This window comes from Georgenia sp. Marseille-Q6866, assembly GCF_965111665.1.
Genome location: NZ_CBCOOR010000015.1, coordinates 1 through 55,301, shown reverse-complemented (window position 1 = coordinate 55,301; position 55,301 = coordinate 1). Strand labels below are relative to the sequence as shown.

Here is a 55,301-nt window from a genome sequence, read left to right as displayed (position 1 = left end):
CGGCGCGCCGCCCGCCCTGTCCCTGAGCGTCGCTGTCACCCGCGACCAGGTCGTCACGGGCAACCCCGGCGAGGTCGACGGCACCCTGGCCGCGCGGATCGCGGACCTCGGCGGCGCCCGCGAGCAGTGGGCCAGCGCCGTCACCGCGATCGGCGTGAGCAGCGGCGCGGCCTACCGCCGGGCGCAGGCCGCCGAGAGCACGCGGGCCACCGCCGAGTCGCAGCTGCTCTCGCAGACCGCCGTGGACCTCGACGAGGAGAGCGTCAACCTCGTGATGTACCAGCGTGCGTACGAGGCCTCGGCCCGCGTCATCACGACCATCGACCAGATGCTCGACACCCTGATCAACCGTACCGGCGTGGTGGGAAGGTAGTTCTCGAATGATCGGTCGCGTCACCCAGCAGGGGCTCCAGCGAGCGTCCCTCGGCCAGCTCCAGAGCAACCTCTCCGAGCTTGCACGTCTCCAGGAGCGCCTCACCACGGGCAAGGTCATCACCAAGCCCTCCGACGACCCCGCCGGCACCGTGGACGCCATGCGCCTGCGCTCGGACCAGCGGACGACGGCGCAGCACGCGCGCAACGTCGCCGACGGCGACAGCTGGCTCACCACGGTGGACAGTGCCCTCGGTGACGCCCTCTCCCAGCTGCGCCGCGCCCGGGACCTCACCGTCCAGGGAGCGAACACCGGCTCCCAGGGCCCCACCTCCCGCAGCGCCATCGCCTCCGAGCTGCGCGCCACCGCGGACAGCCTCATCGAGGTCGCGAACACCACCTACCTCAACCGGTCCGTCTTCGCCGGCACCTCCACGGAGGCCGCGTACACGGTGACCGACGCCGGGACGGTCACCTACACCGGCCGGCCCGGCGCGGAGGTGCTGCGCCAGGTCTCCGACACGACGAAGGTGCGTGTCGACTCCTCCGGCTCGGAGGTCTTCGGCGTCGACGTCGTCGACGCCGACGGCGAGCTGGTCCGCGACCCCGCCACGGGCGAGCCGGTCGGCATGTCCGTGTTCAGCCTCCTGCGCGAGGCCGCGGCGAAGATCGAGGCCGGCGACCCGGACATCGGCAGGTTCCTCACCGCAATCGACTCGCGGATGAACGCCTTCCTCGGTGAGGTTGGCAGCGTCGGCACCCGGCACAACCAGGTGCTCCAGGCGAAGGACGCTCTCGAGACGCGCGAGATCGCGCTGACCAACCAGCTGTCCTCCGTCGAGGACGCGGACCTCGCCAAGACGATCGTCGACCTCCAGCTCCAGGAGGTCGGCTACCAGGCGGCACTCGGGGCGACCTCCCGCGTGCTGCAGCCCAGCCTGTTGGACTTCCTGCGATGAGCGAGAACACCATGACCACGACCATGGCCGTCGAGACCGACGCTGCCCTCCACTTCGTCACGCCGCCGCCGGGACTGAGCCCGCTCACCGAGTTCACGCTCAGCGCCGTCACCGAGGAGCTCTACTCGCTGCGGGCGGTGGACGCCGACGGCGTGCGCCTGTTCCTCATCGACCCACGCCCCTACTTCCCCGAGTACGCACCTCGCGTGTCCGAGGAGATCCTCGAAGGGCTCGGGACGACGGACCCGGCCGTCCTCGTCGTCGTGCGCCCGGGCGAGGGTGGAGCCCCCACGGCCAACCTCCTCGCACCGGTGCTCGTCGACCTCTCGACCGGGGCCGCGATGCAGACCATCCTCGAGAACAGCGACCAGCCGCTGCGCGCACCGCTCCCCCGCTGACTCGACCGACGCCGTCCCTAGCACGGCGTCGGTGGCGCCGGATACTCTCAGGATCCACCGGAGACCCCCGCCTCCCTGGGCACCGTCCTCCTCCGCACGGACGGTGCTCGGCACGAATCAGAAGGGCGTGACCATGCGCGCGCTTTCGGACTTCCTCTGGCACGAACGCGACGTGCTCGAGCTCCTGCTGCACCGGCTGGAGACCGAGCGCGCCCTCCTCGAGACGGGCCGCACCAGACGACTGCCCCGCGCCGCCCGCGAGATCGACACGGCGCTCGAGCAGCTCCGGACCGCCGAGCTCGCGCGGGCCGCGGAGGCGGCCGCGGCCACCCAGGTGCTCGGCCTGCCCGCCACCGCCTCGCTGCTCACCATCGCCGGGACCGCGCCGGTCCCGTGGGGCGACATCTTCCTCGACCACCGCGCCGCCATGCGCGAGCTCGTCGACCAGATCGTCGCCCTGGACGACGGGCGCCGCACGACTGTCACCGAGGTCGGCGGCTTGGACATGGGCACGATGGCCCAGGCCGACGCCGAGCTCACCGAGGCGGTCATCGAGCTCGAGCTCGAGCGGCTGGGTCGTACCGCCGCCGACAACCGTGGCGCGGCCGTGCACCAGAAACTACTCGAGTTCCTCGCCTGAGCCGTCAGGGCCCGCCCAGAGCGGCGGTGACGAAGCGGCTGTACAGCGCGTCGTAGACCGGCTCACGGCTGACGCCCACGGGATCGGAGGCGAGCGCGAGCGGCTCGGCCAGCCCGGCACGGTGCGCGGCGAGCACGGCCGCGCCGACGGCCACCGCCTCCCGCTCCCCCACCACCCGGAGCGACGCCGGACCGGCCGCCGCCTTGGCGTGCAGCCACGCGGACCCGCCCGCGGTGGCCGAGCCGAGCACGCGCACCTCGCCCTCCGCGGGATCCACACCGGCCAGCTCGGCCTGCGCGGTGAGCATCCACCTGGCCTGGAGCGCCAGCCCGTCGACGACGGCGGCGGTGCGGTCGACGTCGTCGTGCACACGCCCCTCATCGACGACGACGGCGCAGGCACGCGCGTCCGGGGACGGCGCCTGCCGGCCGCGCAGGTAGGGCAGCAGCAGCGGCGCGGCCGGGCTCCGAGGACGTGTGGCAGCGGCGTCGAGGAGCGGGGCTAGCGCAGCGAAGCCGCCGACCTGCTCGGCCCACCACGCGAGGACCGCCCCTGCCGTCGCCGATCCGGCGACGAGCGCCTCGTGCCGGCCCTCGACCGTGCGGACGAGGCTCATGCCGGCCGCAGCCACCGCCCCCGGGTCGGGCCGCGCGCCGAGCACCCGCACGACGGACTCGGCCGTGCCGACGGAGTCCGCGACGTCCCCCGGCTCCGCACCCCGGCCGCCCACGCGCCGACGGGGTGGTCGTGGCCTGCGACGACGACGGGCGTCCCGGGCCGCAGCCCCCACGTGCCCGCCACCCCGACGGCCCGCCACCTCACCGGGCGCCACGACCTCGGGCAGCTGCTCGGGGCGCAGGCCGACCGCAGCGAGGAGCTCGTCGTCGAAGCCGCCGGGGAGGGGCTCGCCGGGGGCGGGGAGACGGTACGCCATGGTGCGGCCGGCGAGGGTGTGGTCGGTGGCGAGCCTGCCGGTGAGGGCGAGGACGACGAGGTCGGCAGCGCCCGCCCAGCGCGCCATCGCCGCCCAGCGGTCGGGCTCCTCCGTGCCCAGCTGCGCCCACACCGCGAGAGGTACCTTCCCGCTCGGCCGCACACCTGTCGCGGCGAAGAGGACGTCGGCACCGTGCGTGGCAGCCAGGTCGGTCGCGTGGTCCTGCGCCCGCGTGGGGTCCCAGTGGACGAGGTCGCCCAGGGGGACGCCGTCGCCGTCCAGGGGCACGCCGGTCTCGGCCATCGACGCAACCCCGACGGCGGCCACGTCGTCGCCCATCTCGGCGACGAGGCGGGCGACCACCCGCTGGAGCGCGACGCCGCCTGCAGGGGTGGGGGCGGAGACCTGGGCGACGACGGTGGCCCGTCCCCCCGTGATGTCGACGACGGCGGCCTTGACGTTCGTCGTCCCGATGTCCAGGCCCAGGCTGCGCATGCTCCCATCCTGCCTGCGGGCTGCCACCCCTCCCGCCTCGGCGGCGTGCGGGTCGTACGCTGAGGCGGTGATCGAGCTCAAGACCCCCTCCGAGATCGAGGCCATGCGCCCGGCCGGCCGTTTCGTCGCCTCGGTGCTCGAGGAGCTGCGCCGGCGCGCGGCCGTCGGCGTCAACCTCCTCGAGCTCGACGCCCTGGCGCACGAGATGATCCGCACGGCAGGCGCGGAGTCCTGCTACATCGACTACCACCCCTCCTTCGGCGCGCGGCCCTTCGGCTACGTCCTGTGCACCTCCGTCAACGACGCCGTCCTGCACGGCCTGCCCCACGACTACCGGCTGCGCGACGGCGACCTCCTGTCGGTCGACTTCGCCGCGAGCGTCGACGGCTGGGTGGCCGACTCCGCCCTCAGCCTCGTCGTCGGCACGCCGCGCCCCGAGGACCTGCGGATCATCGAGGCCACCCAGGTGGCGCTCAAGGCCGGGATCGCGGCCGCCGTCGTCGACAACAAGATCGGTGACATCTCCGCGGCCATCGGCGCCGTCGCCGCCGACTACGGCTACCGGGTCAACGTCCAGTTCGGTGGCCACGGCGTGGGCCGCACGATGCACGGGGAGCCGCACATCGCCAACGACGGCCGGGCCGGGCGCGGCCTGCGGCTGCGCCCGGGGCTCGTCGTCGCGATCGAGCCGTGGTTCATGGCCGGCACCGACGAGCTGCGCACCGACCCCGACGGCTGGACCCTGCGCAGCACCGACGGCTCCCGCGGCGCCCATAGCGAGCACACCATCGCCCTCACCCCCGACGGCCCGGTCGTCCTCACCGCCCGCAGCAGCGACTGACCGCGGCGGCGCTCAGGCGGCCGGGACGGCTGCCCAAGCGAGGAGGTCGGCGGGGCGGTCGGTGATGATCCCGTCCACCCCCAGCTCCCTGGCCGCAGCCCAGTCCTCCGGCTCGTTGAGGGTCCACGGCGTCACCGTGAGGCCCGCGGCCTGGGCCCGGCCCGTCACCTCGGGCCGTGTCCGGAGCAGCGCCCCGTGCGGGTTGCAGGCGCTCGTCTCGAGCCGCCGGCACAGCTCCAGCACACCGTCGCCCGCCTCCTTGACGAGCAGACCGCGGCGCAGTTTCGGGGCGACGGTCGCGAGCGCCGCCACCGTCGCGGCGGAGAAGCTCTGCGCCAGCACGCGGTCGCCGAGCCCACGGGAGGCGACGGCGTCGGTGACCCGGCGGACGTCGTCGGCGTCCCAGGTGCCCTTGACCTCGAGGAAGAGCTCGACGTCGCCGGCGGCCACGAGCAGGTCGAGGACGTCGGTGAGCAAGGGGACGCGCTCGTCGACGAACCGCTGCCCGAACCACGCGCCCGCGTCCAGGGCGGTGACCTCGGCGGCCGGCGTGGCCGCGACGGGCCCCGACCCGTCGGTCGTGCGGTCGAGCGTCTCGTCGTGGATGACGACGGGGACACGGTCGCCGGTGAGCCGGACGTCGATCTCCACCCCGTTCGCCCCGCACGCCACCGCCGAGGCGATCGCGGCGAGGGTGTTCTCCGGAGCGGCGGAGGAGTTGCCGCGGTGCGCGACGACCCTCATCGGGAGGTCTCCGAGACGTCGTCGGGGCCGGTGAAGCGGGCGACTGTCGAGCCGAGGTCTCCCTGAGGGAAGGCCGTCATGCGTCTCTCCGAGGTGCGGTGCTGATGAGCCATCACCCACGCTACGAGGCCGATCACGCCGAGTGGCCAAAGTTCAGGAACCCGCCCGCAACAGTTCACCGGCCGTTCACGGCGTGCCGTCCGCCGTCACACGACGGTCACAGACCGGGCCCCGTGGACGGTGACACTGACCGGGCCACGCGAGGCGTCATCGCCCGGTTTCGGCAGTCCGCTGCTTCCGCGCCGCGTACGCACGCTTCATCTTGACGTGGTTGCCGCAGCCGGCCATCGAGCACCAGCGACGTGCCTGGTTGCGGGAGGCGTCGTAGAACGCCCACCGGCAGGTGTCACGCGCGCAGACCTTGAGCCGGGTCCAGGTGCCGTCCTGAGCGCTGCACCGGATGGCGACGATGATGCTCTGGCGCTTGTGAGGACCTCCCCTACCGGCGTCCCCCGTCAGCACCTTCGGGAGGCTTCTCAGCCCGCGGCGCGGGCCGCCGCGTTGGCGAGCTGGTCGACGATCTCGTTGTAGGTGTCGCCCGCGTGGCCCTTGACCCACTCGAGCTCGGTGCGCCCCGTGCGGGCATCGATGAGCGCGATGATCGTCTGGACGATCTCGAGGTTCTCGGGGACCTTGCCGTCGGCCTTCTTCCAGCCGCGTCGCTGCCAGCCGCGCCCCCAGCTGGTGGCGATGTTGATGACGTACTGGGAGTCGGCCCGGACGAGGAGGTCGCCGTCGGGGCCCGCGTGCTCGAGGGCGTAGCGCAGGGCGAGGAGCTCGCCGATGTTGTTCGTGCCGTGGTCCAGGCCGCCGGCGCCGGTCTCCCCGGTGCGCTGGTTGACCCAGGCCCACCCGGTGGGGCCGGGGTTGCGGATGGCCGAGCCGTCGGTGGCGTAGACGTGGTCGAAGGCGGAGTAGTCCTTCGTGACCGGCGGGGCGGTCGCTGCAGTCTCCGTGGGGCCGCCGAGGAGGGTGAGGACCTCCGAGGTGGACCAGACGTAGAACTCCGTGCCGTCACGCATGGTCGTCTTCTTCGCCAGGCCCTGGGACACGGCAGACTCGGTGGCCGTCGAGCCGGACTTCAGCCCGAGCTCGGTGAGCCTGGTCCCCACCTGCCGGGCGTCGAGCCCGACCTGCTTGCCCAGCTGTGTCTGTGTCGACCATGCGGCCACGGATGAGTCCCTTCGGTTGGCGGCCCCCTATCCTCCCTCACCCGCGCTCATCAGCTGGATGTCGAAGATCGGCGTGGTCGCCTCGTCGAGGGCGGGAGTGGTAGGGAGACGACGGACGGCGGGGTCGGGGTGCGTGGACTCCGCGTCCACGACCGCGCTCTCCAGGTCCGGGGAGACCCACACCGTGGACAGCGGGGTGTTCCCCAGCGAGCGTGAGGGAGGGGTGCTCGGCACCGGTTCGGCAGCCGGCGCGGTGGCCGTCCCACAGGACGCGACGACCGCCATGGACGCCAACGCCGCAGCGAGCGGCGGCAGAGCACTGATGACGCGACGCCTCATAGGCACCCCCGGGTGCGGCCGGGGCCGAACCTTGATGTTCGTGATGACCCGGAAGCTTGCCCCGAAGGTGGCGGCGACGCCTGCTGCATCACAATGCGACAAGAGGGGGATCGGCAGTTTCGCGTCCAGCTGGAGCGCTACGGCTGCCGGAACAGCTTCCGCCCCTGCCCGACCGGTGGAGTGCTGCTCGGAGCCGCCTGTCGGAATCGAACCGACGACCGTCCGCTTACAAGGCGGGTGCTCTACCAGCTGAGCTAAGGCGGCGCGGGCGGGATCCCGTCCACAGGGAACGGAGACCTGCCCACCGGGGCGGGGCCGCGTGGCCCCGCCCCGAGAAGTCTGCCAGACGTGCCGGCAGGGTCAGGCTGCGGCGTCGGTGACGGCCTGCGCCAGCCCGCCCGGCTGCTGCCAGCCGGTGAAGGGCTCCCCGTCGATGAGGATCGTCGGCGTGCCGCCGATCTCGTCGCGGCGCGCCTGCTCGGTGGCGCCCTGGACCCAGTCGCTGTAGCGGACGTCGGCAAAGGTCTCGATGACCTCCTCCGGCACACCGACCTCACGGGCGGCGTCGGCGATCTGGTCGTCGCTCAGCGGGGTGGCCCCGCCCTCGCCCTGCGCGGCGAAGAGCTGGGCGTTGAACTGCCCGAAGTGCTCGGGGGACTGGGTGGCCACCTCGGCGAGCGCGCTGGCGCCGCGGACGTTGAAGTCCGAGCCGCTGATGTAGGCGATCGGGTGGTAGTTCACCGTCGCCTCGCCGTTGGCGGCGAGCTCCTCGAGGACACCCTCGTTGACGTTCTCGAAGGTCCAGCAGTGCGTGCACAGGTAGTCGAGGTAGACGTCGACGACGGGCGCGCCCTCGCTCACCGAGCCGACGCCGTCGGCGCCGAGCTGAATGGCGCCGCTCTCGATGGCGCCCGCGGGCTGGGAGTCGACGCCCTCGAGCGGGTCGGCGTTCCGGGAGTTGATGATGGCGAAGAGCGCGGCGGCGACGATCGCGATGAAGACGACGACTCCGGCGATGACGAGGACGCGGTTGCGCTTCTCGCGGCGCTGCTGGGCCTCGCGCAGCTTGCGCGCCTGCTCGCGCGCGGCGTCGCGGCGCTCCTGCTGCTTGTTCACCTTGGCGTTGGACATGGGATCTCCTGGTGTGGGGTGGGCGCGCGTGCACCCGTGGGTCTGGCGGTCCGCCGTGCGGCCGGCGCGCTCGTTCCCGCGGCGGGAGGGGGAGCTCAGGCCGGAAGGGCGGCCGGCGGTCCGCGCAGCAGCGGGACGGCCGCCGGCGTGCGCCAGGTCGGCACCGTGAAGGTCCCGACGGCGGTGCCCAGGCGGGCGGGCACGACGACCGGCCGCGGGGCGGGCTGCCGGTGCCACGGGGTCAGCCGGGCGAGCCGCGCCAGCGAGCGCCGCACGACGGCGCCCACTCCCCAGCTGCCGGCGAGCACGCCGGCGTGGAGGAGCAGCATCGGCACGGTGAGCAGGACGACGGCGGTGAGCACCTGCTCGCTCTCGCCACCCAGCGCGACGCCCGTCGTCGGGCACTCCGCTGCGGGTCGTAGGAGGGCGAGGTTGAGGCCCACGTGCGCGATGCCCCCGGGCACACTCACGCAGCGGGTGACGTGCACCGTGCCGCTGAGCAGCGCCGCGAGCGCGGGCAGCAGCGCGGCCACGGCCATGAGGAGGCCGGGTCGCGCGAGCGGGCGGGTGCGGGGCACCGGGTCAGCGTACGTGCCGCGCCCGCCCCGTGGCGATCATCACGGCGACGATCTCGGACGGTCCCTTCAGGCGGGGTCGGGCAGCGGGCTCCACACGGGGTCGGGGGCGCTCCCGGCGAGGACGACGACGCCCAGCACCACCGCCGTCGAGAGCGCCACGAGGACGACTCCGCGCAGCACCGGCGCGGGCAGCCCGCCGAGGACGGCACGGGCACCTTCCCGCGCGGACGCGGACGGCGGGACGACCCAGGCGAGCGCGAGCCCGGCCGCCGCTGCCGCCCATGTGAGGGCCGGCGTCGTCGTGCCGTCCTCGACGCCCGTACCGTGCGTCGCCCACCAGCCGCCGCCAGCGACGACGACGGCGAGCAGGAGTCCAGGGAGCGCCGCGCCCGCCGCCCACAGCAGGTGGGCGGGCGCACCGAGCCAGGCGCGCGCCGCGTCCGAGCGTCGCGGGCCGCGTCTCAGCCGCACCACCCGCAGCCGTTGGGTCCCCCGTCCGACCGCACCGAGCACGACGAGGAGCACCGCCACCCCGATCAGCCACGAGCCCGGCGCGAGGAGCGCGAGCGCGCTGAGCCCGAGGCCGATCGCTGCCACCGCGCCGGTCCGTCGGCGCGGCGGCCGCGCCCACTCCGGGGCCTCGACCGGCGCGGCACCACCCCAGCCCGGCGGGGGCTGCACCTGCGGGAGCGGTTGCTGCTGCACGGGTGTCGCCTGCCACGGCTCGGGGTGCCAGGCGTGCTGCTGCGGCTCCTGCCACGGCGCGGCCTGCCAGGGCGGCTCCGGCGCCGCCTGCCACGGCTGCTGGACCGTCTGCGGAAAGGGCTCGTCGGCGACCGCTGGGAGCACGCGCGTCTCGGCCGCCGGGGGACGGGGCGAGGGGAGCACGGAGGTCCGCGCGACGGACGGGGGCTGCGGCGGCGGAGCGAGCACGGCCGTGAGCGCGGGGCGGCGCCAGTCTCCGTCCAGGGCGGCCAGCACCTCCTCCGGCGGGAGGCGGCGGGCCGGGTCAGGCTCGAGCGCGGCCGTCAGCACCGCCGCGAGGTCGGCGGGCAGACCCTCGGTGTCGACGAGGCCGGGGCTCACCCGGCCGAGCACCACCTGGATCGTCCCGCGGCCGAAGGGCGGGCGGCCGGTGGCCGCGAAGGTGAGGACCGCGGCCCAGGCCCACCAGTCGCCGTCGGGGCCAGGATCGGCGCCGGCGATGACGTCCGGGTCGAGGTACCCCGGCGTGCCGGTGACCATCCCGGTCTGGGTGAGACGGACGTCGTCGGCCACCTGCGCGATGCCGAAGTCGATGATGACGGGACCGTCGGCGGCGAGCATGACGTTGCCGGGCTTGAGGTCACGGTGGGTGACGCCGGCGGCGTGGATGGAGCGCAGACCGGCCGCGAGCCCGTGGGCGAGGCCCGCGAGCTCCTCGGCGTCGAGCGGTCCGTGCTCGCGGACGTCGTCCTCGAGGGTGGGCCCGTCGACGAGCTCGGTGACGACGAAGGCGGTGACGCCGTCGACCTCCGCGTCCAGCACCCGGGCCACGCCCTGCCCGCGGACGCGGTGGAGGAGCTCGACCTCCCGGCGCAGCCGGTCCCGGGCCGCGGGGTCACCCGCGATCGACTCGCGGAGGACCTTGACCGCCACCCGGTTGCCGTCCGCGTCGAGCGCCTCGTGCACCGTGCCCATCCCACCGGCGCCGATGCGCCGCACGAGGTGGTAGCCGTCGATCCCCTGCATGACGACAACCTACCCAGGCCACGGGCCGGCGCCATGGTCCCCATGCCGCCGGGACCGGCCCCAGGTAGCCTCGGCAAAAGGATGACCAAGGAGGAACGAACACCTGATGCCTGCCGGTGAGCACTCGATCGTCGTCGTCGCCAACCGCCTTCCCGTCGACATCACCACGGGTCCCGACGGCTCCGTCGACTGGACCCGCTCCCCCGGTGGCCTCGTCACCGCGCTCGCGCCGGTCATGCGGCAGCACGAGGGAGCCTGGGTGGGCTGGGCGGGCAGCCCCGACCTGTCCCTCGACCCCTTCCAGGCCGACGGCATCCGCGTGTGGCCCGTCGCGCTGAGCGAGCAGGAGATCGCCGACTACTACGAGGGCTTCTCCAACGGCACCCTGTGGCCGCTCTACCACGACGTCATCGTGCCGCCGGAGTACCACCGCAAGTGGTGGAACGCCTACGTGGCCGTCAACCGCCGCTTCGCTGCCGCCGCGGCTGAGGCCGTGTCCGAGGGCGGCACGGTGTGGGTGCACGACTACCAGCTCCAGCTGGTCCCCTCCGTGCTGCGGATGCTGCGGCCCGACGTCCGCATCGGCTTCTTCAACCACATCCCCTTCCCGCCGGTCGAGATCTTCGGCCAGCTCCCCTGGCGGCGGCAGGTCGTCGAGGGGCTCCTCGGGGCCGACCTCATCGGCTTCCAGCGCTCCTCGGACGCCTCGAACTTCATGCGCGCGGTGCGGCGCCTCACGCCGCTCACCACCAAGGGCCGGACCGTCACGGTCGGAGCCCGGTGGTCGCGGCCCGAGCGCCAGGTGCGCGCCGGCGCCTTCCCCATCTCCATCGACACCGCCGCCTTCAACGAGCTCGCCCAGAGCGAGCCGGTGCAGCAGCGCGCCGTGGAGATCCGCCAGGAGCTCGGCAGCCCCGACGTCCTCCTCCTCGGCGTGGACCGCCTCGACTACACCAAGGGCATCCGCCACCGGCTCAAGGCCTTCGGCGAGCTCCTCGCCGACGGCCGCGTGACACCGCCGGAGACGACGCTGGTCCAGATCGCCAGCCCCTCCCGCGAGCGCGTGGACCAGTACCGTCAGCTGCGCGACGAGATCGAGGTGACGGTCGGGCGCATCAACGGTGACTACGGCGTCCTCGGCAAGCCGGCCGTCCACTACATGCACCACTCCTACCCCGCCGAGGAGATGGCCGCCCTCTACCTCGCGGCGGACGTCATGCTCGTCACCTCCCTGCGGGACGGCATGAACCTCGTCGCCAAGGAGTACATCGCCGCCCGGCGCGACCTCGGCGGCGTCCTCGTGCTCAGCGAGTTCACCGGCGCCGCCGACGAGCTCGGCCAGGCGCTGCTCATCAACCCGCACGACGTCGACGGCACCAAGACCGCGATCATGCGGGCCATCGGCATGGAGCCGCGGGAGCGGCGACGGCGGATGCGCGCGCTGCGCCGCCGCGTCGTCGAGCACGACGTCCAGCGCTGGGCCGAGGACTTCCTCAGCGCCCTGTCCACCGGAAGGAGCGAGGCATGAGCGAGAACCACGACCCGGGCGTCCCCGGCCCGGGGGTCGACGTCCCCCTGTTCGTCCAGCACGTCGAGGAGATCCTCGACCAGGCGCTGCGGGGGCTTGCCGCCCAGCCCTCCATCCTCGTCGCGCTCGACTTCGACGGCGTGCTCGCACCCCTCGTCGACGACCCGACCGAGTCGAGGATCGTGCCAGCGGCCGTCGAGGCGCTCGCCCGGCTCGACGCCCTGCCCGGCGTCCACGTCGCGCTCATCTCCGGACGCGAGGCCACCTCGCTCGTCTCCCTCGCCGAGGTCCCGGTCGGCACCCGCATCGTCGGCAGCCACGGCGCCCAGCGCGGGCACGTGGGCCTGTCCCCCAGCCAGCTGCCCGAGCTCGTCACCGAGCCGCTCGCGCTCAGCGACGAACAGGCCACCCTCCGCGCCGAGGTCCTCCGGGAGGCCACCGACCTCGCCGACCGCTACGAGGGTGCCTGGGTCGAGACCAAGCCGGCCTCCGTCGTCGTGCACTCGCGACGGTGCAGCCCCGAGGACGCCGCCGCCCTCGCCGACGCGGTCCTCGCCGGGCCGGCCACCCGGCCCGGGCTGCGCGTGCAGGAGGGCAAGTCCGTCGTCGAGATGGCCGTCGTCGACACGACCAAGGGCGACGCCGTCGCCGAGCTGCGCGCCGACGTCGCCCCCCACGCGGTCCTCTTCGCCGGTGACGACGTCACGGACGAGGACGCCTTCACCGTCCTCGAGCCGCAGGACGTGGGCATCAAGGTGGGCGACGGACCGACCGCGGCCGGCTACCGGGTGGCCGACCCGGACGAGATGGCCGCCGTCCTCCTGCGTCTCCTGGAGCTGCGCGAGAGCGTGTGACCCCGACCACACCGGGACCTGTGGCTGTGCCGCCCGACACCCCTGCTGTGTCACACTGGCCCCAGCCCAGCCACGGTGGTCACCGATCTCCGCGGACGGGCCAGTGTCAAGGCAGACACCTTGCACTCTTCACAACGGATCGTCCGGCACGTACCTGCCGGTGAAGGGATGTACACCACCATGGCATCAGTCACTTTCGACAACGCCACTCGCATCTACCCGGGCACGGAGCGCCCGGCCGTCGACGCACTGAACCTCGACGTCGCCGACGGCGAGTTCCTCGTCCTCGTCGGCCCCTCCGGCTGCGGCAAGTCGACCTCGCTGCGCATGCTGGCGGGCCTCGAGGACGTCAATTCCGGCCGGATCCTCATCGGTGACCGCGACGTCACCGACGTCCAGCCCAAGGACCGCGACATCGCGATGGTCTTCCAGAACTACGCGCTGTACCCGCACATGTCCGTGGCCGACAACATGGGCTTCGCGCTGAAGATCGCCGGCAAGCCGAAGGCCGAGATCCGCCAGCGCGTCGAGGAGGCTGCCAAGATCCTCGACCTGTCCGAGTACCTCGACCGCAAGCCCAAGGCCCTGTCCGGTGGTCAGCGTCAGCGTGTGGCCATGGGCCGCGCGATCGTCCGCCAGCCGCAGGTGTTCCTCATGGACGAGCCGCTGTCGAACCTCGACGCCAAGCTCCGCGTGCAGACCCGCACCCAGATCGCCTCGCTGCAGCGCCGCCTGGGCGTCACCACGGTCTACGTCACCCACGACCAGACCGAGGCCCTCACCATGGGCGACCGCATCGCGGTCCTCAAGGACGGTGTCCTCCAGCAGGTCGGCACCCCGCGCGACATGTACGACCGTCCCGCGAACGTCTTCGTCGCCGGCTTCATCGGCTCCCCCGCGATGAACCTCGGCACCTTCCGCATCGTGGACGGCGCCGCCGTGCTCGGTGACGTCCGCATGCCGCTGAGCCGCGAGACCATCAGCGCGCTCGGCAATGACGAGAAGGGCGAGATCGTCGTCGGCTTCCGTCCCGAGTCGCTGGACCGCGTGTCCGCCGGCACCGAGGGCGCCATCCCGGTGACCGTGGACCTGGTCGAGGAGCTCGGCTCGGACGCCTTCGTCTACGGCCGCCTGGCCGGCTCGAAGGAGCTCGCGGAGCACATCACCTCGGGCGCCGGTGACTCCCAGATCATCGTGCGCATCGACCCGCGTGACGTGCCGATGAAGGGTGACACGATCCACGCCCGGATCCGCGCCGGCGAGCAGCACAACTTCGCCGTGTCCACGGGCGAGCGTCTGCCCAGCTGACGCGTCAGCGCATCGCAGGGGCGGACCCGATACGGTCGGGTTCGCCCCTGTGGCACGTCACGAGGAGTCGGAGCTGATGGCACAGTCCCTGGAGATCACCGCTGCACGGCTGGACCCTGCCCTCCTCGACCTGCCCTGGGAGGTCCCGCTCGAGGAGTGGCCCGAGTCGGTCCTCGCCGCCCTCCCGCGCGGTATCTCGCGGCACGTCGTGCGCTTCGTGCGGCTCTCCGGGCGGGTCATCGCCGTCAAGGAGATCGGCGAGACCGTGGCCTTCCACGAGTACGAGATGCTCCGCAACCTCAACCGGCTCGACGCGCCGTCGGTGCAGCCCCTCGCCGTCATCACCGGCCGCGCCACGCCGCAGGGTGAGCCGCTGGACTCCGTGCTCGTCACCGAGCACCTCCAGTTCTCCCTGCCCTACCGCGCGCTGTTCTCCCAGTACCTGCGCCCGGACACCGCCACGCGCCTCATCGACGCCGCGGCCGTGCTCCTCGTGCGCCTCCACCTCCTGGGCTTCTACTGGGGCGACGTCTCGCTGTCCAACACCCTCTTCCGCCGCGACGCCGGCGCCTTCGCGGCCTACCTCGTGGACGCGGAGACCGGAGAGTTCCAGCCCGAGCTCACCATCGGCCAGCGCCAGTACGACCTCGACATCGCCCGGACCAACATCATCGGCGAGCTCATGGACCTCCAGGCCGGCGAGATCCTCGACGAGGACGTCGACACCATCGAGGTCGGCAACCGGATCGTCGAGCGGTACACCGCCCTGTGGCGCGAGCTCACCGACTCCGAGTCCTTCGACACCGGCGAGCGCTGGCGCGTGGCCGCCCGCATCGACCGCCTCAACGAGCTCGGCTACGACGTCGGCGAGCTGACGATGACGACCGACGTCGACGGCACCAGCGTCCAGATCCAGCCGAAGGTGGTCGACGCCGGCCACCACCACCGCCGGATGATGCGCCTCACGGGCCTCGACGTCCAGGAGAACCAGGCGCGCCGGATGCTCAACGACCTCGACGCCTACCGCGCCGCGACCGACCGGCAGGGCGAGGACGAGGAGTTCGTCGCGCACGACTGGCTCGCCAAGGTCTTCGAGCCCACCGTGCGCGCGATCCCGCGCGAGCTGCGGGGGAAGCTCGAGCCGGCGGAGATCTTCCACGAGGTGCTCGAGCACCGCTGGTTCATCTCCGAGCAGCAGCGCCGCGACGTGCCGCTGCCCGAGGCCGTGCAGTCCTACGTCGACGCCGTCCTGCGCCACCGCCCCGACGAGCGCTCCTTCCTCGGCGTCGACGCCCCCCGCCTCGAGGACCTCTAGCCCTCCCCGAGCGGGCCCGCCGCGCCTGCCGTCCCCGTCCCTGACCATCCGCCGTCGCTGTTCTGCGCACAGGTTCGCGACACGCCGGCGACACGCCGGGACACCTGACGCATAGAGGCGCTTCTGGCGACCTGTGCGCAGATCAGCGACAGTCCACCAGTCTCACGACCCGCCGAGCAGCCCCTTCACAGCGGACACGATCAGGCGGGGGTCTTGCATGATCTCCTCCCACGTGAAGCGCAGGACGAGGTAGCCCCTCTCGAGCAGCGCGCGGTCGCGCCGCCGGTCCTTCCGGTACTCCGCCCGGCCGGAGTGGTAGGCGAAGCCGTCACACTCCACGACGATGCGGCCCTCGACCACCAGGTCGACCTCGCCGACTCCGTCGATCTCCACGCCCGCCGACACGATCAGGCCGGCGTCCTCGAGCGCCAGCCGCGCGCGCGTCTCGATGACCGATCGGCTGCGCGGACTGCAACGCTCCAGGGTGGCGAGTGCGGCCGGACTGCCCCTCCCGGTCAGCGTGCGGCGGACCGCCTCCGGTGTCACCAGGCCCTTTCGCAGGGCGGCGTCCAGGACGACGGCCGCTTCCTCCGCCGGCCGGCACCGCAGCACCCGGGCGAGCGCGTCGGCCAGCGGAGCGAGGGGGAAGCCGACAGGTGACGGTGCAATCCAGCTGCCCTCCCCGTGAACGCGCACGGCCATGTCGATCGACCGTCTCCCGCGCCTCCGAGGGAGCGCGACGTGCGGGCGGTCGGGGGCGACGAGAAGGGGCAGGTCGAAAAACTCGGCGATACTCACGCAGGTGATCGCCGCGCCCATGCGGCGGGCGACGACGACGGACTCCCGGGCGTCAGCGACGGCGAGCCACCCGGCCCCCAGGTCGCGGACCTGTCCCGCGGCGACCGCCGCCGTCACCGCGCGCCGCTCCGCCGTCGTCCGGGCGATCTGGGTGCGCGTGCCGACGCCGCCGTACGTCCACAGCCTGCTGACCGCATCCATCGGCCGAGCGTCGCCGACCGCGAGAACCCGCCGTCGCCAGCCGCACGGAACGGTGGACGGGACACCCACGCGCGGGGGCTGTGCAGCAACCGAGGTCGCCGCGATGTCGCCGATCTGCGCACAGGTTCCTCGAGGCCCCCCGTACGCGACACCTGTCCCGGCGTGTCGCGCCCGTGTCGCCGACCTGTGCGCAGCATGGCTGCAGCCGGCGGCACGGGGCGCCCGCCCAGCCGCGGACTTTGGATCAGGTCAGCGGCGGCGCTCAGCGGGTGGCGCGGATGCGGGCGATCTCGTAGAGGCTGATGCCCGTCGCCACGGCGGCGTTGAGGGACTCCACGCTCGAGGAGATCTCGATGCCGGCGATCGCGTCGCAGGTCTCGCGCACGAGCCGCGACAGGCCCTTGCCCTCGGACCCGACGACGACGACGAGCGGCTCGGTGGCGAGCTCGAGCTCGGCCACCGTCGTGGGCGCCTCGCCGTCGAGCCCGACGACGAAGCAGCCGGCCTTCTTGTAGTCCTGCAGCGCCCGCACGAGGTTCGTCGCCCGGGCCACGGGCACGCGGGCGGCGGCACCGGCCGACACGCGCCAGACCGTGGCGGTGACGCCCGCGGAGCGGCGCTCGGGGACGAGGACACCGTCCACACCGAAGGCCCCGGCGGAGCGGAGCACCGCCCCGAGGTTGTGCGGGTCGGTGACGCCGTCGAGGGCGACGATGAGCGGCGCGCTGCCCGGGAAGCGCCCGAGGAGGTCGGAGGGGCCGGCGTACTCGTAGGGCGGCACCTGGATCGCGATGCCCTGGTGGTTGCCGCCGTCGGTGAGCTTGTCGAGGTCGCTCTTGCTCGCCTCGAGGAGCGGGGTGTTGCGAGCCGTGACGGTGCGCAGCACCTCGCCGAGACGCTCGTCGGAGTCGACGCGGGCCGCGAGGTAGACGTGGTCGATCGGGATGCCGGCCCGCACGGCCTCGAGAACCGCGTTCCGGCCGGCCACGAGCTCGCGCCCGGTGCTCGACTTGGTCGCCGCCGGCTTGCGCGCGGGGGCGCCACGACCCTCCCGCTTCTCGGCAGCCGCCTTGCGCGCTGCCGCCGGGTGGTAGGGCCGCTCGGCGGCCTTGGGCGTGGGCCCGCGCCCCTCGAGCGCCCGGCGGCCCTTGCCGCCACTGCCGACCGTCGCCCCCTTCTTCGATCCAGCCTTGCGTACTGCGCCGCGGCGCTTGGAGTTCCCGGCCATCAACGGCCTCCTCTCGTCCCCAGCTGCCATCTGGCACCGTCGGGTGAATCCTCAATGATGATGCCCGCCGCCTGCAGCTGGTCGCGCAGCGCGTCGGCGCGGGCCCAGTCCTTGGCCTTGCGAGCGTCCGCGCGCTCGGCGAGCACGACGGGCATGAGCACGTCCAGCGCCTCACGGGCCGAGTCGTCGGAACCGGCCGCGGTGGCCCACGGCGCGGCGAGCGGGTCGAGCCCGAGCACGTCGAGCATGGACCGCACCTGGAGCTGGGCCTGCCACACGACGCTGTCCTCGCCCGCGGCGAGGGCGTTGTTGCCCGTCCGCACCTGCTCGTGGACGGCGGCGAGCGCGGCGGACACGTTGAGGTCGTCGTCCATCGCGGCGACGAAGGCGGGCGGCAGCGCGGAGATCGGCCGGCCCGTCACCTCCTCGGCGGGCACCTGCCCCACGCGCTCGACGGCGCGGGTGATGAAGCCGCTGAGGCGCTCCCAGGTGCTCGTCGCCTCGGCGAGGGAGTCGTCGGAGAACTCCACCGTCGAGCGGTAGTGGACGGTCCCGAGCGCAAAGCGCAGCACGACCGCCGGCACCCGCTCGAGCACGGCGGACACGACGAGCGAGTTGCCCAGCGACTTGCTCATCTTCTCCCCGCCGACGGTCACCCAGGCGTTGTGCATCCAGTGCTGGGCGAAGTCATAGCCGGCGGCGCGGGACTGGGCCACCTCGTTCTCGTGGTGCGGGAAGCGCAGGTCGATGCCGCCGCCGTGGATGTCGAAGCTCTCCCCGAGGTAGCGGTGGGCCATGGCCGAGCACTCGAGGTGCCAGCCGGGCCGCCCGCGCCCGTAGGGGGTGTCCCAGGCGGCCGAGGCGGGCTCGCCGTCCTTGGGGTTCTTCCACAGGGCGAAGTCGCGGGCGTCGCGCTTGTCGCCCGCCTCCTCCTCGTCGAGGGTCGACATGTTCTCGAGCAGCTGGCGGGTGAGCCCGCCGTACTCGGGGAAGGAGCGGACGTCGAAGTAGACGTTGGCGCCCTCGCCCCGGTAGGCGTGCCCGCGCTCGACGAGCCGGTCGATGAGGGCGACCATCTCGGTCACGTGACCCGTCGCGCGCGGCTCGTAGGTGGGCCGCCCCACCCCGACGGCGTCGTAGGCGGCGGTGAACTCCTGCTCGAATCGGTAGGCCCACGCCCACCAGGGGACGCCGGCCTCGGCGGACTTGGTGAGGATCTTGTCGTCGACGTCGGTGACGTTGCGGACGAGGGTGACCTCCAGGCCCCGACGGCGCAGCCACCGGGCGAGCACGTCGAAGGCGATCGCCGACCGCAGGTGACCCACGTGCGGCGCCCCCTGGACGGTGGCGCCACAGAGGTAGATGCTCACCCGTCCGGGGACGAGGGGCACCAGCTCGCGGTCCGACCGCGTGGCGGAGTCATGAAGTCGCAGGCTCACGTGCCCCAGGCTACCGGCGCGGGGCCCGGACGCCGCGGTGCCGGACGTCACCGTGGGGCGATAACGTCAGCCAGGTGACCACACTGCCCGTGACACCACGCCCCACGCGGCGCCGCCGGGGCTTCGGTTGGCCCGTCTACGCCTGGAGCCTGTGGGACTGGGGGTCGGCGGCCTTCAACGCCGTCATCACCACCTTCGTCTTCACCGTGTACATCGTCAACGCGGAGCTCTTCGGCCCGGGCGCCTCCCAGAAGCTGGGCTGGGCGCTGGCCGGCGCGGGCGCGCTCATCGCCGTCTGCGCACCCGTCGCAGGACTGCGCTCGGACCGTTCCGGACGGCGGACCTTCTGGCTGGCCGCCAACACGATGGCCGTCGTCGTCATCTCCGCGTCGCTCTTCCTCGTCACGCCGGACCCGAGCAGGCTGTGGCTCGGGCTGGCCCTGCTCGCGGTCGGCAACGTCTTCTTCGAGCTCGCCTCGGTGAACTACTACGCGATGCTCAACGACATCTCCACGCCGCGGACGATCGGCCGGATCTCCGGCCTGGGCTGGGGCCTGGGGTACATCGGCGGGATCGTCCTACTCCTCGTCGTCTACTTCGGCCTCATCAGCCCGGACGTCGGCCTCTTCGGGATCACCTCGGAGAACGGCATGGACGTGCGCGTGGCGATGCTCTTCTGCGCCGGCTGGACGCTCCTGTTCTCCCTGCCGGTGCTCCTCACCATCCGCGACGACCGCTCCGCCCGCGAGCGCCTGCCCCGGCTCGGCGTCGTCGGCTCCTACCGCCTGCTCTTCCGCTCCGTGCGCAACGTGTGGCGCCAGGACCACCACACCGTCTTCTTCCTCGCCGCCAGCGCCGTCTTCCGGGACGGCCTGGCCGGGGTCTTCACCTTCGGCGGCATCGTCGCGTCGACGGTCTTCGGTTTCGAGCCCGGTGAGGTCATCATCTTCGGGGTCGCCGCGAACCTCGTCGCGGGGGTCGCGACGATCGCCTTCGGGGCACTGGACGACATCCTGGGTCCCAAGCGCGTCATCGTCGGCTCGCTCGTCGCGATGATCCTCGCGGGGATCGGCGTCTTCGCCCTCCACGACCGCGGCGCCGTCGCCTTCTGGTGCCTCGGGCTCACCCTGTGCGTCTTCGTCGGCCCGGCCCAGTCCGCCTCCCGCACCTTCCTCGCCCGCCTCATCCCCAAGGGCAAGGAGGGCGAGATGTTCGGCCTGTACGCCACCACCGGGCGGGCGGTGAGCTTCCTCGCGCCGATGTGCTTCGCGCTCGCGATCAGCATCGGTGCCGCCCTCACCGGCCAGAGCATCGCCGACTCCGAGTACTGGGGCATCCTCGGCGTCGTCGCGGTGCTCACCGTCGGCCTGCTCCTCCTCCTGCCGGTCCGCGTCAAGGTGCGCAGCGAGAGCGCGCTGCACGAGCCGCCCCCGGCCTGAGCCTCGCTACCCTGACGACCATGCTGCCGCGCACCGGGATCGGGACCGACGTCCACGCCTTCGCCCCGGAGGGCAGTGACCGTCCGCTCCACGTCGCCTGCCTCGAGTGGCCGGGCGAGGTGGGCCTGGAGGGACACTCCGACGGCGACGTCGCCGCGCACGCGGCGTGTGACGCGCTCCTGTCCGCGGCTGGCCTGGGTGACCTCGGCTCCCGCTTCGGCACCTCCGACCCGCGCTGGGCCGGGGCGTCCGGCGCCGAGCTCCTCTCCGCCACCGCGGCTCTCGTCCGCGAGGCGGGCTTCGAGATCGGCAACGTCGCCGTCCAGGTCGTGGGGAACCGCCCGCGGATCGGCCGCCGCCGCGAGGAGGCCGCCGAGGCGATGTCCCGGGCCCTCGGGGCGTCCGTGAGCCTGTCGGCGACGACGACGGACGGGCTCGGCTTCACCGGCCGCGGCGAGGGGCTGCTCGCCGTCGCGACCGCCCTCGTCGCCCGCTGAGGAACGCCTGGCCAGCAGTCCCCGTACGGCCAGCAGCCCCCCGCCGGGCAGGCACCGTACGGCCAGCAGCAGCCCTACTACGCCCCGCCCGCTCCCGGCTTCTCCCGGGCCGGCCAGCCCGCGGAGCTCGGCTCCCGCTTCCTCGCGCGGCTCGTCGACTTCATCCTCATCGGCATCGTCAACGGGATCATCGGCTGGATCCTGGGCGCGTCGGCCTACACCAGCATCCTCACCACCGGCCGGGTCGACTACGGCACGCTGGCGCTCGTCACCGTCGTCACCACGGCGATCACCGTCGCCTACTTCGTGCTCCTCGAGTCCAGCCGCGGGCAGACGCTCGGCAAGATGCTGCTCAGGATCAGGACCGTCGGCGCCGGTGGGGGCAACCCCACGACGGCGGAGGCCCTGAAGCGCAACGCGTGGACGGCCATCGGCATCCTCGGCGTCGTCCCGATGCTGGGCTGGATCGGGAACCTGCTGTCCCTGGCCGCCGTCATCGCGATCATGGTGACGATCAGTGGCAACACCGCCACCCGTCAGGGCTGGCACGACAACTTCGCCGGCGGCACCCGGGTCGTCAGGACCGACTGAGCAGCCGCTCCGCCAGCTCGAGGTCGGCGGGCGTCGTGATCTTCAGCGCCGCCGCCTCGCCCGGCACGAGGAGGACCTCCTCGCCGAGCGCCTCCACGAGACCCGCGTCGTCCGAGACGGCGCGGGTCTCGTCGTCGGCGCGCTCGGCACCGAGGCGGTGCGCCCGCTCGAGGAGCTCGCGGGAGAAGCCCTGCGGCGTCTGCACGGCCCGCAGGGTGGACCGCTCGGGCGTCTCGACGACGCGCGCGCCGCCGCCCGGCAGATCCACCACGCGCTTGACGGTGTCGGTCACCGGGACGCCGGGCACGACGGCGCCGTGCCCCACCTCCAGCGCCGCGACGATGCGGCGCACGAGCTCGGGACCGGCGAGGCAGCGGGCGGCGTCGTGGACGAGGACGGCCTCGCAGGCGGGGGCGACGTCGTCGAGCGCGGCGAGGCCGGCGGCGACGGAGGCCTGCCGGGTGGCGCCACCGACGACCACGCGGACGGGGACCTCGCTGCCCGGGACGCGACCACCCGGGAACAGCGAGGCGACCTCATCGAGGTGCCCGTCAGGCGCGGTGACGACGACGGCGTCGACCACACCGGAGGCCGCCAGCCCACGCGCGGCGTGGACGAGGAGCGGGGTCCCGGCGAGCGGGACGAGCGCCTTGGGCAGGGTGTGCCCCAGGCGGGTGCCGGAGCCGGCAGCCGTGAGGACCGCGGCGCAGTGCACGTGGGTCAGGAGGCGAGGACGTCGTCGAGCATGGCCTCGGCCTTGTCCTCCTCGGTGCGCTCGGCGAGAGCGAGCTCGGAGACGAGGATCTGGCGGGCCTTGGCGAGCATGCGCTTCTCCCCGGCCGACAGGCCGCGGTCCTGGTCGCGGCGGGACAGGTCACGCACGACCTCGGCGACCTTGATGACGTCACCGGAGGCGATCTTCTCGACGTTCGCCTTGTAGCGCCGCGACCAGTTCGTCGGCTCCTCGGTGTAGGGCGCGCGCAGCACCTCGAAGACCTTCTCCAGGCCCTCCTTGCCCACGACGTCACGCACCCCGACGAGGTCGACGTTGTCCGCGGGCACCTCGATGGTGAGGTCGCCCTGGGCCACGCGGAGCTTGAGGTAGAGCTTCTCCTCGCCCCTGATGACCTTCTTCGAGATCGCCTCGATGAGGGCGGCTCCGTGGTGGGGATAAACGACGGTCTCACCGACGGTGAAGGTCATAGTGGTCATGCTCCTTGGTCGCGAGGAGTACCCATTCTAGCACGCGGAAACGGCGCCATTCCGCGGGTTTGCGCGGCCTCTGCACCGGTGCCGGCCAGTCCGCACACGTGGCCCGGATCGCGCGGGGCGACCGCGCGGACCGGGCCCGCGGCCCGGTAGCCTGGGGGGACACGTCGACGAAGGAGACCGTCTTGGCCCGCATCCACCACCTGCTTCGTGGCGCCGCAGTAGTCGGCGCCTCCGCGCTTGTCGCCGGCTGCAGCGTGATGACCCCGATCCAGACCGCCGAGCCGTACAACCCGGGCGACGGCGTCAGGGTCGAGATCACCGAGGAGATCCGGGCCGAGAACCTCATGGTCCTGTCCGAGGAGGAGGGCGGCGAGGGCCAGGTCTTCGGCTCCCTCGTCAACGACAGCCAGGAGGACGTCGTCATGTCGGTGACGATCGGCGACGGCGGGATCCAGGTCCCCGTCCCGGCCACCGGCCAGGTCCTGCTCGGCGTCGACGAGGTCGTCGTCGTGCCGGCCGTGCCCGTCGCGCCGGGCGCCAACGCCGAGGGGCTCGTCGAGGCGACCGGCCTCGGGACCGTCTCGGCGAACGTGCCCGTCCTCGACTCGACGCTCCCGCAGTACGCCGACTACGTGCCGTGACCGGCGTCAGCCGGCGGCCGGACCCTCGATCCGGTCGACGGCGGCCATGACGCGCTCGCGCAGGTCGGCGGAGATCGGCGCAGCGCCCGCGACCTCCGGTGACGCGGCGCGGGCCTGGCCGTCCTCGCTGGCGATGTAGCTGAGCAGCGCACGCACCGAGTCGGCCTTCTCCGCGCTGTCGTAGCGCGTGCAGGCGATCGTGTACGAGATGAGGACCACCGGGTAGGCGCCCGGAGCGTCGGTGTCGCGGTCCAGCTCGATGACGAGCCGGGTGTCGCTCGCGCCCGGAGCGGGCGGCGAGGCGTCGACGACGGCGGCCGCGGCCTCCGGGGAGAAGGGCACGAACTCCTCGCCCACCCCCACCGCAACCGTGCCGAGCTGCTCGGTCACCTGGGAGGCGTCGACGTAGCCGATCGTCCCCTCGGCGGCCTCGAGCGTCGAGACCATGCCGACGTTCTGCTGGCCCGAGTGCGTGCCCGAGCGCGGCCAGGTGCCGCTCGGCTCGTGCGGCCACGCGCCGCCGCCGGCCTCGGCGAGGTACTCGGTGAAGTTCTCCGTGGTGCCGGAGTCGTCGGAGCGGTTGACCGGCACGACCTGGAGGTCGGGCAGCTCGACGCCCGGGTTCGTCGCGATGATGGCGGGGTCGTCCCACCGCTGGATGCGGCCGTCGAACATCCCGGCGATCGTCTCCGGCGCGAGCTGGAGGTGCTCCACGTCCAGCCCGGGCAGGTGGTAGGCGACGGCGATCGGGGAGATGTAGAGCGGCAGCTCGAGGACCTCCCCGCCCTCGCAGCGCTCCTCGGCCTCGCGGACCTCCTCGTCGTCGAGGTGGGCGTCGGAGCCGGCGAAGTCGACGGCGCCGGTGATGAACATCTCGCGGCCCGCTCCGGAGCCGGTGGGGTCGTAGGAGGCGAGGATCTCGGGCTGCAGGTCGTGCAGCCCGGCCAGCCACGCCTGCATCGCGATCTCCTGGGAGGAGGCGCCGGCGCCGGCGATCGACGTGCCGTCGCTACCGCACCCGGCGGCGGTGAGCGCGACGACTGCCGTCGCGGCCGCGATCCGTCGTCCCGTGCCCTTGGTCATCCCGTCCCCTGTCGTGTCGCTGAGGCCTCCAGCAGCTCACGACAGGTTACGGGGTCCGCTCGGGTGCGACGAGCTTGTACCCGAGGCCGCGCACGGTGAGGAGCATCTCGGGCACGGACGGGTCGGGCTCGATCTTGGCGCGGATGCGCTTGACGTGGACGTCCAGGGTCTTGGTGTCCCCGACGTAGTCGGCTCCCCACACCCGGTCGATGAGCTGGCCGCGGGTAAGGACGTGGTCCGCGTTGCGCAGGAGGACCTCGAGGAGCTCGAACTCCCGCAGCGGCATCCGCACCGGCTCGCCGTCGACGAGGAGCTCGTGGCGACCGACGTCCATCCGCACGCGGCCGACCTCGAGCACGCCCGCCGTCTCCTCCCCGGCCGGCTCGGTCCCGCGGCGCAGGACCGCCCGGACGCGGGCGAGGAGCTCGCGGTAGGAGTACGGCTTGGTGACGTAGTCGTCGGCGCCCAGCTCGAGGCCGAGCACCTTGTCGAACTCGTCGTCCTTGGCGGTGAGCATGATGACGGGTGTGTTGCCCTGCCGGCGCAGCTCGCGGCACACCTCGGTCCCGGACATGCCGGGCAGCATGAGGTCGAGGAGGACGAGGTCGGGCGCCGCGCGCTCGTAGGCGGGCAGCGCGTCCAGGCCGTTGTCGACGGCGACGACCTCGTAGCCGTCCCGCTCCAGCTGGTAGGTGAGCGGCTCGCGGTAAGACTCCTCGTCCTCGACGAGCAGGATCGTCGTCATGACTGTCTCGGTACTCCTGGGGTCGGGGCGGTGGCGGCGGGGGACGCCGCCGTCGGTGGGTCGGCGAGCGGGAGGACGAGCGTGAAGGTCGACCCGGCGCCGGGCTTGGACCACACCTCCGCCTCACCGCCGTGGTCGGCGGCGACGTGCTTGACGATGCTCAGGCCCAGACCCGTCCCGCCGGTGCGGCGGGCACGGGCCGGGTCGCCGCGGTAGAAGCGCTCGAAGATCCGCTCCTGCTGGGCGGGAGGGATGCCCTCGCCCTGGTCGACGACGGCGATGCGCACCTTGTCCCCGTCCCGTGCGACGCCCACGGACACCCGCCCGAGGGGGTCGGAGTGGCGCAGCGCGTTGTCGAGGAGGTTGCGCACGGCGGTGGTGAGGAGGTCGGCGTCGCCGAACACGTGCAGGCCGGGCTGGCCACCGACCGCGAGGGTGATACGCCGCGACTCGGCCTCGACGCGCACGCGGTCGGCCGCCTCGGCGACGACGGTGTCGATGTCGACGAGCTCGGAGCCCACGAGCGCGTCCGGCTCCTGGAGCCGGGACAGGTCGATGATCTCCTGGACGAGCGCGGTCAGGCGCCGCGACTCCCGCCGCATCTGGGCGGTGAAGCGCCGCACGGCCACGGGGTCGTCGGCCGCCTCCTCGAGGGTCTCGCTGAGGAGGGCGAGGGCTCCGACGGGGGTCTTGAGCTCGTGGGAGACGTTGGCGACGAAGTCGCGCCGCACCTGGTCCAGGCGGCGCGCGGCGGTGTGGTCGTCCCCGACAACGAGGATCCGGCCGCCCGTGAGCGGCACGACCCTCAGCTGGAAGATCATCTCGCCCGCGCCGGCGAGCGGGCCGCGCGGCAGGCTGAGCTCCCGGTCGTGCGGCTGGCCCGCGGCGCGGACGCGCTCGACGAGCTCGGACACGGCCGGCAGGACGACACGACCGGAGCGCACGAGGCCGTAGCTGTAGGCGGACGGGCTGGCCTGGAGGACGTCCCCGTTCGCGTCGAGGACGAGAACGGTGGACCGCAGCGCCCGCAGCAGCTCCCGGGCGTCCTTGCTCACGCCCTCCGAGCTCGGTGTCACGACGGTCGCGCGACGCGCCCGCACCGGGAAGAAGCCGCGCACGAGGACGCCGACGCCCACCCCGACGAGCGCGACGACGACGAACGGCCAGATCCCCTCCACGTGTCCGAGGGTAAGCCTCCCCGGGGACGCCACGAGCGTGCGTCCGAGCGGGTCCCCCACCGTTCACCGGGGCGCCACCTGTCGTTCACCGACCCCTGGAACGCTACGGTGGGATCACGACGAGACCGAGGAGAGCGAAACGTGCGCGAGATCTTCATGCAGGAGCTGGCCCAGGTCGGTGAGGACCTCCAGCGGATGAGCCGGCTGGTCATCGACGCGATCGAGAAGGCCTCCACCGCGCTGCAGACCGCCGACCTCCAGCTGGCCGAGCAGGTCATCCGCGCCGACGAGCAGATCGACGAGATCGAGCGGAGCCTGGACGAGCAGTGCATCTCGCTGCTCGCCCGCCAGGCGCCGGTCGCCACCGACCTGCGCGTCGTCATCGCGGCGCTGCGGATGTCGGCGACCATCGAGCGCATGGGCGACCTCGCCCGTCACATCGCCTACGTGGCGCGTGGGCGCTACCCCGAGGTGGCCCCCAGCCCCGCGATGCAGGAGATCTTCGCGCAGATGGGTGAGGCAGCGACGAAGGTCGCTCACCAGGTGAGCAACCTCCTCGCCACCCGCGACCTCGAGCTGGCCGCCGGCGTCGAGCGCGACGACGACGCCCTGGACGCGCTGCACAAGCAGACCTTCACGATCCTCCTCGACCCCGAGGTGGAGATGACCAAGCAGCAGATGGTCGACGGCGTGCTCCTGGGCCGCTACTTCGAGCGCTTCGGGGACCACGGCGTCTCCGTCGCCCGCCGCACGAGCTACCTCGTCACGGGCGACCTCACGAACTCCGTCGCCCGCGACGAGGCCGCCGGCGAGCACTGACGGACGTACGACGAAGGGGGGCCGGCTGAGCCGGCCCCCCTTCGTCGTGCGTCAGTGCTACTTGCCCTGGTTGGCGACCGCCGCGATGGCCGCCTCGGCGGCCGACGGGTCGAGGTAACGACCGCCGGGCGTGAGCGGCTTGAGGTTCTCGTCCAGCTCGTAGAGGAGCGGGATGCCGGTGGGCACGTTGAGGCCGGAGATCGTGTCGTCGTCGATGCCGTCCAGGTGCTTGATGATGGCGCGCAGCGAGTTGCCGTGCGCGGCGACGAGAACGGTCTTTCCTGCCCTGAGGTCCGGAACGACGTCGGACTCCCAGTACGGCAGCGCGCGCTCGAGGACGTCCTTGAGGCACTCGCTCGCCGGAATGGGCTCACCGGCATAACGCGGGTCGGTGTCCTGGGAGAACTCCGAACCGGCCTCGATGGCCGGCGGCGGGACGTCGTAGGAACGGCGCCAGAGCATGAACTGCTCCTCGCCATACTCCTCGCGAATCTCCTTCTTGTTCTTTCCCTGGAGAGCGCCGTAGTGGCGCTCGTTGAGGCGCCAGTGGCGCTTCACGGGAATCCAGTGACGGTTAGCGCGGTCGAGCGCGAGGTTCGCCGTCATGATGGCCCGGCGGAGAAGGGAGGTGTGGACGACGTCCGGCTCGATACCGGCGTCGACGAGCAGGTCACCGCCGCGCAGCGCCTCCTCGGTGCCCTTCTCCGAGAGCGGGACGTCCACCCAGCCGGTGAACAGGTTCTTGGCGTTCCAGTCGCTCTCGCCGTGGCGGAGCAGCACAAGCGTGTAGGTCATGCCCCCATCATCTCCTATGAGCACGGCACCGTCGCGGTGCCTTTCGTCCCGTGGACGTGCGCGAGGGCCACGGACCGGTCGGTCCGTGGCCCTCGGTCGCGTCAGTTCGCCTTGGCGTAGGCCTCGGTGACCTCGGCCGGGATACGGCCGCGGTCGGAGACCGTGTAGCCGTTGGCGCGGGCCCACTCGCGGACCTTCGCGGCGTCGCTGTTGCCGCCACCACTGGAGCGGCGACCGGAGCGGGCGCCGCCGCCACCGCCGGTGCGGCGTCCACCGGCCCGGCGGGCGTGGCCCACCCAGGGAGCGAGCGCGTCGCGGAGCTTGGCGGCATTGTCGGTCGTGAGGTCGATCTCGTAGTTCACACCGTCAAGGCTGAAGAGGACCGTCTCGTCAGCGGGAGTCCCGTCGACGTCGTCGATTAGTGTGACCATGACCTTCTGCACCATCTGATTCTCTTCCTGTACTTTCCAGTCCCTGAGGACCGCAGCGATGTTCGCTCCCGCTACCCCCTGCCGAATAGCGTTGCGCACACACTAATTCGCAGAATCGGAATTGTCACGCCGCGTCGTATTGTCCTCATGAGCGACAAGCGATGCCGAGTTGTCCATCTCGTTCTCGAACTCGCGAATTGCCGCTCGTTCACGACGGTCGGCGAAGAGAATGGCGCGCAGCACGACGACGAAGATGATCGCCAGGCCGATGGAAGGAAGGAGCGCCACGACATAGTCCATAGGGCCCATGGTACGTCCGCTGGAGGGGGTGGAGCCGCCTGTGGGAATCGAACCCACGACCTTCTCATTACGAGTGAGACGCTCTGCCGACTGAGCTAAGGCGGCGCGGCCCGCGCGGGGCAGCGCGGACCACTGTACCGGGGCGAGCCCCGTGGACCAAAAGTCAGCAGACGAGGCCGTCCTCCGGGACGGTGCCCTCGAGGAGGAAGCGGTCGACGGCGTCGGTCACGCAGTCCCCGGCGCGCCCGTAGGCGGTGTGCCCCTCACCCTCGTAGGTGACGAGGACGCCGGACTCCAGCTGCTCGGCCAGCTGCTCGGACCACGCGTACGGCGTGGCCGGGTCGCCGGTCGTGCCGATGACGACGATGGGATCGGCGCCGGCCGCGCTCACCGGCGCACGCTCGACGCGCGGCTCGTGGGGCCACGCGGCACAGGTGACGTCACCGTAGGAGAGCGCCGGCCCGAAGGTGGGGGAGATCTCCTCCAGCGCCGCGGCCTGCTCACGCCACTCCTCGATGCCACCCTCGACGGGGTAGTCGATGCAGTTGATGGCGATGTTCGCCTCGTTGGAGTTCGACAGGTAGGTGCCGTCCTCCTCGCGCTCGGCGGCGAGGTCGGCGAGGAAGAGCAGCTGCGAGCCGTCCTGCTGGTTCATCGCCGCGTCCAGCGCGGAGGTGAGGAGCATCCAGTACGCGTCGTCGTACAGCGGCATGATGATGCCGGAGAACATGAGCGGGGCGGTGAGCTCGCGGTCGGTGCCCGTCTCCAGCGGCGTGTGGGAGGCGAGCTCGAGGAGGTCCTGGACCTGCCCGACGGCGGTGTCGACGTCCCCGCTGAGCGGGCAGCCCTCACCGGCGAGGCAGTCCTCGGCGTACGCGCGGATGGCCCGTTCGAAGCCCTCGGCCTGGCCGCGGACGATCTCGTCGCTGCCCAGCGAGGGGTCCATCGCGCCGTCGAGCACCATCCGCCCGACGTTGTCGGGGAAGAGCTCGGCGTACACGGCGCCCAGGTGGGTCCCGTAGGAGTAGCCGAGGTAGTCGAGGCGGGGCTCCTCGAGCACGTGGCGCAGGACGTCGAGGTCGCGGGCCGCGCTCACGGTGTCGACGTGGGCGAGCAGCTCGCCGCTGTTCTCCTCGCAGGCCGCGGCGAGCTCGTCGGCGGCCTCGGTGAACGCGGCCACGCCCTCCTCGGTGCTCGTGTCGAAGTCCTCCGAGCGCATCTCGTCCAGCTCGGCGTCGCTCACGCACTCCACCGGGGTGGAGGCGCCCACGCCGCGCGGGTCGAAGCCGACGACGTCGTAGCCGTCGAGGAGGTCGGCGGAGAACATGAGCGGGACGGACTCGACGAGCTGGACCCCGGAGCCGCCGGGTCCGCCGGGGTTGATGAGCAGCGAGCCGACCGGCTCGTCGCCGGCGGCGCGACGCTTGACGGCGAGGGTGATCGACTCGCTGTCGGGCTCCTGCCAGTCGAGGGGCACGGTGACGTCGGTGCAGTCGAAGCCGTTGCCGCACTCCTCCCAGGTGAGGGACTGCCCGTAGACGTCCGCGAGCTCGGCGGGCACCTCGGGCATCGGCTCCTCGGCCCTGGGGGTGCCGGACTCCTCGGTGGCGGAGCCGGTGGGGGCGTCGTCGGGGTCCTCGTTCGCGCTGCAGGCGACGAGGGCGGTCACGGTGACGAGGGCGAGGCTCGCGCGCAAGATCCGGCTCACCGGCGCCACTCTACAAGCGGGCGGAGGACGCCTGCGGGCGCAGCCCGACCATCATCGCCTCGACAGCCAGGAGGGGTGCGACGTTGGCGGCGAGGCGGGTCCGGGCGGTCCCGACGGCGTCCATCCGCTGCACGGTCTGCTCGGCGGACGAGTCGGCGGCCAGGGCCCGCACCTCCGCCTCGAGGTCGGTGTTGACGAGCGGCACGTCGGCGCCCAGCTGGACGACGAGGACGTCGCGGTAGAGGGAGAGGAGGTCGACCATCGCGCGGTCCAGGACGTCGCGCTGCGCGCGGGTGGCGCGGCTCTTCTGGTTGTCCTCCAGGCGCTTGACCTGGGACCGCACGGCGGGCGGCAGCCGGGTCTCGCCCTCGGCGCCCAGCGTGCGCAGCAGCTCGGCACGCTCGGCGGCGTCGCGCTCCTCCGTGGCGGACTTGCCCTCGGCCTGGGCGAGCTCGACGAGGTCCGCGGCGGCGAGGACGGCGTCCCCGACCCCCCGGATGCGGCTCGGCACGGTGAGGATGGCACGCCGCCGCTCCCGCGCCTGCGGGTCGGTGGCCAGCCGCCGCGCGACCCCGACGTGGCTCTGGGCGGCGCGCGCGGCCATGAGGGCGATCCGGGGCTCGATGCCGTCGCGGCGCACGAGCAGCTCGGCGACGTCCTCCGCGGCCGGGACCCGCAGCGAGACGGTCCGGCAGCGGGAGCGGATGGTGGCGATGAGGTCCTGCGGGCTCGGGGCGCACAGCAGCCACACGGTGCGCGGGGGCGGCTCCTCGATCGCCTTGAGGAGGACGTTGGAGGTGCGCTCGACCATGCGGTCGGCGTCCTCCATGAGCATGACGCGCCAGCGACCCTGGGAGGGCGCCTGCTGGGCGTCGGAGACGATCGGGCGCATGTCCTCGATCTTGAAGCTCACCCGCTCGGTGGCGATGACCTGGACGTCGGCGTGGGTGCCGGCGAGGGCCGTCGTGCAGCCGTGGCAGTGGCCGCAGCCCACCTCGTGGGGGTCGGTGCAGGCGAGCGCGGCCGCGAAGGCGCGCGCGGCGACGGACCGTCCGGAGCCGGGCGGGCCGGTGACGAGCCAGGCGTGGGTCATGCCCGTGCCGCGCGAGTCACCGCCGTCCGCGATGCCGCGGGCGGCCTCGGCGGCCGAGCGCAGCGTCGCGACCGCCTCGCGCTGGCCGACGACGTCGTCCCACACGCTCATCGGACGAGCCCCAGCAGCGGGCTCAGCGCCGCGACGACGGCCCGGTGAACGTCCTGCGGGGGCAGGGACGCGTCGACGACGGCGTACCGGTCCGGCTCCGCGTCCGCGAGCGCGAGGAACCCGGCGCGCACCTCCTCGTGGAAGGCGTGCGGCTCGCGCTCGAGGCGGTCGGGCTCACCCGAGCGGCGGGCGGCGGCCGTGGCGGCGTCGAGGTCGAGGACGACGGTGAGGTCGGGCAGCAGGCCGCCGGTGGCCCACAGCGACAGCTCACGGATCTCCTCGCGGCCCAGCCCGCGGCCGGCGCCCTGGTAGGCGACCGAGGAGTCGATGTACCGGTCGGTGACGACGACGGCGCCGCGTGCGAGGGCGGGCCGCACGAGCGTGTGGACGTGGTGGGCGCGGTCGGCCGCGTAGAGGAGCGCCTCGGTGCGCGGGTCGAGGTCCTCGCCGTGGAGCACCTCGCGGCGCAGGGTGCGGCCGAGGTCCGTGCCGCCCGGCTCGCGGGTGAGGACGACCTCGCGGCCGTGGCCCTCGAGCCCCTCCTGCAGCAGCCGGGCCTGGGTGCTCTTGCCCGAGCCGTCCCCGCCCTCGAGGGCGATGAACAGGGCGCTGCATGGGTCGTCACCGCCCCAGCCTAACGAGCCCCTCCCACCCCCGGATCTCGCCCCCGAGAGATCCGGCTCTCGCCGCCCCCATCCCGCGAGAGCGGATTCCTCCGCCGAGGAATCCCGCTCTCGGCGGAAGGAGGGTGGTGGGGCTACTCGCCGGGGTAGGTGACGCCGAGCTGGCGGCGGACCTCGTCCATCGTCCCCAGGACGGCGAGGGTGTCGTCCCAGCTCATCGTCGCCGACTGCTGCCGCCCCTCGGCGACGCAGCGAGCCACCTCGGCGGCCTCGTACTGGAAGCCGCCCTCGTGGCGCGGACGGACGGTGACCTCCTCGTCGCCGCGGGTGACGGTGAAGGTCGTCGCGCCGTAGAAGGGGCCCTCGATCTCGATGACGCCGTCGGTCCCGCTGATGGTGGCCCGGCAGGGCGTGCGGGCCCAGAGGGTCGAGGAGCACACGGCCTGTGTCTTGCCGGCGTACTGCAGGAGCACGGTCTCCTGGCCGTCGACACCGGTCTCGGTGAGCGCGCCGGCGGCCACGACGGCCTCGGGCGTGCCGAGGAGGTCGTGGGCGAAGGACAGCGGGTACACGCCGAGGTCGAGGAGCGCACCGCCCGCGAGGGCGGGGTTGAGCAGGCGGCCGGCGGGGTCGCCGTCGAGCCGCTGCCCGTGGTCGGCGTGGAGGGCGACGACCTCACCGATGGCGCCGCTGCGCACGAGCTCGCGGATGGCGACGACGTGCGGCAGGAAGCGCGTCCACATCGCCTCCATGACGAAGACACCGCGCTCCTCGGCGGCCGCGAAGACCTCGCGGGCCTCGGCGGCGCTGCGGGTGAAGGCCTTCTCGACGAGGACGTGCTTGCCCGCGGCGATGGCGAGCAGCGCGTGGTCGCGGTGCTCGCTGTGCGGCGTGGCGACGTAGACGGCGTCGACGTCACCGTCCGCGAGCAGCTCGTCGTAGCCCTCGTGGGACCGGGCGATCCCGTGCTCGGCGGCGAAGGCCGCGGCGCGGGCGCCGTCACGGGACCCGACGGCGACGACGCGGCCGCTGCTGTGCGCGGGCACCTGGCGGGCGAAGGTACGGGCGATACCGCCCGCGCCGAGGATGCCCCAGCGCAGCGGGGGCGCGTCGAGGGGGTCGGGGGCGGAGGTCAGCTCGAGCGTCGAGGTCATGCCAGGAGGTTAGCGGCGCCCGTCGCGGCCGATGTCACCCATCGGGTCGTAGCCGTACCGCGCCCCCGGGCTGTCCGGCCCGACGGTCGACGTGCCACCGGGGAGCCGGCCGGCGCGGCTCGCCCGCTCCCTCGCGCCCCGCAGCAGCATGACGACGGTGACTGCCTGGCCCACCATGACCGCGGCGACCACGGCGATGAACACCCCGAACGGCACGACCTCGAAGACCCACAGGAGCACGGTGGTGGCGAGGACGAGCCCGCCGACCGTCGCCATGACGAGGAGGTGTCGCGGGTTGATCGTCGGCTGCGCGGGCGGCGCCATGTCAGGCCTTCTTCTTCGCGGGCGCCTTCTTGGCGGCGGGCTTGCGGGTGGGCGTCTTGCGGGTGGTCGTCTTCTTGGCCGGCGCCTTGGCGCGCTTCTCGGCGAGGAGCTCGTAGGCGCGCTCGGGCGTGACCGTCTCGACGGGGTCGTCCTTGCGGAGCGTCGCGTTGGTCGTGCCGTCGGTGACGTACGGGCCGAAGCGGCCGTCCTTGACGACGACGGGCTTGCCGCTGACCGGGTCCTCGCCGAGCTCGCGCAGCGGCGGCTTGGCGGTGGCCCCGCGGCCGCGCTTGGGCTGCTTGTACAGCTCCAGGGCCTCCTCGAGGGTGATCTCGAAGATCTGGTCCTCGCCGTCGGGCAGGGTCCGGGAGTCGGTGCCCTTCTTGAGGTAGGCGCCGTAGCGGCCGTTCTGCGCGGTGATCTCCTCACCGGACTCCGGGTCGGTGCCCACGACACGCGGCAGGGACAACAGCCGCAGCGCGTCCTCGAGGTTCACCGTCTCCAGCTGCATCGTCTTGAACAGTGACGCCGTGCGCGGCTTGGGTGCGGCCTTCTTCCTCGCCGGCTTCTTCGCGCCCTCGGCGGCGGGAGCCTCCTCCGGCTCGGGGAGCACCTCGGTGACGTAGGGCCCGTAGCGACCGGTCTTGGCGATGATCATGTGCCCGGTCTCGGGGTCGGTCCCCAGCTCGCGGCCGTCCTCGGCGCTGGCGGCGAGCAGCTCGCGCGCCTTCTCGACCGTGAGCTCGTCGGGGGCGACGTCGTCGGGCACGGAGGCGCGCTTGCCCTCCTCGTCGGCCGTCTCGAGGTAGGGGCCGTAGCGGCCCACGCGCAGCGTGATGCCCTCGCCGATGTCGATGCTGTTGACGGCGCGGGCGTCGATGTCGACGAGGTTCTCGACCTGGGTGCGCAGTCCCTCGCGCTCCCCCTCGCCGCGGTAGAACCGCGCGAGCCACTCGACACGGTCCTCCTGGCCGGCGGCGATCTGGTCGAGGTCGGTCTCCATCGCGGCGGTGAAGTCGTAGTCGACGAGCCGCGGGAGGTACTCCTCGAGCAGCCGGACGACGGAGAACGCCAGCCAGGTCGGCACGAGGGCCTGGCCGCGGCGCTCGACGTAGCCACGGTCGGTGATGACGGAGATCGTCGCGGCGTAGGTGGAGGGACGGCCGATGCCGCGCTCCTCCATCACCTTGACGAGGCTCGCCTCGGTGTAGCGCGGCGGCGGGGTGGTCTCGTGGCCCTCGGCGCGGACGGACTCGGTGCCGACCGGGTCCCCCTCGGCCAGCTGCGGCAGGCGGGTCTCCTTCTCCTGTGCGGCGGACTCGGCGTAGCGCTCGGCGTCGCGGCCCTCCTCGTAGGCGGCGAGGAAGCCGCGGAAGGTGATGACGGTGCCGGAGGCGCTGAGCTCGGCCTGGCGGGTGCCGTCGGCCAGGGCGGCGTCGGCCCGCAGCCGCACGGTGGCGGTGGAGCCGGCGGCGTCGGCCATCTGGGAGGCGACGGTCCGCTTCCAGATGAGCTCGTAGAGCCGGAACTGGGCGCCGGTGAGCTGGCCGGCCACCTGGGCGGGGGTGCGGAAGGAGTCACCGGCGGGCCGGATGGCCTCGTGCGCCTCCTGGGCGCCCTTGGACTTCTGCGCGTAGAAGCGGGGCTTGGCCGGCACGTACTCCGCGCCGTACAGCTCGGTGGCCTGCGCCCGAGCCGCGGCGATCGCCTGCTGCGACAGCGCCGAGGAGTCGGTACGCATGTAGGTGATGAAGCCGTTCTCGTACAGGCCCTGCGCGGTGCGCATGGTCTCCCGAGCACTCAGCCGCAGCTTGCGGCTCGCTTCCTGCTGCAGCGTGGAGGTGGTGAAGGGCGCGGCGGGACGGCGCGTGTACGGCTTGGTCTCCATCGAGGCGACCCGCGCGGGAGCCTGCTCAAGCGCCTGCGCCACGGCCGTGGCGGTGGCCTCGTCGAGGTGGACGACGCTGCCCTTGCGGGCGGCCGCGGTGAGCTGGCCGTCGTCGCCGAAGTCGCGACCGGTGGCCACCTTCTGGCCGTCGAGGGTGACGAGACGTGCCTCGAAGGGGCGGGTGCCGCCGCCGTCGTCGCCGGTGAAGGTGCCCCTGACGTCCCAGTAGGAGGCGGAGCGGAAGGCCATGCGCTCGCGCTCCCGCTCGACGACCATCCGGGTGGCCACGGACTGCACGCGGCCGGCGGAGATGCGCGGGCGGACCTTGCGCCACAGGAGCGGGGAGACCTCGTAGCCGACGAGGCGGTCGAGGATGCGGCGGGCCTCCTGCGCGTCGACGAGACGCTCGTCGAGCTCGCGGGTGTTCTCCAGCGCCCGGGTGATGGCCTCCTTGGTGATCTCGTGGAAGACCATCCGCTTGACCGGCACCTTGGGCTTGAGGACGTCGAGGAGGTGCCAGGCGATGGCCTCCCCCTCGCGGTCCTCATCGGTGGCGAGGTAGAGCTCGTCGGCCTCCTTGAGGGCGCGCTTGAGCTCGGTGACCTTCTTCTTCTTGTCGGCGTCGACGACGTAGTACGGCTCGAAGTCGCCCTCGACGTCGATGGCGAACTTGCCGAAGGGGCCCTTCTTCATCTCGGCGGGCAGCTCGGAGGGCTGAGGCAGGTCGCGGATGTGTCCGACGCTGGCCTCGACGTCGAACTCCGGCCCGAGATATCCGCCGATGGTGCGCGCCTTTGCGGGCGACTCGACGATCACGAGCTTGCGGGAACCTGTCACCGCCTACCTTCCTTCTGTCCACAGGGGGCGTGTCGGGGTGACGGTACCTGATGGGACTGGCGGGCGTCGGCGTCAGCTCGGCCTGGGCAGCCCCAGACGGGTGCGCACCCCGGGCGAGAAGTGGACGAGCGGAGCACCCGTCGGCGCGGGCAGGCCGGCCGCGCCCAGGACGTCCCCGGCCTCGACGACGACGGCGCGCGCCTCGTGCAGCGGCCAGTCCGGGTGGGCCACGGGGACCTGCCACAGCCGTCCCGCCCGGCGGCTGAAGGCCCACCACCGCGCGCTGAGGAACCGGGTGAGGTCGTCGGTGTCGACGGGGGCGCCGACCTCGATCTCGGCGCGCAGGCGGACGGGGGCACGCCAGGGCACGAGTCGGTCGCTGCGGTAGCGGACCGTGCCGGGCACCTCGCCGTCGCCGTCGACCGCGACGTCCCCACGGCACCACATGTACGGCAGCCCGAGGACGCGCGCCGCCGCGACGATCCAGAGGCGCGCGGCGTCGAGGGAGAAGAACCAGACGCCGCTCGTCCCGTTGGCGTGGCGCACGTAGGTACGGCAGTTGAGCTCGGGGAAGGAGGAGAGGTGGGGCAGCGGCGGCAGGCCCGGTGTCCGGACGGCGTGCATCCGGAACGGGACGACCCCCACCCACGCCCGGCCGTCGACGGTCTCGACGGTCAGCCCCTCCGGCAGGAGCGCCTGCACGACCTCCGGCGGGTAGGACCAGTGGAGGAAGGTGAGATCGAGCCAGCCCTGGAGGTTGACCGCCCGGAAGGTGTGCGGGCCCGGCGCCTGGTCCATGCGCGAAACCTACTCCGCGCGGGCGGTGTCCCGCGCCTGCCCGCTCAGTCGGCGGTGGGGACGAGGAGCCCGTCGAGGACGAGGTCGCGGACGGCGGGCAGGACCTCGGCGGCGACGGCGTCGGCGGGCTGGTCGAGGACGACGGCGAGCCCCCCGACGATCTGCCCGACCGTCAGCTCCCCGTCGCAGGCGCCGACGGCCCCGGCGACGAGCGTGCCGAGCTGGTAGGTGCGGCCGAAGCCGCCGCCCTGGCGCAGCAGGAGGACGCGCGGGTCGGGCTCGCCCGGGCGCAGGTGGCGCTCCTCGGTGACGTCCTCGGCCACCCGGAGGGTCTGCGCCGCGAGCGCGGCGTCGTCGGTCGCGGCGAGCCACTCCTGGGCGGCGAGCACGTGGGCGACGTGCCCACCGAGCGGTCCCTGCACCGGCGAGGTCAGCTCCTCGACGCGGCGCCAGCGCGGGCCGGTGTCCGCGGCGGGCCGGCGCAGGACGAGGTAGCCGAAGCCCACGGCGTCCACGCCGCGGGCGGCGAAGTCGTCGAGCCACGCGGACAGCGCGGCGTCGAAGAGCGCGCTGCCGGGCCGCAGCCCGCCGTCGCGCAGCCAGGTGTGGGCGTACTCCGCCGGGTCCTGCACCTCGCGCTGGACCACCCAGCCGTCGGTGCCGGCGGCCTCCAGCCAGCCGCCCACCCGCTCGCGCCAGTCCTCCCCGGCGTGGTGCTCCCAGTTGCCCAGGAGCTGCGCCACGCCGCCCGGCGCCAGGTGGTCCCCGAGCCCGGAGACGAGGTCGGCGACGAGCGAGTCGCCGGGCCGGGCGCCGTCGCGGTACTCCATGACGGGCAGGCCGGCGGCGTGGGCGGCCGGCGGGGTGATGACGAAGGGCGGGTTGGACACGACGAGGTCGAAGCGCTCCCCGGCGACCGGCTCGAGCAGCGAGCCCTCGCGCAGCTCCAGCGGCGTCCCGGCGAGCGCGGCGTTGAAGGCGGCGAAGTCCAGGGCACGGCGCGAGACGTCGGTGCCCAGGACGTGGTCGGCGTGCCGGGACGCGTGGAGCGCCTGGACACCGCAGCCCGTGCCGAGGTCGAGCACGCGCGGCCGGTGGTCGCGCACGGTGATGCGGGCGAGGGTGAGGGAGGCGCCCCCGATCCCGAGGACGTGGTCGGCCTGGAGGCCGCGGCCCGTCGCGAGCTCACCGAGGTCCGAGGCGAGCCACCAGCGGGCGTCACCGGCCGCGTCGCTGGCCTCGTAGGGACGGAGGTCGACGGCGGCGCGCACCTCGTCGTCGTCGCCCTCCCCCGCCGCGGTGACGAGCCCGACGGCGGTGGCCCCCGCCGTCGTCGTCCGCGGCAGCGCGGTGTCGAGCGCCGCCCGGGTGACCGGGTCACCGAGGAGGAAGAGCCGGGTGAGGACGGCGGCGGGCTCGGTGACCCCGTCCGTGGCCCGACGGGCGGCGACCGGTTCCTCCCGCTGCAGGGCCGCGGTGGCGACCGGACCGAGCGTGTCCTCGACGGCGGCGCGGGTGTAGCCGGCGGCGAGGTCGGCGCGCAGGCCGTCGGCGAGCGCAGCGGGCAGGCGGGGCGGGAGGGGGCTCGGCATGGACCCGAGAGTACGGGGGTGTCCTGTGTCACAGCCGGGCGCTAGCCTCGTCAGCGTCTGCCGACGGCGTGCCTGACCGGCCCGTGCGGTGGCAGCACACGTCCACACCCACCCGGAAGGACCACATGCGCACACGCAGAGCAGTTCCCGCCGCGACGACGGCGGCGCTCCTCCTGGCAGCGGCGGCCGCGCCCGCCGTCGGCCAGCCCGTCGAGCCGGACCGGCTCGAGCTCACACTCCTCGCCACCACGGACGTCCACGGTCACGTCTACGACTGGGACTACTTCCGCAACCAGCCCTTCCCCGAGGACGACTCGCTCGGGCTCACCCGTGTCGCGACGGCCGTCGAGGAGGTCCGCGCCGAGAGGGGCGAGGACTCCGTCCTCCTCCTCGACAACGGTGACGCTATCCAGGGCACGCCGCTCACCTACTACTACGGCATGGGGCAGGGCCGGCAGTCCGTCCTCGATGACGAGGTCACCCACCCGATGGCCGCCGCCTTCAACGCCCTGGACTACGACGTCCAGGTCGTCGGCAACCACGAGTACAACTACGGGCTCGACCTCCTGTCCGCCTACGGCGAGGACCTCGACGCACCGCTGCTCGGGGCCAACGTCATCGACGTCGAGACGGGCGAGCCCTACCACCAGCCCTACGAGCTCGTGGAGATGGACATCGACGGCGAGGACGTCACCGTCGGCGTCATCGGCCTGGTGACCCCCGGCGTGCGGGTCTGGGACAAGCAGCACGTCGAGGGCGTCCTGGAGTTCCAGGACATGGTGACCGCCGCGGAACGGTGGGTCCCGGAAGTGGACGCTCTGGCCGACGTCGTCGTCGTCATCGCCCACACCGGCCTGGGCAACGTGGAGAACGACGCCTACGACCGCGACGCGCTCCACGAGGACGTCACGAACAACATCGCACACTTCGTGCCGGGCATCGACGTCATCGTCGCCGGCCACACCCACCAGGACCGTCCGCAGGAGCTGCTGACGAACGTCGAGGGCGAGAGCGTCCTCATGACCCAGCCGAGCTACTGGGCGCGCTCGCTCACCGAGACGACGCTCGGCCTCGTGCCCGACGCCGAGGACGGCTGGGAGGTCGACTGGAGCGAGGCCGGTGCCCCCACGGCGGTGGCGCACCGCGGCACCGACTACGCCGAGGACGAGGGCCTGCAGGAGCTGCTCGCCGAGGAGCACGCGACGACGGTCGACTACGTCAACACCCCGGTGGCGGAGTCGGTCACCGACCTGCTGGCCGAGACGTCCCGTTACGAGGACACCCCGATCATCGACTTCATCAACCACGTCCAGCAGACGACCGTCGAGGCGGCGCTCGGCGAGGAGGAGAGCGCCGGACGCACGGTCATCTCCCAGGCCTCGCCCTTCTCGCGCACGGCCGTCTTCCCCGAGGGCGAGGTGACGATCGCCGACATCGCTGGGCTGTACATCTACGAGAACACGCTGTCGGCGGTGGTCCTCACCGGTGCCGAGCTGCGCGACTACCTCGAGTACTCGGCGCGGTACTTCAACCAGGTGGCGGAGGGGGCGGAGTTCGACCCCGAGACCGGCACGAACGCCGTCTACCCGGACCGTCCGGAGGGAGTGCCGGACTACAACTACGACGTCATCTCGGGGCTGGAGTACGTCATCGACATCTCCCAGCCGGTGGGCGAGCGGCTCGCGAGCCTCACCTATCCCGACGGCGAGCCCGTGGGCGAGGACGACGAGTTCGTCATGGCCGTGAACAACTACCGCCAGAGCGGCGGTGGTGCCTACCCGCACGTCGCGGAGGCCGAGGTCGTGTACGACGAGCGGCTGGAGATCCGCCAGCTGCTCATCGAGTGGGCCCAGGAGCGCGGGGTCATCGACCCGGCGGACTTCTTCGTCGAGAACTGGTGGCTCGTCACCGAGCCGCTACCCGAGCCGCAGCCGACGACGCCCGGCGAGGAGCCCACCGAGGAGCCGAGCACCGCGGACCCCGCGCCGACCACCGCGCCGCCGAGCCCCGACGCGACGACACCGCCAGCGGCGGCCGGGCCCGGCCGCCTGCCGAGCACCGGCGCCCCGGTGCTGGCGCTTGTGGGTCTGGCGCTGCTCACCGTGGCCGGCGGGGCCGGCCTGCTCGCCCACCGTCGCCGAGCCGCCCTGTAGCTGCCCCCTCCCCCTCATCGTCGAGAGCTGAGTTGTTACCGGAGCAGCTCGGCTCTCGGCGGGGAGGAGGGCGGTGGGCTGCCTAGGCTGGGGGCATGACCGTGACGGCAGTGGTGGAGGCTCGGGTGCTGGCCGCGCCCGAGTGGCTCGCGCGCGAGTCGCGCCACCGGGAACGGGCGCTGGAGCTCACCCGCACGCACCGCGAGCGCCGCTCGCGCGGCGAGAAGCACCCGGTCGAGGACTTCCTCTTCGACTACTACGCGCTCCGCGCCGGACGGCTCGACCGCTGGCACCCCGGCACCGGCGTGACGCTCCTCGCCGACGACGACGAGCTGCTGGCCGGCCGGGCCGGGTGGCGCTGGCACGTGCGCACCCCCGACGGCGGTGTGCGGCTGGACGCGGACGCCTTCGTCGCCGACCGCGGGCCGGCGCTGCGCCAGCTCCTCACCGTCCTGCGCGCCACCGCCGCGCGTCCCGCGCACCTGGGCTGCCTCGGCCTGCACGAGTGGGCGATGGTCTACCGGCAGCCGGAGGCCGAGCGGCGTCACGACCTCCCGCTGCGCCTGGGACCGGAGGGGACCGACGCGGTGGTCGAGGGGCATCCCGTGCGCTGCACGCACTTCGACGCCTTCCGCTTCTTCACCCCCGCCGCGCGGCCGGTCAACCGGCTGCAGCCCTCCCGGGAGAACCAGCCCGAGCTCGAGCAGCCCGGTTGCCTCCACGCGAACATGGACCTCATGCGCGCGGCCCTCACCCTCGGGCCGGCGTGCCCCGGGGAGCTGCTCCTCGACTGCGTCGCGCTGGCCCGCGACATCCGGGTCCTCGACATGCGGGCCTCCCCCTACGACGTCACGTCCCTGCGCCACCGCCCGGTGGCCATCGAGACGGCCGAGGGCCGGGCGGAGTACGTGGCGGCGCAGCGCGCCTTCGCGGAGCGGTCCGCTCCCCTGCGCGAGCGGCTCGTCGCCGTCGGGGAGGGGCTGGGACTGTGAGCGCCCCCCGGACCGCCGCCCTCGCCGTCGTCGTCCTCCTGCTCACCGCCTGCGGGGGTGAGCCCTCCCCCGGCGAGACGCCCGAGGAGACGCCGTCGTCCCACGAGCTGCCGGCGCCGACGACGCCCGCACCCAGCAGTTCCGCCGTCGAGCGGACGCCGCAGGTCGACGCGGCCGTCGCGGACCTCGCCGCACACCTCGAGGTCGAGCCGGCAGAGGTCACCGTGGTGAGCCACGAGGACGTCACGTGGCCCGACGGCTCCCTCGGCTGCCCGCGGCCGGGGATGAGCTACACCCAGGCCCAGGTGCCCGGCGCCCGCCTCGTGCTCGCGGCCGAGGGCCGGGTTCTCCTACCACGCCGGCCGCAGCGGCGACTTCGCCCGCTGCAACTCCCCCGCCTGACCACGCCACCACCCCTCCGAAAGCTGACCTCCTCTCACATATGGGCGATTTCTGCAGCGCCGAGTGCCGTCGAGCCGCAGAAATCGCCCATGAGGAGTGGGGGGGGGGCGTCGGCGTCAGCGCGGACTGGCTGCGGCGACCGCGGCGCGGGCCTCGTTCTCCTGGTCGACCTTCGCGGCCCGCAAGCGGGAGGCGATGACGGCGCCGAAGGCAACCGCGGCGGCCGCCGAGGCGATGCCGATGCGCAGCACGTGGTTGGCGTCGGCCGGCACGCTCAGCTGGACCACGGCGGGCGCGATGAGGAGCGCGACGAGGTTCATCACCTTGATGAGCGGGTTGATGGCCGGGCCGGCGGTGTCCTTGAACGGGTCACCGACCGTGTCCCCGATGACGACGGCGGCGTGCGCGTCGGAGCCCTTGCCGCCGTACTTCCCGTCCTCGATGATCTTCTTCGCGTTGTCCCACGTCCCACCGGCGTTGGCGAGGAACACCGCCATGAGCACCCCGGCGGCGATCGACCCGCCGAGGAAGCCGGCCAGCGGACCGACGCCGAGCCCGAAGCCCACCGCGATCGGAGCGAAGGCGGCGAGCAGTCCGGGGGTGGCGAGCTCGCGCAGCGAGTCGCGGGTGCAGATGTCGACGACGCGGCCGTACTCGGGGCGCACCTCGCCGGTCATGATGCCCGGGTTCTCCCGGAACTGGCGGCGCACCTCGAAGACGATGGCGCCGGCCGCCCGGGTGACGGCGTCGATCGCGAGGCCGGAGAAGAGGAAGACCGTGGCGGCGCCGAGGATGACGCCCACGAGGGTCACCGGCGAGATGATGTCGTAGGCGAGCATCGAGGTGATGACCCCGCCGGCGACCTCCTTGCCGGAGTCGAGGATGTCCTGCAGGGACGTCGCGACGGCGTCGGCGTAGGAGCCGAAGAGCGCCGTGGCGGCCAGGACCGCGGTGGCGATCGCGATGCCCTTGGTGATGGCCTTGGTCGTGTTCCCAGCGGCGTCGAGGTCGGTGAGGATCTGGGCGCCCTCCTCGTCGACCTCCCCAGACATCTCGGCGATGCCCTGGGCGTTGTCCGACACGGGCCCGAAGGTGTCCATCGCGACGATGACGCCGACGGTGGTGAGCAGCCCGCAGCCGGCGAGCGCGACGAGGAAGAGCGAGAGCCACACCGAGCCGCCCGCGAGGAGGAAGACGCCGCAGATCGCGGCGGCGATGATGCCGGCCGTGTAGACGGCCGACTCGAAGCCGACCCCGATGCCGGACAGCACGACGGTCGCGGCACCGGTCTGGGACGTGCTGGCCACGTGCAGGGTGGGCTTGGAGGTGGTGCCGGTGAAGTAGCCGGTGAGCCACAGGATGATGCCGGCCAGGACGACGCCGATCGTCACGGCGGCGGCGGCGATGAGCCGCGGGTCGCCGGAGTGGTCGGCGAGCTCGGCGCTCACCCCGGTGATGGCACCGAAGGTGGACGGCAGGTAGAGGAAGGCGGCGAGCGCCGCGAGGAGCACCCCGGCGAGCGCGGAGATGTAGAAGCCGCGGTAGATCGTCGTGAGCGCGTCCTCGGTGCCCCGCACCCGCGTGATGACCACGCCGAGGACGGCGACGACCGCGCCGATGGCCGCGACGATGAGCGGGAAGATGATGCCCTGCTCGCCGAAGGCGGCCTTGCCGAGGATGAGGGAGGCCACGAGCGTGACGGCGTAGGACTCGAAGAGGTCGGCGGCCATGCCGGCGCAGTCGCCGACGTTGTCACCGACGTTGTCGGCGATGGTGGCTGCGTTGCGCGGGTCGTCCTCGGGGATGCCCTGCTCGACCTTGCCGACGAGGTCGGCGCCGACGTCGGCGGCCTTGGTGAAGATGCCTCCGCCCACCCGCATGAACATCGCGAGCAGGGCGGCGCCGAAGCCGAAGCCCTCGAGCACGGCCGGCGCGTCGCCCTGGAAGATGAGCACGACGCCGGCCGCGCCGAGCAGGCCGAGGCCGACGACGGACATGCCCACGACCCCGCCCGTGCGGAAGGCGATGCGGGCACCCTCCGCGCGACCGCCCGGGTGCTGGGCGGACGCGGCCACGCGCAGGTTGGCGCGAGTGGCCAGCCACATGCCGAGGTAGCCGATCGCGGCGGAGAACCCGGCGCCGAAGAGGAAGGCGACGGCGCGGCCCACCTTGATCCCGCCGTCACCGGGCAGCAGGAACAGCAGCGCGAAGACGACGACGACGAACAGCGCCAGCGTCCGGAACTGCCGGTTGAGGTAGGCGCGGGCGCCCTCCTGGATCGCCTGGGCGATCTCCCTCATCCGGACCGACCCCTCGTCGGCCGCGAGCACCTGCCCGCGCAGCACGACCGCGATGAGCAGCGCGACGACCGCGACACCCGCGATGACCCCGACTATGACCAGACTTGACGCACTCAGCTCGAGCATCCGCCCTCCTCGGCAGTGCCCACCGGCGCTCACAGCAGTGTCAGCGCTCGGCGGCGTTCGTGCGGCGCAACCGCCGCGCATTGACGTGCCGGAGTCTACGCACGTCGGCGGCTCCTGCCGAGCACTTCAGGTGGGGACGACGCGAGAATCGGGCTGTCGGACGACCCCGCTCGTTCCTCCGTCCAGTCCTCGTGCCGCCCCGCGGCGCCTGCGGGGCGATGATGGCGGGGTGACCGAGCTCCTCCCCCTCCTGCACCAGCTCGGCGAGGGCGACGACCGGCTCCTCCACGTCGAGCGGATCCCCGCACGCCCGGGGCGCACGGGCGACTGGCCCGCGTGGGCGGACACCGACCTCGTCGCGGGCTACCGGCGGCTGGGCGTCGAGGCGCCCTGGGAGCACCAGGTCGAGGCGGCCGAGTCCGTGTGGTCGGGGCGGCACACCGTCATCGCGACGGCCACCGGCTCGGGGAAGTCGCTGGCGGCGTGGCTGCCGGCGATCAGCGCCGTGCGGGAGGGCGCCGAGGCGGCGGCCGGCCCGGGCTCCGGCCGGATCGCCGGCTACGCCCGCCGGCCCACGACGCTGTACCTCTCACCGACGAAGGCTCTGGCCGCGGACCAGCTCGCCAGTCTCGAGCGGCTCCTCGACGCGGCGTCGCTGCGGGGCGTGCGGGCCACCACCTGCGACGGCGACACCCCGCTCGCCGAGCGGGACTGGGCCCGCGACCACGCCGACATCGTGCTGAGCAACCCGGACTTCCTCCACTTCTCCATGCTGCCCCGCCACCGGCGCTGGCAGCGGCTGCTGCGCGGGCTGCGCTTCGTCGTCGTCGACGAGTGCCACGCCTACCGCGGGGTGCTGGGCGCGCACGTGGCCCTGGTGCTGCGCCGGCTGCTGCGCGTGGCCGAGCACTACGGCGCGCGCCCGACGGTGGTCCTCGCCTCCGCGACGACCGGTGACCCGGCCGCGACCGGTGCCCGCCTCATCGGGGTCGACCCCGCCGAGGTGCACGCGGTCGTCGAGGACACGGCGCCCAGCGGGACCCGCACGATCGTCCTGTGGCAGCCCGGCTTCACCCGGGAGGGTCGCCAGTGGCCCGCGGAGGGGGTCGTGCTGCCGGAGGAGCAGGCCGAGCTCGACGCCGCCGGCCCCCGGCGCAGCGCGTCCAGCGAGGCGTCCGCGCTCGTCGCCCGCCTCGTGCGGGCCGGCGCGCGCACGCTCGCCTTCGTCCGCTCCCGCTACGGGGCCGAGGCGGTGGCCGAGCAGATCCAGCACCAGCTCGCCGGGACCGGCCTGTCGGACCGTGTGGCCGCCTACCGCGGCGGCTACCTCCCCGAGGAGCGCCGCGCCCTGGAGCGGGCCCTGCGGGAGGGGGACCTGCTGGCGCTCGCGACGACAAACGCGCTCGAGCTGGGCCTGGACGTCTCCGGGTTGGACGCCGTCGTCATGACCGGCTGGCCGGGCACCCGCGTGTCGATGTGGCAGCAGGCCGGCCGCTCCGGCCGCGCCGGGCGGGACGGCCTGGCGGTGCTGGTCGCCTCGGAGGACCCGCTGGACGCCTACCTCGTCCACCACCCCGAGGCGGTCTTCGGCCAGGCGGTGGAGGTGACGACCTTCGACCCCGCCAACCCCTACGTCCTCGCCCCGCACCTGTGCGCCGCGGCCGCGGAGGTCCCGCTCACCGAGGCCGACCTGCCACGCTTCGGACTGGCCGACGACTCCCTGCTCCAGCTCCTCACCGCGCAGGAGTTCCTGCGCCGCCGCCCGAACGGCTGGTTCTGGAACTTCTCCCGGCCCGAGCAGCCCTCCTCCCTCACCGACCTGCGCGGTGGTCACGGCCAGCCGGTGCAGGTCGTCGAGGCCGGGACGGGCCGCGTGCTCGGCACGGTCGACGGCGCGCGCGCCGACGGCACGGTCCACCCGGGCGCCGTCTACGTCCACCAGGGCCGCACCTTCGTCGTCGACCAGCTCGCCGACGACGTCGCCCTCGTCCACGCCGAGCCCGAGGTGTCCTACCGGACCAAGGCACGCAGCGCGACGACCGTGCGGATCATCGAGGAGCAGGAGCACGCCGAGTGGTCCCACCCCGGCGGCGCCACCGTGCGGTGGTCCCGCGGGGCGGTGGAGGTGACCTCCCAGGTGACCGGCTTCGACCGGCGCCGGCTGCCCGGGCTGGAGATCGTCGGCAGCTACCCGCTCGAGCTGCCCGAGCGCGTCCTGCGCACGAGCGCGGTGTGGTGGTCGGTGAGCGCGGAGGCGCTGGCGGAGGTGGGTGTGGGCGCCGACGTGCTGCCCGGCGCGCTCCATGCCGCCGAGCACGCGTCCATCGGGCTGCTGCCGATCGTCGCCACCTGCGACCGGTGGGACCTCGGTGGCCTGTCGACCGCCGTCCACCAGGACACGCTCGTGCCCACGGTGTTCGTCCACGACGCCTACCCGGGCGGGGCGGGTTTCGCCGAGCGCGGCTTCCGCGCGGCCCGGGAGTGGCTCACCGCGACCCTCGGCGCGGTGGCCGGCTGCGGCTGCGCCGACGGCTGCCCGAGCTGCGTGCAGTCGCCCAAGTGCGGCAACGGCAACTCGCCCCTCGACAAGGCGGCGGCGGTGCGCGTGCTGCGCTTCCTCGTCGCCGCCTGCCCCGCGTAGCCCGGGCGGCCGACGCGCCGCCGCCTCGCTGCGCCGGTCCGGCGCGCGCGCCCGCTCGCGCCACGAGCCCCGGGCCGACCTCCCGGGCGACCTCGACCGTCACCTCCTCCCCCTGGACTGCGCAGCCGGTCAGGGCGGTCCCGTACGCGGACGCGACCTGTGCCGCCACGGCGCAGGCGCCGGCCCCCGCTCCGGGCGCGTGCAGGCGCTCGGCCGCGGCCAGGGCTGCGAGGTCGGCGGCGGCCTGGGCCGACCCGCGTCCCGCCACCACCTGTCCGAGCGTCGCGACCGCGACGAGGAGGACGAGCGCGACGGCGACCACCCCGATCCCCAGGACGGTCCCCGAGCCTCGCTCCCGGCCTCGGGGGCGGCGGGCCGCCCCGGCGGGTGGCGCTCACGGCCCCGGCTCCACCCAGGCCCGGGCGCTGGCCCGGGCCTCGAGCGTGCCGGCGCCCAGTACCCCGGAGGTCACCGGACGCGAGACGATAACCTCCACCCACGCCCCGTCGATGTCGACGCTCACGGCGGCGTCCGCGCCGGCGAGCTCGCGGGCGACGGACGTGACGACCGCCGCCGGCTCACCGATCGCCGCCGCCCGGGCCGCGGCGCGTGCCGCGTCGGCGCAGCGCACCTGCCCGAGCACGGCCGCACCCAGGGTGCAGCACACGAGCAGGACCATGACGACGGCGGGCAGGACGAGCGCCAGCTCGGCCGTCACCGCGCCCCGCTCGTCTCCGGGACGCGCGCGGCGCCGTCCTGCCCCGCCGTCCACGTCATCCCACCTGGAGGGCCTGGCGGATGATGCCGAGGAGGAAGCCCCGCACCTCGGCACTGCGCAGGATGACGAGGAGCAGCCCGGCGAAGCCCGCCGCGGCGAGGGTGGCGATGGCGTACTCGGCCGTGGCCATGCCGGCCTCGGCGGTGCGCCGCAGCGTCCGCAGGCGGGCCTGCAGTGACGCTCGTGCAGTTCGTGCCCAACGCATGATGGTCGTCCTTTCGTCGGTCCGGCTGCGAGTCAGCCGGTCCGTCCACTGTGGGTCCGCGTCCCCACGTGCTGCCGAGGCCGGTGCCCCTTCTGTGCACGGCGCCCCCGCGAGGCGGGCCTGGGGCTCAGCCCCCGAGCAGCGAGCCGACCCCCGAGAGGAGCACCGGCGCCATCGCGAGCAGGACGAAGGCCGGCAGGAAGCACAGGCCCAGTGGCAGGACGAGGCGCGCGCCGAGGCGGGCCGCGGCCTCCTGAGCCTCCTGACGACGGCGGGAGCGGATCGACGCGGCGGCCTGCCGCACGAGCGGGCACGGGTCCACGCCGTCGGTCCAGCCCGGCTCCAGGGCTGCCGCGAGGGGCCGGAGCGACGGCGGGCAGCGCTCCCAGGCCTCCTCCCACGTGGCCCCCAGGCGCAGGGACGTGGCGGCGGAGCGCAGCTGGTCCGCCACGGGGTCGGGGGTGGTGGCTGCCGCAAGGGCCGCGAGCGCCCCGGGCACCGACGCGCCAGACGCGAGGGCGACGTCGAGGAGGTCGAGGAGGACCGCGGCGTCGGTCCCGAGGGGTGGCCGCGTCGTCCGGCGTCGTGCCGGCCGCGCGCGTGGAGCGCCGGGCCGCGCGAGCAGCCAGGGCAGCGCGGCAAGGGCGACCGCGAGCAGCAGCAGCGCACCGCTCACCGCCGTGCCGCCGCCCGCGAGCGCCGCGGCCCCACGTGGCCCGGCGCCTCCGCGGCGGTGACGAGTGCGGCCGTCCACCTCCGCCCCGCGAGGAGCAGGAGCAGCCCGGCGAGCACGCTGGCCGTCCCCCAGCCGCCGTCGGTCGCCGAGCCGAGAGGGTCGGCGCCGAGGCCCGCGCCGAGCAGGAGGCCGAGGAGCGGCAGGCCGGCGAGGATCCGCGCGGTGGAGCGGGGCCCGGCGAGCGCCACCCGGCGGGCGTCACGGGCCTGCTCCGCCTCGGTCACCGTCACGGCGCAGCGGTCGAGCACCTCGGCCAGCGGGGAGCCGAGGGTGTGCGTGAGCCGGCTGGCGGCGACCACGGTGCGGACCGCGGCGGCAGCCGCCGGGTCTGCGGCGCAGTGGACGGCGAGACGGCTCAGCGCGGGCGGGATGCCGTCGTCCCCGCCATGACCTGCACCGTCCCCGTCCGGGACCTCGTCCGGACCGAGGAGCCGGCCCACCGTCGCCGCCCAGGCGGCCTCGGGCGTCGCGCCGGTCCGCAGCCGGCTCGCCACCTCGGTGACGAAGATGGCGAGGTCCAGCCTCCTCGGACGCCGCCGTCCGCGGGGCGGCCACCACCGGCGGGACCACCCCACCCGCGGCCCGTCCCGCGTCGAGGGCACCGGACGCCCCGGCGCCCACGCGACCGCCGCGAGCAGGGCGAGGAGCACGAGGAGCGTCATGTCCGCTCCCGCCGGTCGAGGCGGTCGGCGAGCGCCGGCCACGCGGGTCCCTCCCGCACCTCCCCGCGGGCCGTGACCCGCAGCGCGGTGTCGCACACGAGCTCGGGGCCGCGACGCGCGAGGACGCCGACCTCCGTCAGCCGCCGCCCGCCCTCGGTCCGGCTCACGTGGAGGACGGCGTCCAGCGCGCTCACGGCCTGGACCGCGACGGCGTGCTCCCCGAGCCCGGCGAGGGACCCGAGGGCGATGAGCCGGGCGGGCACGTCGGCCGGGGCGTTGGCGTGGACGGTGGCCCAGCCGCCGTCGTGGCCGGTGTTGAGGGCGCCGAGGACCTCGCGCACCTCCGCGCCGCGGCACTCCCCGAGGACGAGGCGGTCGGGCCGCATCCGCATCGCAGCGCGGACGAGCTCGGCCATCTCCACGCCGCCGGCCCGCTGGACGTTGGCCCGGCGCACCTGGAGGTGGACGACGTGGGGGTGGTCGGGCCGCAGCTCGACGGCCTCCTCGATGCAGACGATCCGCTCGTGGGGTCCCACGGTGGACAGCAGCGCGGCGAGGAGCGTCGTCTTGCCGGCCCCGGCGGCGCCGCTGACGAGGACGTTGGCGCGCGTGGCGACCAGCCCGCGCAGGACGTCGGCGAGCGGCGCCGCGACCGTGCCGCCGGCGACGAGCTCCTCGACGGTCAGGGCCCGGCCGCGCTGGGTACGCAGGCTGATGAGCGTGCCGTCTGCGGAGACAGGCGGCAGGACCGCGTGGAGGCGGGTGCCGTCGGGCAGTGCGCCGTCGACGACCGGGCACGCCTCGTCGAGCCGCTGGCCGCACGCCGCCGCCAGCCGGGTGGCCAGTGCCCGGACCGCCGCCTCCCCGCCGAGCTCCATCGGGACGGGCACCAGCCCCCGGCCGCGGTCGGCCCACACGCCACGGGGTCCGTTGACGAGCACGTCCGTCACGAGCGGGTCCTCGAGGAGGTCCTGCAGCTCCCCGGCGCCCACCAGCGCGGCCCGGGCGCGCGCGTCGAGCTCCAGCAGTGCCCGCCAGCCCTGCGCCGCCTGTCCCGCCACGCCGACGACGGCGGAGCTCACGGCCGCCCCGTCGGCCTCGCCCCCGCCGCGGGCCACCGCCGCGCGGACGTCGGCCACCGACGTCATGGGCCCAGCCCCACCGTCCGCAGCAGCCGGCGCCCGGTGGCGACGAGCGGTCCACGGCGCTGGTCGCCCGGCGACAGCCCGCGCTCGACCCCTGCGGTGAAGGCGCGCTCGGGACGCAGGACCGCGGCGAGCGGCCGTCCGCAGACGTCGGCGACGTCCTCGGGGAGCAGCGTGCCCGCTGCCGGTCCCCGCACCACCAGCCGCACCTCGCCGAGGACACCCACCGCGGCCGCGGCAGCAGCGGCCGCCCGGGTGTCGCAGGCGGTGAGGAGGACCGTCTCGTCGCACAGCGCCAGCCACTCGCGCTCCGCGCCGGGTGCGAGCACCGCGCGCGGCAGGTCGAGGACGAGTGCGTCGGCCGCCCGGGTCAGCGCGCCGACGGCGTCGAGGGCCACCGGGTGACCGCCCGCCACGCCGCCGCGGACGTCCGAGGACAGCACCCGTGCCCCGTGCCACTGGGGCAGCGCCGCCATGAGCCGGTCGGGCGGGAAGCCGCCGCGCTCGGTGAGGACGTCGCACCAGCGCGGGCCGGGGTCGTGCTCCACGCCGAGCAGCACCTCGAGCCCGCCGCCGGCGGGGTCGAGGTCGACGAGCGCCGTCGTCCGCCCGGCCGTCACCGCCAGCCGCGCGAGGACGGCGGCGAGCGCGGAGGTCCCCACGCCGCCCACGGCACCGACCAGCCCCACCACCCGGGCACGGCGGGGTGCGGCCGCGCGGCTGAGCGCGTCGAGCACCACCTCGGCGTCCGCGGGCAGGGTCAGCCCGCCGTCACCGAGCTCGAGCACCTCCCCGGTGGTGGCGCTCCCCCGCCAGGGCGGGTCGGCCGGCTCGGCGCGGTCGTCGATGAGCACCGCCGCCGCCGTCGGCGGGTCGCTGCCGCGTGCGCGCACCTCGAGCTCGACGCCCGCGAGGACGCACAGCCGCCGCACCCGCTCGACGACGTGACGGTCCCCCGAGCGGAGTGCCGCCCGTACCCCTGCCTCCATGCTCGCCCTCCTCGCTCATCACGAGGATGACCAGCCGGGGGGCGCCACCGCGCAGGCGCGGTCCCCTGCTGGGGAGGAGCAGCTCGTGAGCCGGCCCTGGGGACCGGCGGCTCAGCGCCGAGGAGGCCGGTACTGTCCGGGCTGCACCGGGGTGTCCTCGTCCTCGAGCGGATGCTTGACGAGGAAGGTGATGGCCACGGCGAGCCCTCCCCAGATGATGAGGATGGAGATCACCATGAGCGCGATCGAGAGCGAGGTCATCGCCGGGCCTCCTCGGGCAGCGGGTCGGGAGTGAAGTCGTCGATGGACCGGCGCCACGGGATGAGCGTGTAGACGAGGGCGGCGACGGCCATGAGCCCCAGCACGCCCCAGCCGGCGACGGCGAGGAAGGACCGCGGGTACCCCTCGTAGGGTTCCTCGACGAGGCCGAGGACGCTCGAGACGAGCATGACCACGAGCGCGATGGGCACGATCACCCCGACGAGCAGGCTCCACCAGCGACCGACGTGACCGGTGGACACCGCGTTGAGGTGGGCACGCAGCTCCGGCAGCTTGCGGGCACCGAGCGTGACGATGACGCAGGTGAGGATCGCGGAAAGGACGACGCCGACCTCGTTCGTGTGCTTGTCGACCGTGTCGAGGATCGCCAGGCCCGAGGTCGAGGAGTACAGGACGAGGGAGATGACGGCCGCGAGGCCGCCGATGAGGAGCGAGACCTGCACCCGGCTGAGCCCGAACTTCTCCTGGAAGGCGGCCGAGACCACCTGGAGGATCGAGATGAGCGAGGTGAAGCCGGCGAGCGCCAGGGAGGTGAAGAACAGCACCCCGAAGATGGGGCCACCCGGCATCGCCGACACGATCTGCGGGAAGGTGGCGAAACTGAGCATCGGCCCCGTGAGGTTCTCCAGCTCCCCCACAGCCACGCCCTGCTGGGCGGCCATGAAGCCGAGGGTGGCGAAGACACCGATCCCGGCGAGCAGCTCGAAGGAGGAGTTGGCGAAGGCGACGACGTACGCGGTGGGGGCGACGTTGGAGCGGCGCCTGAGGTAGCTCGAGTACGTGATCATGATGCCGAAGGCGATCGACAGCGAGAAGAAGATCTGGCTGTAGGCGGCGATCCACACGTTGGCGTCGCCCAGCGCCTCCCAGTTCGGGGTGAAGAACTCGTTGAGGCCCTCGACCGCGCCATCGAGGAAGAGGGCACGCACGACGAGGATCGCGAAGAGGATGACGAGGAGCGGCATGAAGATCTTGTTCGCCCGCTCCAGCCCCCGCTGGACGCCCAGGGCGAGGACGACGAGGACGACGAGCCACAGCACGAGCATCGGCCAGAAGATCCCGCCGACGAAGTCGGTGCTCAGCTCGGCACCGCTGTACTGGAGAAAGTCCTCGATGAAGAAGGCGCCGGGGTCGTCGCCCCAGGCGAGGTCGACGGAGAAGCCGATGTACCGGATCGCCCACACGACGATGACCGTGTAGTAGGTGGCGATGATGAAGGAGATGGCCACCTGGAACCAGCCCAGCGGCTCGAACTTCTTCCCCAGCCGCCGGAAGACCGAGGGCGCCGACCCGCGGAAGCGGTGCCCGAGGGAGTAGTCGAGCAGGAGGATCGGGATGCCGGCCGTGAGGAGCGCGACGAGGTAGGGGATGAGGAAGGCGCCGCCGCCGTTCTCGTAGGCCACGCCCGGGAAGCGCCAGATGTTCCCCAGGCCCACCGCCGATCCGATGGCGGCGAGGATGAAGCCGTACTGGCCGGTCCACTGCTCGCGTTCCGGCGTCGTCGTGCGCTCTGCCATCGCGTCCCCTCGTCGTCTCAGCCCACCCTCGTCGGTGGTGCCGCGCAATCTAGCCCTCCCGCTCGGGCAGCGACGAGCGCACGTCTCACCTGTCGGACACGTCCTCCTGGGTGGGACGTCGGAGGGGGCCGTTAAGGTCGGGGGAAGGAGGTTCTTCAGTGCCACACACGTCCCCGGGTCGTCCCGCCGCGTTCTTCGACCTCGACAAGACCGTCATCGCCGGGTCCTCGTCGCTCGCCCTGTCCAAGGCGTTCTACGCCGACGGGCTGCTCACCCGCGCCGGGGCGCTGCGTGGCCTCTACGCCCAGCTCGGCTACCTCTCCTTCGGCGCCGACCATGACCAGACCGAGCGGATGAAGGAGCGCCTCGCGCGCGTCTCCCTCGGCTGGGACGCGGCCCGGACCGAGGCCGTGGCCGCCGCGGCCGTCGACTCGCACGTGCGTCCGGTCGTCTACCAGGAGGCGCTCGACCTCATCGCCGCGCACCAGGCCGCCGGCGAGGACGTCGTCGTCGTCTCCGCGTCGAGCGAGGCCGTCGTCCGCCCGATCGGGGAGCTCCTCGGCGCCGACCACGTCATCGCGACCCGGCCCGTCGTCACCGACGGCCGCTTTACCGACCAGCTCGAGTTCTACGCCTACGGGCCGACGAAGGCGACGGCGATCCGCGAGCTCGCCCGCGAGCGCGGCTACAACCTCGCCGCCAGCCACGCCTACAGCGACTCCGTCACCGACCTGCCGATGCTCGAGGCGGTCGGGAACCCGGTCGCGGTCAACCCGGACCGCGCCCTGCGCCGCCACGCCACCGCCCAGGGGTGGCAGGTGCGCGACTTCTCCCGCCCCGTACCCGTGCGGCCCCGCCGCCGCCCCGGTGCGCAGCTGGCCGTGGCTGCCGGCGCGGTCCTGCTCGCCGCCGTCGTGTGGCGGGCTCGCCGACGCGCCGAGCCCTGACCGGCGCGCCGCCCCCCGCGGCAGGTCCGCGCCTCGCTACGTTGAGAATCGCAGACCCGAGGAGGCGACGTGTCCGACAACCCCTATGAGCGCGACAACCCCGACGAGCCGGTCGAGCCGGTGAGTGCCGACGCCCCGACCGACTCAGGCGGCGCGACCCAGGCCCCGTCCGACGCACCGTGGTCGCAGCGGCTCGACCCCGCACCCCCCGCCGACGACGCACCCTGGCTCGCCCAGGACGACGGCGCCCGGCCGTCCCCGGCCGACGGCGACACCGGCCCCGTCCCCGCCGTCCCCGCCGACGCGGGCCCGGAGCGAGCGGCCCCTGCCGTGGACCACGGTCCGGCTCCGGCCGCGCCGGACCCGCACGCCGACGGCGAGCAGCCCGTGGACGACGCGACCGGCGCCGACCACCGCGCCACCGCCGACGACGAGCCGACCGGCACCCGCGGCGAGCCGACCACCGTCCTCCGCGAGGAGACCGGCGACGCCGAGCGCACCCAGG

The 55,301-nt window shown here is 73.6% G+C and carries 53 protein-coding genes, 2 tRNA genes and 3 pseudogenes (1 of these 58 running past the window's edge); 19 read left to right on the top strand and 39 right to left on the bottom strand.

Annotated elements, in window-relative coordinates; genetic code table 11:
* The 4 genes from flgK to flgN form a co-directional block, all read left to right on the top strand.
* A protein-coding gene (gene flgK, locus ACWPXV_RS13240) for a flagellar hook-associated protein FlgK (RefSeq protein ID WP_454085644.1) crosses the window boundary here: on the top strand, positions 1–373 show its 3' end. Its footprint begins 1,049 nt before the window's first position; the window shows 373 of its 1,422 coding nt (coding positions 1,050–1,422); its start codon lies beyond the left edge, outside the window; it ends in the stop codon at positions 371–373.
* A 7-nt stretch (positions 374–380) separates the two neighbouring features.
* Positions 381–1,331 (top strand): flagellar hook-associated protein FlgL, encoded by a 951-nt coding sequence (gene flgL, locus ACWPXV_RS13235; RefSeq protein ID WP_454085643.1) that lies wholly within the window; start codon positions 381–383, stop codon positions 1,329–1,331.
* On the top strand, positions 1,328–1,729 hold the full coding sequence (locus tag ACWPXV_RS13230; RefSeq protein WP_454085642.1) for a flagellar assembly protein FliW: 402 nt from the start codon (positions 1,328–1,330) through the stop codon (positions 1,727–1,729). Before flgL ends, ACWPXV_RS13230 begins: the two co-directional genes overlap by 4 nt.
* Before the next feature lie 133 nt (positions 1,730–1,862).
* Positions 1,863–2,369, top strand: coding sequence for a flagellar export chaperone FlgN (gene flgN / locus ACWPXV_RS13225; protein WP_454085641.1), 507 nt, complete (start codon positions 1,863–1,865; stop codon positions 2,367–2,369).
* A gap of 4 nt (positions 2,370–2,373) precedes the next feature.
* Here the strand turns inward: flgN and ACWPXV_RS13220 are convergent, their stop codons facing one another.
* Positions 2,374–3,798 carry an FGGY family carbohydrate kinase gene (locus ACWPXV_RS13220; protein ID WP_454085640.1) on the bottom strand — a complete coding sequence of 475 codons (1,425 nt, stop codon included), beginning with the start codon at positions 3,796–3,798 and terminating at the stop codon, positions 2,374–2,376.
* A 67-nt stretch (positions 3,799–3,865) separates the two neighbouring features.
* Between ACWPXV_RS13220 and map the strand changes: the two genes are divergently transcribed.
* Entirely contained in the window at positions 3,866–4,639 is a 774-nt protein-coding gene (gene map, locus ACWPXV_RS13215) for a type I methionyl aminopeptidase (RefSeq protein WP_454085639.1), read from the top strand.
* Between the two features lie 12 nt (positions 4,640–4,651).
* Here map and ACWPXV_RS13210 read toward each other — a convergent pair whose 3' ends face one another.
* The 8 genes from ACWPXV_RS13210 to ACWPXV_RS13175 form a co-directional block, all read right to left on the bottom strand.
* Positions 4,652–5,383, bottom strand: a complete 732-nt coding sequence (locus ACWPXV_RS13210; RefSeq protein WP_454085638.1) for a glycerophosphodiester phosphodiesterase — start codon at positions 5,381–5,383, stop codon at positions 4,652–4,654.
* Between the two features lie 267 nt (positions 5,384–5,650).
* Positions 5,651–5,905 (bottom strand): CGNR zinc finger domain-containing protein, encoded by a 255-nt coding sequence (locus ACWPXV_RS13205; RefSeq protein ID WP_454085637.1) that lies wholly within the window; start codon positions 5,903–5,905, stop codon positions 5,651–5,653.
* Between the two features lie 14 nt (positions 5,906–5,919).
* Positions 5,920–6,615 (bottom strand): ribonuclease H family protein, encoded by a 696-nt coding sequence (locus ACWPXV_RS13200; protein WP_454085636.1) that lies wholly within the window; start codon positions 6,613–6,615, stop codon positions 5,920–5,922.
* A 27-nt stretch (positions 6,616–6,642) separates the two neighbouring features.
* Positions 6,643–6,849 carry a hypothetical protein gene (locus tag ACWPXV_RS13195; protein WP_454085635.1) on the bottom strand — a complete coding sequence of 69 codons (207 nt, stop codon included), beginning with the start codon at positions 6,847–6,849 and terminating at the stop codon, positions 6,643–6,645.
* 296 nt (positions 6,850–7,145) lie between these two features.
* Positions 7,146–7,218 (bottom strand) — tRNA-Thr (locus tag ACWPXV_RS13190).
* Between the two features lie 96 nt (positions 7,219–7,314).
* Positions 7,315–8,085 carry a DsbA family protein gene (locus ACWPXV_RS13185; protein ID WP_454085634.1) on the bottom strand — a complete coding sequence of 257 codons (771 nt, stop codon included), beginning with the start codon at positions 8,083–8,085 and terminating at the stop codon, positions 7,315–7,317.
* A 95-nt stretch (positions 8,086–8,180) separates the two neighbouring features.
* A complete protein-coding gene (locus ACWPXV_RS13180; protein ID WP_454085633.1) occupies positions 8,181–8,663 on the bottom strand; it encodes a hypothetical protein in 483 nt (160 codons plus the stop codon).
* A gap of 66 nt (positions 8,664–8,729) precedes the next feature.
* Positions 8,730–10,394, bottom strand: coding sequence for a protein kinase domain-containing protein (locus ACWPXV_RS13175; protein WP_454085632.1), 1,665 nt, complete (start codon positions 10,392–10,394; stop codon positions 8,730–8,732).
* A 106-nt stretch (positions 10,395–10,500) separates the two neighbouring features.
* Here ACWPXV_RS13175 and ACWPXV_RS13170 point away from each other — a divergent pair, with 106 nt between their 5' ends.
* From ACWPXV_RS13170 to ACWPXV_RS13155, 4 genes are all read left to right on the top strand, one after another.
* Positions 10,501–11,922, top strand: a complete 1,422-nt coding sequence (locus ACWPXV_RS13170) for an alpha,alpha-trehalose-phosphate synthase (UDP-forming) (protein WP_454085631.1) — start codon at positions 10,501–10,503, stop codon at positions 11,920–11,922.
* Positions 11,919–12,776 (top strand): trehalose-phosphatase, encoded by an 858-nt coding sequence (otsB, locus tag ACWPXV_RS13165; protein WP_454085630.1) that lies wholly within the window; start codon positions 11,919–11,921, stop codon positions 12,774–12,776. The genes ACWPXV_RS13170 and otsB overlap by 4 nt, the downstream gene beginning before the upstream one ends.
* A gap of 180 nt (positions 12,777–12,956) precedes the next feature.
* Entirely contained in the window at positions 12,957–14,084 is a 1,128-nt protein-coding gene (locus ACWPXV_RS13160) for an ABC transporter ATP-binding protein (protein ID WP_454085629.1), read from the top strand.
* Positions 14,085–14,160: 76 nt separating this feature from the next.
* Complete coding sequence (locus ACWPXV_RS13155; protein WP_454085628.1) at positions 14,161–15,399, top strand: DUF4032 domain-containing protein; 1,239 nt, start codon at positions 14,161–14,163, stop codon at positions 15,397–15,399.
* Between the two features lie 162 nt (positions 15,400–15,561).
* Here ACWPXV_RS13155 and ACWPXV_RS13150 read toward each other — a convergent pair whose 3' ends face one another.
* The 3 genes from ACWPXV_RS13150 to cysS all read right to left on the bottom strand — a co-directional run bounded on the left by ACWPXV_RS13150 (position 15,562) and on the right by cysS (position 19,065).
* Complete coding sequence (locus tag ACWPXV_RS13150; protein ID WP_454085627.1) at positions 15,562–16,398, bottom strand: endonuclease domain-containing protein; 837 nt, start codon at positions 16,396–16,398, stop codon at positions 15,562–15,564.
* Positions 16,399–16,660: 262 nt separating this feature from the next.
* A complete protein-coding gene (rlmB, locus tag ACWPXV_RS13145) occupies positions 16,661–17,626 on the bottom strand; it encodes a 23S rRNA (guanosine(2251)-2'-O)-methyltransferase RlmB (protein ID WP_454085626.1) in 966 nt (321 codons plus the stop codon).
* Complete coding sequence (gene cysS / locus ACWPXV_RS13140; RefSeq protein ID WP_454085625.1) at positions 17,626–19,065, bottom strand: cysteine--tRNA ligase; 1,440 nt, start codon at positions 19,063–19,065, stop codon at positions 17,626–17,628. The genes rlmB and cysS overlap by 1 nt, the downstream gene beginning before the upstream one ends.
* 74 nt (positions 19,066–19,139) lie before the next feature.
* Here cysS and ACWPXV_RS13135 point away from each other — a divergent pair, with 74 nt between their 5' ends.
* The 3 genes and pseudogenes from ACWPXV_RS13135 to ACWPXV_RS13125 form a co-directional block, all read left to right on the top strand.
* Positions 19,140–20,504, top strand: coding sequence for an MFS transporter (locus tag ACWPXV_RS13135; protein ID WP_454085624.1), 1,365 nt, complete (start codon positions 19,140–19,142; stop codon positions 20,502–20,504).
* A gap of 20 nt (positions 20,505–20,524) precedes the next feature.
* Positions 20,525–21,001 carry a 2-C-methyl-D-erythritol 2,4-cyclodiphosphate synthase gene (gene ispF / locus ACWPXV_RS13130; protein WP_454085623.1) on the top strand — a complete coding sequence of 159 codons (477 nt, stop codon included), beginning with the start codon at positions 20,525–20,527 and terminating at the stop codon, positions 20,999–21,001.
* Between the two features lie 132 nt (positions 21,002–21,133).
* Positions 21,134–21,592, top strand: a pseudogene (locus tag ACWPXV_RS13125) (RDD family protein); the annotation flags it as partial.
* Here the strand turns inward: ACWPXV_RS13125 and ispD are convergent.
* Together ispD and ACWPXV_RS13115 are read right to left on the bottom strand one after the other, a co-directional pair.
* On the bottom strand, positions 21,579–22,307 hold the full coding sequence (gene ispD, locus ACWPXV_RS13120) for a 2-C-methyl-D-erythritol 4-phosphate cytidylyltransferase (RefSeq protein WP_454085622.1): 729 nt from the start codon (positions 22,305–22,307) through the stop codon (positions 21,579–21,581). The pseudogene ACWPXV_RS13125 and the gene ispD overlap by 14 nt on opposite strands.
* Before the next feature lie 5 nt (positions 22,308–22,312).
* A complete protein-coding gene (locus ACWPXV_RS13115; RefSeq protein ID WP_251305239.1) occupies positions 22,313–22,795 on the bottom strand; it encodes a CarD family transcriptional regulator in 483 nt (160 codons plus the stop codon).
* Between the two features lie 191 nt (positions 22,796–22,986).
* On the opposite strand from ACWPXV_RS13115, the gene ACWPXV_RS13110 reads away from it, so the two are divergent.
* Positions 22,987–23,445 (top strand): hypothetical protein, encoded by a 459-nt coding sequence (locus tag ACWPXV_RS13110; RefSeq protein WP_454085621.1) that lies wholly within the window; start codon positions 22,987–22,989, stop codon positions 23,443–23,445.
* A 6-nt stretch (positions 23,446–23,451) separates the two neighbouring features.
* Here the strand turns inward: ACWPXV_RS13110 and ACWPXV_RS13105 are convergent, their stop codons facing one another.
* From ACWPXV_RS13105 to ACWPXV_RS13095, 3 genes are read right to left on the bottom strand one after another with little or no spacing between them, the layout of a single operon-like run.
* Positions 23,452–24,528, bottom strand: a complete 1,077-nt coding sequence (locus ACWPXV_RS13105) for a phosphate ABC transporter substrate-binding protein PstS (protein WP_454085620.1) — start codon at positions 24,526–24,528, stop codon at positions 23,452–23,454.
* Positions 24,529–24,574: 46 nt separating this feature from the next.
* Entirely contained in the window at positions 24,575–25,273 is a 699-nt protein-coding gene (locus tag ACWPXV_RS13100) for a response regulator (RefSeq protein WP_454085619.1), read from the bottom strand.
* Complete coding sequence (locus tag ACWPXV_RS13095) at positions 25,270–26,451, bottom strand: sensor histidine kinase (protein ID WP_454085618.1); 1,182 nt, start codon at positions 26,449–26,451, stop codon at positions 25,270–25,272. Before ACWPXV_RS13095 ends, ACWPXV_RS13100 begins: the two co-directional genes overlap by 4 nt.
* 141 nt (positions 26,452–26,592) lie before the next feature.
* Between ACWPXV_RS13095 and phoU the strand changes: the two genes are divergently transcribed.
* On the top strand, positions 26,593–27,270 hold the full coding sequence (gene phoU, locus ACWPXV_RS13090) for a phosphate signaling complex protein PhoU (RefSeq protein WP_454085617.1): 678 nt from the start codon (positions 26,593–26,595) through the stop codon (positions 27,268–27,270).
* A gap of 57 nt (positions 27,271–27,327) precedes the next feature.
* Here the strand turns inward: phoU and ACWPXV_RS13085 are convergent, their stop codons facing one another.
* The 12 genes from ACWPXV_RS13085 to ACWPXV_RS13030 form a co-directional block, all read right to left on the bottom strand.
* Positions 27,328–28,065 (bottom strand): phosphoglyceromutase, encoded by a 738-nt coding sequence (locus tag ACWPXV_RS13085; protein WP_454085616.1) that lies wholly within the window; start codon positions 28,063–28,065, stop codon positions 27,328–27,330.
* Between the two features lie 101 nt (positions 28,066–28,166).
* Positions 28,167–28,511: a histone-like nucleoid-structuring protein Lsr2 gene (locus ACWPXV_RS13080; protein ID WP_251839857.1), complete on the bottom strand. Its 345-nt coding sequence runs from the start codon at positions 28,509–28,511 to the stop codon at positions 28,167–28,169.
* Between the two features lie 87 nt (positions 28,512–28,598).
* On the bottom strand, positions 28,599–28,796 hold the full coding sequence (locus ACWPXV_RS13075) for a hypothetical protein (protein WP_251839858.1): 198 nt from the start codon (positions 28,794–28,796) through the stop codon (positions 28,599–28,601).
* A gap of 29 nt (positions 28,797–28,825) precedes the next feature.
* A tRNA-Thr gene (locus ACWPXV_RS13070) sits at positions 28,826–28,901 on the bottom strand.
* 58 nt (positions 28,902–28,959) lie between these two features.
* Positions 28,960–30,504 carry an alpha/beta hydrolase gene (locus tag ACWPXV_RS13065; RefSeq protein ID WP_454085615.1) on the bottom strand — a complete coding sequence of 515 codons (1,545 nt, stop codon included), beginning with the start codon at positions 30,502–30,504 and terminating at the stop codon, positions 28,960–28,962.
* 10 nt (positions 30,505–30,514) lie between these two features.
* The gene (locus ACWPXV_RS13060; RefSeq protein ID WP_454085614.1) at positions 30,515–31,708 is read right to left on the bottom strand and encodes a DNA polymerase III subunit delta'; all 1,194 of its coding nucleotides are present in this window, start codon (positions 31,706–31,708) and stop codon (positions 30,515–30,517) included.
* Positions 31,705–32,256, bottom strand: a complete 552-nt coding sequence (gene tmk, locus ACWPXV_RS13055; RefSeq protein ID WP_454085679.1) for a dTMP kinase — start codon at positions 32,254–32,256, stop codon at positions 31,705–31,707. Before tmk ends, ACWPXV_RS13060 begins: the two co-directional genes overlap by 4 nt.
* Before the next feature lie 209 nt (positions 32,257–32,465).
* A complete protein-coding gene (locus ACWPXV_RS13050) occupies positions 32,466–33,485 on the bottom strand; it encodes a Gfo/Idh/MocA family protein (RefSeq protein ID WP_454085613.1) in 1,020 nt (339 codons plus the stop codon).
* A 9-nt stretch (positions 33,486–33,494) separates the two neighbouring features.
* The gene (locus ACWPXV_RS13045; RefSeq protein ID WP_454085612.1) at positions 33,495–33,809 is read right to left on the bottom strand and encodes a hypothetical protein; all 315 of its coding nucleotides are present in this window, start codon (positions 33,807–33,809) and stop codon (positions 33,495–33,497) included.
* 1 nt (position 33,810) lies between these two features.
* Positions 33,811–36,534, bottom strand: a complete 2,724-nt coding sequence (gene topA, locus ACWPXV_RS13040) for a type I DNA topoisomerase (RefSeq protein WP_454085611.1) — start codon at positions 36,532–36,534, stop codon at positions 33,811–33,813.
* Positions 36,535–36,606: 72 nt separating this feature from the next.
* Positions 36,607–37,332, bottom strand: a complete 726-nt coding sequence (locus ACWPXV_RS13035) for a YqjF family protein (RefSeq protein WP_454085610.1) — start codon at positions 37,330–37,332, stop codon at positions 36,607–36,609.
* A 44-nt stretch (positions 37,333–37,376) separates the two neighbouring features.
* Positions 37,377–38,924, bottom strand: coding sequence for a DUF7059 domain-containing protein (locus ACWPXV_RS13030; RefSeq protein ID WP_454085609.1), 1,548 nt, complete (start codon positions 38,922–38,924; stop codon positions 37,377–37,379).
* Between the two features lie 125 nt (positions 38,925–39,049).
* Between ACWPXV_RS13030 and ACWPXV_RS13025 the strand changes: the two genes are divergently transcribed.
* Together ACWPXV_RS13025 and ACWPXV_RS13020 are read left to right on the top strand one after the other, a co-directional pair.
* Positions 39,050–41,077 carry a bifunctional metallophosphatase/5'-nucleotidase gene (locus ACWPXV_RS13025; RefSeq protein ID WP_454085608.1) on the top strand — a complete coding sequence of 676 codons (2,028 nt, stop codon included), beginning with the start codon at positions 39,050–39,052 and terminating at the stop codon, positions 41,075–41,077.
* 95 nt (positions 41,078–41,172) lie between these two features.
* Positions 41,173–42,069, top strand: coding sequence for a 3-methyladenine DNA glycosylase (locus ACWPXV_RS13020; protein WP_454085607.1), 897 nt, complete (start codon positions 41,173–41,175; stop codon positions 42,067–42,069).
* A gap of 518 nt (positions 42,070–42,587) precedes the next feature.
* On the opposite strand, the gene ACWPXV_RS13015 is transcribed toward ACWPXV_RS13020, so the two are convergent.
* On the bottom strand, positions 42,588–44,897 hold the full coding sequence (locus tag ACWPXV_RS13015) for a sodium-translocating pyrophosphatase (RefSeq protein WP_454085606.1): 2,310 nt from the start codon (positions 44,895–44,897) through the stop codon (positions 42,588–42,590).
* A gap of 229 nt (positions 44,898–45,126) precedes the next feature.
* On the opposite strand from ACWPXV_RS13015, the gene ACWPXV_RS13010 reads away from it, so the two are divergent.
* The gene (locus ACWPXV_RS13010; protein ID WP_454085605.1) at positions 45,127–47,538 is read left to right on the top strand and encodes a DEAD/DEAH box helicase; all 2,412 of its coding nucleotides are present in this window, start codon (positions 45,127–45,129) and stop codon (positions 47,536–47,538) included.
* Positions 47,539–47,584: 46 nt separating this feature from the next.
* Here the strand turns inward: ACWPXV_RS13010 and ACWPXV_RS13005 are convergent.
* The 9 genes and pseudogenes from ACWPXV_RS13005 to ACWPXV_RS12965 all read right to left on the bottom strand — a co-directional run.
* A pseudogene (locus ACWPXV_RS13005) lies at positions 47,585–47,881 on the bottom strand (Rv3654c family TadE-like protein); the annotation flags it as partial.
* Positions 47,882–47,932: 51 nt separating this feature from the next.
* Complete coding sequence (locus ACWPXV_RS13000; RefSeq protein ID WP_454085604.1) at positions 47,933–48,256, bottom strand: TadE family type IV pilus minor pilin; 324 nt, start codon at positions 48,254–48,256, stop codon at positions 47,933–47,935.
* Between the two features lie 55 nt (positions 48,257–48,311).
* Positions 48,312–48,521, bottom strand: a complete 210-nt coding sequence (locus ACWPXV_RS12995) for a DUF4244 domain-containing protein (protein WP_251305796.1) — start codon at positions 48,519–48,521, stop codon at positions 48,312–48,314.
* Between the two features lie 127 nt (positions 48,522–48,648).
* Positions 48,649–49,197: a type II secretion system F family protein gene (locus tag ACWPXV_RS12990; RefSeq protein WP_454085603.1), complete on the bottom strand. Its 549-nt coding sequence runs from the start codon at positions 49,195–49,197 to the stop codon at positions 48,649–48,651.
* The gene (locus ACWPXV_RS12985) at positions 49,194–49,919 is read right to left on the bottom strand and encodes a hypothetical protein (RefSeq protein ID WP_454085602.1); all 726 of its coding nucleotides are present in this window, start codon (positions 49,917–49,919) and stop codon (positions 49,194–49,196) included. Before ACWPXV_RS12985 ends, ACWPXV_RS12990 begins: the two co-directional genes overlap by 4 nt.
* On the bottom strand, positions 49,916–51,067 hold the full coding sequence (locus tag ACWPXV_RS12980) for a TadA family conjugal transfer-associated ATPase (protein WP_454085601.1): 1,152 nt from the start codon (positions 51,065–51,067) through the stop codon (positions 49,916–49,918). Before ACWPXV_RS12980 ends, ACWPXV_RS12985 begins: the two co-directional genes overlap by 4 nt.
* Positions 51,064–52,053: a septum site-determining protein Ssd gene (ssd, locus tag ACWPXV_RS12975; protein WP_454085600.1), complete on the bottom strand. Its 990-nt coding sequence runs from the start codon at positions 52,051–52,053 to the stop codon at positions 51,064–51,066. Before ssd ends, ACWPXV_RS12980 begins: the two co-directional genes overlap by 4 nt.
* A 111-nt stretch (positions 52,054–52,164) precedes the next feature.
* Entirely contained in the window at positions 52,165–52,314 is a 150-nt protein-coding gene (locus ACWPXV_RS12970; protein WP_454085599.1) for a methionine/alanine import family NSS transporter small subunit, read from the bottom strand.
* Positions 52,311–53,849, bottom strand: a complete 1,539-nt coding sequence (locus ACWPXV_RS12965; RefSeq protein WP_454085598.1) for a sodium-dependent transporter — start codon at positions 53,847–53,849, stop codon at positions 52,311–52,313. Before ACWPXV_RS12965 ends, ACWPXV_RS12970 begins: the two co-directional genes overlap by 4 nt.
* 158 nt (positions 53,850–54,007) lie before the next feature.
* Between ACWPXV_RS12965 and ACWPXV_RS12960 the strand changes: the two genes are divergently transcribed.
* Positions 54,008–54,796: an HAD family hydrolase gene (locus tag ACWPXV_RS12960; RefSeq protein WP_454085597.1), complete on the top strand. Its 789-nt coding sequence runs from the start codon at positions 54,008–54,010 to the stop codon at positions 54,794–54,796.
* Positions 54,797–54,865: 69 nt separating this feature from the next.
* Positions 54,866–55,301 (top strand): annotated as a pseudogene (locus tag ACWPXV_RS12955) (hypothetical protein); the annotation flags it as partial.

What these genes read in the sequence shown, in the direction of transcription:
- ACWPXV_RS13210 (WP_454085638.1), bottom strand. Translation starts at nt 5,383, where the DNA reads ATGAGGGTCGTCGCGCACCGCGGCAACTCCTCCGCCGCTCCGGAGAAC.
- ACWPXV_RS12965 (WP_454085598.1), bottom strand. Translation starts at nt 53,849, where the DNA reads ATGGCAGAGCGCACGACGACGCCGGAACGCGAGCAGTGGACCGGCCAG.
- ACWPXV_RS13050 (WP_454085613.1), bottom strand. Translation starts at nt 33,485, where the DNA reads ATGACCTCGACGCTCGAGCTGACCTCCGCCCCCGACCCCCTCGACGCG.
- flgN (WP_454085641.1), top strand. Translation starts at nt 1,863, where the DNA reads ATGCGCGCGCTTTCGGACTTCCTCTGGCACGAACGCGACGTGCTCGAG.
- ACWPXV_RS13045 (WP_454085612.1), bottom strand. Translation starts at nt 33,809, where the DNA reads ATGGCGCCGCCCGCGCAGCCGACGATCAACCCGCGACACCTCCTCGTC.
- ACWPXV_RS13220 (WP_454085640.1), bottom strand. Translation starts at nt 3,798, where the DNA reads ATGCGCAGCCTGGGCCTGGACATCGGGACGACGAACGTCAAGGCCGCC.
- ACWPXV_RS13155 (WP_454085628.1), top strand. Translation starts at nt 14,161, where the DNA reads ATGGCACAGTCCCTGGAGATCACCGCTGCACGGCTGGACCCTGCCCTC.
- ispF (WP_454085623.1), top strand. Translation starts at nt 20,525, where the DNA reads ATGCTGCCGCGCACCGGGATCGGGACCGACGTCCACGCCTTCGCCCCG.
- ACWPXV_RS13080 (WP_251839857.1), bottom strand. Translation starts at nt 28,511, where the DNA reads ATGGTGCAGAAGGTCATGGTCACACTAATCGACGACGTCGACGGGACT.
- flgL (WP_454085643.1), top strand. Translation starts at nt 381, where the DNA reads ATGATCGGTCGCGTCACCCAGCAGGGGCTCCAGCGAGCGTCCCTCGGC.
- ACWPXV_RS13230 (WP_454085642.1), top strand. Translation starts at nt 1,328, where the DNA reads ATGAGCGAGAACACCATGACCACGACCATGGCCGTCGAGACCGACGCT.
- ACWPXV_RS13015 (WP_454085606.1), bottom strand. Translation starts at nt 44,897, where the DNA reads ATGCTCGAGCTGAGTGCGTCAAGTCTGGTCATAGTCGGGGTCATCGCG.
- otsB (WP_454085630.1), top strand. Translation starts at nt 11,919, where the DNA reads ATGAGCGAGAACCACGACCCGGGCGTCCCCGGCCCGGGGGTCGACGTC.
- ACWPXV_RS12985 (WP_454085602.1), bottom strand. Translation starts at nt 49,919, where the DNA reads ATGACGCTCCTCGTGCTCCTCGCCCTGCTCGCGGCGGTCGCGTGGGCG.
- ACWPXV_RS13160 (WP_454085629.1), top strand. Translation starts at nt 12,957, where the DNA reads ATGGCATCAGTCACTTTCGACAACGCCACTCGCATCTACCCGGGCACG.
- ACWPXV_RS12970 (WP_454085599.1), bottom strand. Translation starts at nt 52,314, where the DNA reads ATGACCTCGCTCTCGATCGCGCTCATGGTGATCTCCATCCTCATCATC.
- ACWPXV_RS13100 (WP_454085619.1), bottom strand. Translation starts at nt 25,273, where the DNA reads ATGACGACGATCCTGCTCGTCGAGGACGAGGAGTCTTACCGCGAGCCG.
- ACWPXV_RS13105 (WP_454085620.1), bottom strand. Translation starts at nt 24,528, where the DNA reads ATGACCAAGGGCACGGGACGACGGATCGCGGCCGCGACGGCAGTCGTC.
- ACWPXV_RS12995 (WP_251305796.1), bottom strand. Translation starts at nt 48,521, where the DNA reads ATGCGTTGGGCACGAACTGCACGAGCGTCACTGCAGGCCCGCCTGCGG.
- ACWPXV_RS13150 (WP_454085627.1), bottom strand. Translation starts at nt 16,398, where the DNA reads ATGGATGCGGTCAGCAGGCTGTGGACGTACGGCGGCGTCGGCACGCGC.
- ACWPXV_RS13075 (WP_251839858.1), bottom strand. Translation starts at nt 28,796, where the DNA reads ATGGACTATGTCGTGGCGCTCCTTCCTTCCATCGGCCTGGCGATCATC.
- ACWPXV_RS13085 (WP_454085616.1), bottom strand. Translation starts at nt 28,065, where the DNA reads ATGACCTACACGCTTGTGCTGCTCCGCCACGGCGAGAGCGACTGGAAC.
- ACWPXV_RS13020 (WP_454085607.1), top strand. Translation starts at nt 41,173, where the DNA reads ATGACCGTGACGGCAGTGGTGGAGGCTCGGGTGCTGGCCGCGCCCGAG.
- ACWPXV_RS13035 (WP_454085610.1), bottom strand. Translation starts at nt 37,332, where the DNA reads ATGGACCAGGCGCCGGGCCCGCACACCTTCCGGGCGGTCAACCTCCAG.
- ACWPXV_RS13175 (WP_454085632.1), bottom strand. Translation starts at nt 10,394, where the DNA reads ATGCAGGGGATCGACGGCTACCACCTCGTGCGGCGCATCGGCGCCGGT.
- ACWPXV_RS13060 (WP_454085614.1), bottom strand. Translation starts at nt 31,708, where the DNA reads ATGAGCGTGTGGGACGACGTCGTCGGCCAGCGCGAGGCGGTCGCGACG.
- ACWPXV_RS13115 (WP_251305239.1), bottom strand. Translation starts at nt 22,795, where the DNA reads ATGACCTTCACCGTCGGTGAGACCGTCGTTTATCCCCACCACGGAGCC.
- ACWPXV_RS13170 (WP_454085631.1), top strand. Translation starts at nt 10,501, where the DNA reads ATGCCTGCCGGTGAGCACTCGATCGTCGTCGTCGCCAACCGCCTTCCC.
- rlmB (WP_454085626.1), bottom strand. Translation starts at nt 17,626, where the DNA reads ATGGCCGGGAACTCCAAGCGCCGCGGCGCAGTACGCAAGGCTGGATCG.
- ACWPXV_RS13185 (WP_454085634.1), bottom strand. Translation starts at nt 8,085, where the DNA reads ATGTCCAACGCCAAGGTGAACAAGCAGCAGGAGCGCCGCGACGCCGCG.
- ACWPXV_RS13030 (WP_454085609.1), bottom strand. Translation starts at nt 38,924, where the DNA reads ATGCCGAGCCCCCTCCCGCCCCGCCTGCCCGCTGCGCTCGCCGACGGC.
- ssd (WP_454085600.1), bottom strand. Translation starts at nt 52,053, where the DNA reads ATGGAGGCAGGGGTACGGGCGGCACTCCGCTCGGGGGACCGTCACGTC.
- ACWPXV_RS12980 (WP_454085601.1), bottom strand. Translation starts at nt 51,067, where the DNA reads ATGACGTCGGTGGCCGACGTCCGCGCGGCGGTGGCCCGCGGCGGGGGC.
- ACWPXV_RS13025 (WP_454085608.1), top strand. Translation starts at nt 39,050, where the DNA reads ATGCGCACACGCAGAGCAGTTCCCGCCGCGACGACGGCGGCGCTCCTC.